We start from the raw sequence: 57671 nt of genomic DNA, 5'->3' as shown, positions 1-57671 counted from the left end.
TTCCAATACAAGATTCAGATTTCCTGAAAGTTTTTGATTCCTGCCAAGATATTTGCAGCCGACCGGTGCATGTACAGGAATAATCTGATCGGCGGTGTGGATTTCAGCAATAATGGTTCCTTTTTCAATAATACCTTTGGGGTTACGCCATATTATATTAACTATATTCTTAATTCCTTTCAATCTATGTGCAGAAACACCTACAAAACCAACACTACCATTTAAATCAATCCACTCATGATTGTCTGTGAAATTAATCCTCGGACGGGAAATAGTTGATATTTTCATATTGCAAAGGTACCTTTGATGGTATTCGGTTTCATTGATACTTTTCAATTAAAAAACTGCAAAAAATCACTTTTTCGCCCAGTGGGTCATTTCTATGAGTTTAGAAGGTCTGTTTCCCATCTATAAATGGAATTTTAAATCTCAATCCATCCTGGGTAATCTGCCTGAAGATGAATATGCAGCGCTCCATACCCATATGCAGGAACAGCGTTATGGGAAAGGGGAAATAATATTCAGACAGGGAGCTGTTGCTTCCGGTATTTTCTTTATAAAAAAAGGGAAGGTTAAAAAGTACCAGGTGGACCAGAATGGCCGGGAGCAGATTATATACGTTGCCAATGCAGGCGAATTAATCGGGTATCATGCTATTTTAGCGGATGAGCGTTATCCGGACTCCGCTGCTACCATAGAGGAAAGTATCATAGCCTTCATTCCCAAAGAAGATTTTATGGCTATTATGGAAAGGTCCAGCGTACTGCCGCGCAGATTACTCAAAATCCTCAGTCATGAATTCACAGTACTGGCAAACAGTATTTCTGTATTTGCGCAGCGCTCTGTTAAAGAAAGACTGGCGATCACATTAATTGTATTACGCGAAAAGTTTAAAGAAGAAACAGCAGCCGGGGAAGATATTATGATCAATATTTCCCGCAGCGACCTTGCCAATATGGTAGGTACCGGTAAGGAGAATATTGTCAGGTTTTTGACTGAATTTAAGTCGGCCGGCATTTTAACCTCACACAGCAAAAAAATCTGCATCAAAGATATCAGGCAACTTATAAAGGTATCCGGATGCGGTAATGTGTAACCGCTTCAACTCCTGGTTCATTCAATCCCACCCTCTTTTCTGCACAGAACATTCCCTGCTTCCTTTTTGTTAAATAGGCACTGAACTTCTTACCCTTCAATCATTCGCTATGCAAAATGCCAATCCCAAACAGGATCAGTGGCCTGTGCTCACTTACAACGACTGGAAAGATACGTTAGCTACCGTGCACCTGTGGACACAGATAGTGGGAAAGATCCGTCTCCGGAAAATGCCGTGGTTAAATCACTCGTGGCATGTAACGCTGTATGTAAGTCCGGATGGCCTCAGCACCGGAAGCGTGCCATACCAGCATGGCATCTTCCAGATCGACTTTAACTTCATGCAGCATCAGCTGATTATCATTACCAGCACCGGTAAAAGAGAGACGCTGGAACTGCGCCCCAGAACAGTGGCCGACTTCTATAATGCGTTATTTGAAAAGCTGGAGGCGCTGGATATTGACGTAACTATTTACACAGTACCCAGCGAAATTGCTGACGCCATTCCGTTTGAGAAAGATGAAGTGCATCAGTCGTACGACCGGCAAAAAATGGAAGACTTCTGGCAGGCACTGGTGAAGATCCACAATATCTTCACCCGTTTCAGAACACGCTTCACCGGCAAATGCAGCCCGGTCCACTTCTTCTGGGGCGCCTTTGACCTGGCGGTAACCCGGTTCTCCGGAAGGGATGCGCCTCCTCACCAGGGAGAAGCGCCTAATATGCCAGCGGCAGTAATGCGGGAAGCTTACTCCAAAGAAGTGAGTTCCTGCGGATTCTGGCCGGGCAGTGAACAGTACCCGCATGCCGTTTTTTATGCTTACTGCTACCCTGTTCCTCCTGCCTTCAGCGAACAAGCCGTTCAACCCGCCGGCGCCTTTTACAGCCAGGAGATGGGAGAATTTATGCTGCCTTATGAACTGGTACAACAGGCCGCAAATCCGGAGGAAACGTTGTTGGCGTTCATGCAATCGACCTATGAAGCGGCGGCCAACACAGGGCATTGGGACCGTGCAGCACTGGAGTGTGACCTTTCCCGTTTGGAAGTTGCGTATGGGTGCTTCAAATAGATTTTAGTATTTTTTTTGCAAAAATATTTGGTAGAATGTTTTAGCTGCTTATCTTTGCAACCCCTGACACAATATCAGTTGCCCAGATGGCGAAATTGGTAGACGCACTGTGTTCAGGTCGCAGCGCCTGCAAGGGTGTGCTGGTTCGAATCCAGTTCTGGGCACTAAAGTGGACAAATCGAAATTCATCTCGGTTTGTCCATTTTTATTTTCGGCAAAACCCGTTTCCAGCGTATATATTAGCTTAACGGCTTTTTTAAGTCGGGCGAAAAGCAAGAAGGAGAACAATCCCCGATTGGCTTAATCTTATGTGTCGAAAGCAGACGAGAACAAGTTGAGCTGTTGGAAATGCACAAGGATGGGATCATGGTAGCTGAATATTGGACAAAACTACTTCCTAAAAAAGAACTGGAGAAAAAAATACATCATCTCTTCATTGAAGCTGAGGAAAGAATTGAGCGTAAGAAGGCGCTGGAGTAATACTTCGAATGCGGAGCATGAGGAAATTGACCATTGGGGTTTTACCAAAACATAGCTGGCAACCAGGCGATTGCCAGCTAATAACACTCTCTTTTCATCAGCAGATAAAATTAGATACCCTTTTTACGCCGGTGAAAAGAATAATAATTCACTGGATCTATTAGCTGAACTTGTGCTGCATGCTATCCATGAGTAGCTTAAATAGCTGAATACGATGCCGCACCTTATTTACCAGATCTAAGCTGTTTTATATGCTGTTCTGCATTCTTGTTTTGAGGATCCAGTTTCAGGGACTGTTCGTAGTTTTTAAGAGCGGATACATTATTGCCCAGTTCTTCATAGATCTCGCCCAGGCTATCAAATGCATTAGCGCTTGTGGGGTATAAATAAACATTCAGTTTAAATATTTCCAGCGCATCAGCGATTCTCTTTTGTGGGATCAGTTTATATCCCCAGCCATTTATTTCTTTTTCCGTTATTGTAAAGCCAGCATTTGCTTTCTTCAGTTTCTTTACTTCTTCTATGGCATTTTTATATCCCACCTTATCTAAGGTAATTTTTAATGCTCTCAGGGATGCGGAAAGGCCGAAACCATTCGCTTCTTTCATATCCGGGATAAACAATCCGGCGAGTTCATCAATGAATACATCCGGTGTCCCGCCTGAGAGATTTGTAAGCACAATAATGGAAAGGTCATCATTGGGATATACAAATACAGCCGAACGATTGCCACCAACAGGCGCCAGGGCCGGATGATCTGTTCTTTTAACAACAGGCCAGCCTGCAGCATAACCATTAAGTAAGCTGCTAAAGCCACTTGTTTCGCCATTATTCAGTACTGCAGGTGTCCAAAGTGCCCGAAGGCTTGCTGGTTGTGTTAATAACTGCATACTTTGTAAGGCAATGACCCAATCCGCCAGTTCTTTTGCTGTTGAACTCATTCCGGCAGCCGTTTGCAAAAAAGGAGGAAACGAAAAGAACATATTCCTGAGTTGGCCTTTTTGATATTGGTAACTACAAGCTGCATGGGCAATAATGTTTTTGGTAGCACCAAAACCAGATTGTGTAGTTTTCAACATCCCTACTTTTTCCAACTGTTGTTTGGTAATAAACTCCTGGAAAGATATACCGCTTAATTTATCGATAATGCGGCCGAGTAGTAAATAATTGGTTTGGTTATAACTAAATTTCTCTCCAGCCTTAAATTCATTTGGCATTCGAAGTATCTTATTCCAGGCTTCCTCCGGATCATCGGCTATTAAAACGGATTCCTCTTCATTTACAATATCCGGGATTCCCGAAATATGCGACAGGAGTTGCTGAACCGTTATTAGCTTCCATGTGTCAGGTATGTCAGTGAGATATTCAGAAATGGGTACATCCAATTTTAATTTTCCGGCTTCCACTAATTGAACAACTGCAACACCTGTAAATGCCTTGGTGATTGAATTAATAGTAAAAACAGTTTTGTCGCTTACCGGAATGGAGTCCTGCAGATTTGCCAGTCCATAATTGCCCGTTTTAATAATTTTTCCATGTCTTACAATCGCCAGTTGTAACCCGGGAATTCTGCGCTTCTGCATCTGGTTTTGGATAAAAAAATCAATGCTGTCTGCTTGTCCAAAAACACTAATGTTACAAGAGAAAATCAGCAATGCGATAAACCCAGTCTTCAAGATGCCAGTCATGTTGGATGAATTTCCCGCAAAGAAAGCATTTTTCCACCACGCTTACAAGCAAACAGGGATAGTTGTTTTAGGACGAGTCAAATCAATCAAACTCGCTCACAACCGGATAAAATCGTTAACAGTAGGGAAAACTTAGCCTCCATTTGCCTGAATGTTTGCAGTACGCCCCTCCTCGGGCCAGGCGAAACCCACTCCTCCATGTAGATATCTTTCCGTTTCCAAATAAAAAGTATTCACTCCCTGGATCCCGACTCCTGCATAATAAAAGAATTTATCAACGTGTTCCTGATATTCACCAAACTCACGATACTCTGCGTGTAAAGTAAGTAATTCCGCCATTTCCTCATTGTGTATGCGGAAGGCCTCTTTGCAGGCATCCTCCAGCGAAAGATTATATTGTTGCTGCAATACAAAGACCAGGTTAAAAACTTCTGTTCCCTTCGCCATTTCTTTTGGCAGGGAATGAATGTCGTTTTGCCATGCAATAACCAGGGTCATATGAGATATGATCTTTTGAACGACAATGTGCTCAAAGATATGTTCTGGCAGCACAAGCCCCGATTCAATTTCACCAAAGATCAGATATGGGCGCATAAGAACGGAATACTCACGAATGGTTTTGAAAAGAGTGAGCGACGGTGGGCGCTGGGTTATTTTATAAGGATACTCCAATTCAATCCCATATCTGACGGATTGATAGAAGTAGTAAATAAAGCGTTCCACCCATATTTCAGGCATCAAAGCACGGAATTCATCCCTGATCAATGCCATATGTTGATAGATTGCGTTTTCTTCTGGTCTTGGTTGATCGCCCTTTAGAATGGCTGTACAACGATTCCGTAGCTGTTGGATTTCCTCAAGAGACGAATGTTCCACCTGATCGTCGAAAGCCACATATTGGAGCATAAACCTATTGCAGGGAATACTTTGCTCATAGGTTAAGTCCGGCCACATACGCGCAGTGCAGATATGCAGCTTCATTCTCTTGTATTTTTCCCGTTGTTTTTCAGTCAAAAAAGTGTAGTCATTATCAATCCAGCCATCCATATCTTTCCCCATCTGTTCTGCATGTGGACTGATAAGGTCCGGCCAGGGATAATAGCCACATGGCAGGTAATCTTTTGAATTAAACTCTTCTGGTTTCATCTTGTTTGAAGTTTGAGTTTTGTAGATTGTAAAATGTATAACGGTAACAGGTTTATTCCATTTCAATATCTACCTTACACCTGGTTGAATTTTTCTCTTAGCTCCGCAGCATTGGGGAAAGCAGTTCCATTGTACCGGTCCAGCTTAGTAGATACATTTTTCCAGCCGCTGAGCACCATGCTCATATAGTGCACCCAGTTAACCACGGCATCCTGCCATATCCCAAAGTCGGGTAAGGACGCCTGCAAGGTGACAAATTCTTTCAGGTCTTCATTATGCAGACGCAGGTCTTCGAGGCACGCTTCTTCCAGGGAGATTCCGTACTCATGCTGGATCACCTTTACGATGTTATAATAAATACTGCCGGTTGCTTCGTCTTTATTCACCGATTGCACCTCGTTAAAATAGGTTACCAGGTGGCAGGCAAGTGCCTGCAGGCGCCGGATCACCGGATGCTGGTGTATTTCGGGTGGTAAGATTATTTCTGTTTCGACTTCTGTTAATTGCAGGAAGGGGTAGAGACAAATGGAATCTTCCCGCAGGGCAATACATTCTGCCACGGTAGGGAAGGTCTTATTCCTTTTGTAGGTCAGCTCCATTTTCAGGCCGGCAAAATACCGGCTGATCATTTCCGAAAAACGAATGATCGATTCCTGCGGGATAAACTGCAATAGTTCCTGACGTAACGATTCGAGCATATTACCCAGAGGTATTTCTGCTTCAGCAGCTCCTATCTCACCGTTCAGTACAGCCACTGTTCTATCGTGTACATACCCGATATCCTCAGGAGTCCCTTCTTCATACAGATCGTCGTTGTACAAGGTCCAGAGCATGAGCCTGCATATGGGTTTCAGCCGTTCAAACGAAGCCGTAGGGAACCAATGAGAGGCGATGTGGGCCGTTTTAGTTTTCTTGTACTTTTTCCGGAGGTCCGGATTTTGCTCATACAGCCATAAGTATTCCCCGTCTATCCACTGCGTTTCTGTAATTTCCTGCAACTGGTCCGCATAGGGGTTTTTAAGGGCCGGGAACGGATAATTGAATTTAGTGCGAAGCAGTTCAAGTGTGTTCATGGATGAGTAGTTAATTGAATGGATGAAATAGAAATAGAATCTGGTCAGGGGTTAAAGCCCTTATCGTCATAGTCTTTTATGAAATTATTATAGACTATTGCAGTAGAGCCGCAGTGATGTTACAGATAGACTGATCCTGGAATATATGCTATCAGGCGGTCAGATAGCGGCTGCGACAAGGCCGCAGGGCGGGCAATTGCGCGCATAAAAAAGCCGAAGTAAGGTACTTCGGCTTAATATTCTGATAATAACCTGATTAGCAGGCCAATTGTTTCATTTCTTCCGGTAATGTGTTATTTCTCACTATAACTTTGCGCCCAGCTGTTCATATAATCTTCCAGCACATTCAATGGCATATCTCCATTCCCGAGCAGGGCGTCATGAAAATCTTTCAGGCTGAATTTACTACCCAGTTTTGCTGCCAGTGTATCTCTCAGTGCTTTGATCTTTAGTTCACCGGTTTTGTAAGACAGTGCCTGTCCCGGCATGGCCATATAGCGTTCCACTTCGGCAGTGGCAACCGGCTCGCTGATGGATTCATGCTGCATCATATAAGCGATGGCTTCTTCGCGCGTCATCTTGCCGGTGTGAATAGCCACATCTGTTACCAGCCTGATAGCCCGGTGAATTTCCATATTCAACGCACCCATTTTCTGGTAGGGATCTGTGTAGCAACCCAGTTGTTCTCCAAGTGATTCGCAGTATAATGCCCAGCCTTCAAAGTAAGCATAGAAGGCCGGCTGCCTCCGGAATGCAGGGATATCATTATTCTCCTGCTGGGACGCTATCTGAAAATGATGACCGGGTATTGCCTCATGGATAAAGGTGGCTTCCATGCCCTGGAAGGTAACGTTGATCTTTGTGGCGTCCGGAACCGGTACATAAAAGGTGGCCGGTATATTCTCCTGCAGGTTGCCCTTGATGTAAAAGGGACCGCCCTGCGAGGCTTCCCGGTAAGCCTCTACCCTTTTGATCACAAAAGGAGTTTTGGGCTGATGCCCAAACAATGCGGCTAATGCCGGCTGCACTTTATTGTTGATAGTACGATACGCATCCAGTACCTGTTCCGGTGTTTTAAATGGCATGAAGCGGGCATCTGTTCTCAGGTAATGAAAGAAATCAGCCAAAGAGCCTTTGAATCCCACCTTTGTTTTTATTGCCTCCATCTCCTTTGTAATACGCGCCACTTCTTCCAAACCCGTCTGGTACACCTTTTCCGGGGTAAGACCAGGAGAGGTGGTATACAAACGCAGGTAGTACTGGTAAATCCGGTCCCCTCCCGGCAGGGCGGACAGCCCGGCGTGATCCTGTGCCGCGGGAAGGTATGTATCCTTCAGGTAAACGGCCAGCTTGCGGTAAGCAGGGACCATGCTGGTGGCAATAACCCGGTGATACAAGGTGGTGATCCGTTGTTTCTCTGCGTCGGTGAATGAAGCCGGGAACTGCGACAGCGGCTTATAAAATACATTCTTAGCAGTGTCGTTATCCGCCAGTGCTTCCATCTGTGGAATCATTTGTAACACGAGTGCTTTAGGGAGTACGATACCTACACGAATACCTTTATTAAAATTGGCGATGGTGGTGTCGGTCCAGTCCATGAATGCAGTCATACGTTTTGCCCAGTGCTCATAGTCCTTTACCGTGTTAAAGGGTTGTGCGCTGCTTCCCGATCCGAATTGCGCCAGTTCCAGCGGTGTAGATACAAACTGGTTCATTGGCAGGTACTCCAGGTGCAGCTGCAGCGATTCCTGGCCGGTGGTGAGAATATCTTTCAGGATGTCGTAAGAGATCCTGTCCGGGGTATTCAGGCTGGTGCGGTCAACTTTTTTTAATGCGTCCAGGTATTGCTGATAGAATTTACCGGTAGCGGCGATATGGGAACCGGCACCGTCGTTCGACAATAGATCGTCATAACGGTGATCGCCTGCAGATGTGGCTTCTGTGGGAAATAGCTGCATGCGTTCATTATAGTAGTGATCAAATAGCCGATGCAACTTTTCATTGTTCTGTTGCGCCTGCGCAACGGTAACATATAGTGTGCTTGCTATGAGCAGCAGGAACAACTGCACTTTTCTTTTTTTAGACATAACCGCTTTGTTTACCGGACAAAGCTAGTAAGCGGGAAGTTCTGAAAATTGTATAAAATTAGCCTCCCGTCAGATGTTCCTGTATTGCTTCGGAAGCAGACCGGTTACATGACGGAATGTTTTGGTAAAGTGCGCCTGATCTGTAAACCCGCACTCATAGGCAACTTCAGTCAGCGAATATTTGCCGTGCTTTATTAAGGGAAACGCGCGTTCCACTTTCATCCGTCTCATGTATTCACCTGCCGAGCAGCCAAAGTACCGGGGAAAGTGCTTTGAAATGGTAACGGGATGAAGCTCCAGGTGGGCGGCCAGCAGGGAGAGTGACAACGATTGGTTCCAATAATCATTCATCACCGTCTTTATCTTTTTCGTCCATTCAGGGAAACAGGCGTCGCCTTCTTTAGCGGGATGCACCAGGTTAATACACAGCTGGTCTATTGCCATCCGCGAGTCCGCATCATCGAGGTAATGCTCTTTCATAATCCTGATAAGCCCACCCGTATTAAGTTGGTGGCTGTTTTCAAACATCAGCGACGACGAAGGAAGTGATAACCCGAATGTATTGAAAAATGTAGCGTCCAGTTCAAGATTAAATATCCGTGTGCCGGGGCGGTAATCAACGTTCTGATGTGCGATACCGGGATAGTAATACAGTCCCTTTCCTGCATATTGTATGTCGGAACTACCGTTCCGGATCTCTTTACTTCCGCCTGCCAGTATATGAGAGAAATGAGGGTTGGCATGATAGTGATATGCGGAAGACGTATCAGGTACAAATGCGGTTTCGCTGGTAATGATATTACCAAAGGTCCGTTCCTTTATTTTTGTACCAACATACGTACCTTTTTCGTATTGAACCGGCTTATTCATGATCATGTCATAAAGTTAATATATACTGCCATCAGCCGGCAAGTTACTGTCGCCAACGATATTACTCAAATAATTTTCGTTGCTATTTTCGCGGCCAGGTCATCCAGGCTGGTAGTTCCGGTATTGCTGAGTATAAGCATGGTTGCGTCTTCTTCCAGGATGTGAAACAACATACTCTGTGCGCCCATTATCCGGCCGGGTCTTTTTACTATGGTATAATTTTTTTTGTTGATCGTGTAGTCTTTGTATACCCATACGCCATAGCCATATTCATCAAGACCGGGAGCGAACATCTCATTTAAAGATGCCTGCTTCAGGAGCTTGCGGCCAAAGAGTGCATTTGAGAACAGCAACAGGTCGTTGGCATCGGAGTACATGGCGCCTGCGGCGTACCAATTTTCCATATATACCGGTAAATCGGGTACCAGTTTTCCCAGATCATCCCTGATGAAATAAGTATCTGCCAGGCCGGTAATAATATTTTGCTGATACAATAGCCCGGAGTTATTCATGTGCAGGGGCTTTAAGATCTTCTCCGTCAGCACCTGGTCATAGGTTTTATGGTAGATTCTTTCTATAATTTTCCCTAATACAATATAATCCGCGTTGTTGTAGTCGAATACTTTGCCTGGCTCGTTTACAGGTTTATCGCTGCAATAGCGGGTTAAAAGTTCGTCGGTGGTAAAAGGGTGCTGATATACGGGAATGCCATTTTTCAATGCGCTTTCTATTGATTTTACGGTATCAATATTGGGCATTCCTGACGTATGATTTAATAACTGCCGGATGGTTATTTTATTACCGCCTTCTCCTGTATAGTCGGGCAGATAGTCGATAATATGTTTCGTTACATCTATCTTTCCCTCTTCAGCCAGCTGCATGATAAGCACGGAGGTAAACAACTTTGTGACAGAGGCAATTTTATACTTTGTTTTAATGGTGCTGGGTACTTTAAACGGAAAGTTGGCCAGGCCAAAACTCTTTTGATAAACTATTCCTGATTTCTTCTTAATAATTATCGTCCCGTTAAAATTGCTGCTTTTTGTTATCGAATCAATAATATGGCTGGCACCTGGAAATTGTGCAAACAGGGAGTTGAACAATAAAGAGCAGATAAATAGTGATACGAATCGTTTCATTTGGGATAATTTAGCGAAGACATTACATGTATCACTAATTTATCAATATCTGGTGGCAGAAAAAAATATAAAATATTTACGGTCAACTCACCTCCTCTTTTTTCAGTGGTCTTAATATCAGCCGGAGCGACTGGTCCTTTGTAAAGTAGGCCACCACCCAATTGTAGAGTGTTTTGAACCGGTTGCCGTAACTGATCAGGAAGGTGAGGTGGATGAAAAGCCAGATAAACCAGGCGATAAAACCTTTGAAGTGGAGTTTGGGTTTGGGGATGTCTGCCACAGCTTTATTGCGGCCTATAATAGCCATATTGCCTTTATCATAATAACGGAAAGGCTTACGGTTTCCGTGTTTTGCGAGCGCCACAAAGTTATCTGCCAGGTGGCTGCCTTGTTGTATGGCTACCTGTGCCAGTTGGGGATGTCCGTCGGGGAAAGCGGGATCAGTAGTTTGAATACAGATATCGCCTATGGCAAAAATATCCTTCATTCCTTTTACTTCGTTGAACTCATCTACTATCAGTCTTTTCCCGCGGCCATAGCATTCCGCCGGGATGCCTTCCGTGATGGTAGCCGTTACGCCGGCTGCCCATACCACGGTTTTGGTGGCAATGGTTTCTCCATTGGAAAAGATCACGGTATCATCTACATAATCTTTTACCTGCATACCCAGCTTTATTTCCACGCCCATCCTGATGAGCGCATCGTAGGCATCCAGCTGCGACTGCTCACTCATGGCGGCCAGTACTTTGGAGATACCATCTACGAGGTAAATATGCGATTCATATCCTTTCCCGGCTATTTCGGGATAATCTTTCGGAACAACTTCCCTTTTTAATTCCGCCAGTAAGCCGGATACTTCCACACCGGTAGGACCACCGCCTACCACCACGATGGTGAGCAGCTTTGTTCTTTCCACCGGATCGGTGGTAAGCGCCGCCTTTTCCATTATCTGCAGAAAGTGGTTGCGTAGTTCCAGTGCATCATTCACTGTTTTCACCGGCTTTGCATTCCGCCGCACGCTTTCCATTCCAAAATAATTGGTAGCAGTGCCAAAAGCCAGTACCAGGTAATCGTATTTCAGTTCAGTGGTGGAAAGCACCACCTTTTTTTCTTCCGGTATTACTTTCAGAAATTCCCCGATCACAAAACGGGCGTTTTTATTTTTACGCAGCAGTTTCCTGAACGGATAGCTGATATCTGTAGGATCTAAAAAGCCCATGGATACCTGGTACACCAGCGGCGGGAAGTAGTTATAATTATTACGGTCAACCAGTGTAACGGTATACTCATCGTTGCGGGCCAGTTTCCTGACCAGGTTAATGCCTGCAAATCCACCGCCGATAATGACAATATGTTTCATAATATGAACTTTTACCTGTGTTATAAAACAGCCGGACGACCATTTTGTTGCTGTATGGTGAGCAACAACAACCAGGCCACCGGAAAAAATGCAGTAAAAAATACCCCTTCCTTTAATGTTATGGAAAATTCCGGGAGATGATTGTTCCGACTGCTGCCGCGGAATGCCGGTTCCTGTCCACTACTCCCTGATTTCATGCGGCTGTAAAATTAATTGTCAATTTGACGATTAATAAATAAAAATTACTATTTTCAACCGGGATACCGGAGCGGGAACACCTGTCCACCCAGCTCCCCATCCTTTGGATAAATTTCACGTTATAATCTGTTATATGAAAAAGATATGCCTGTTCATCAGTATCTGCGCGGCCTCCACTGCATGGGCGCAGGTAAAGGACTACCCGGTTAAATCGGTCAACTTCACGGCGGTACAACTCACAGACAGTTTCTGGCTGCCACGCCTGCGTACAAATCACCTGGTTACCATTCCTGCCTCGTTTGAGCGCTGTGAAAATACAGGCCGGGTAAAGAACTTTGAAATGGCAGCGGCCCATTCGGGTAAGTTCTGTACCACCTTTCCGTTCGACGATACCGACATCTACAAAACAATTGAAGGAGCTTCCTTCTCCCTGAGCCTTTTCCCGGACAAAAAGCTGGACAACTACATCGATTCACTGATCGTTAAAGTTGCCAATGCGCAGGAAAAAGATGGCTACCTGTATACCGCCAGAACCATTAATCCCGCGGCGCCGCATTCATGGGCCGGACCGGAAAGATGGGTAAAGGAACGCGAAGGGAGCCATGAGCTGTACAACGCCGGCCACTTGTATGAGGCCGCTTTTGCACATTATTATGCTACGGGAAAGAAAACGCTGCTGAACATCGCCCTCAAAAATGCCGACCTGGTATGCAGTGTATTCGGCCCGGGAAAAAAGCATGTAGCGCCGGGTCATGAAATTGTGGAAATGGGACTGGTAAAGCTTTACCGGATCACCGGCAAGCCGGCGTACCTGGAAACAGCGAAATTCTTTATTGAAGAACGCGGTCGCTATACCGGCTATGACAGCAACAGCAAAGATCCCTGGAAAAGCGGAACTTACTGGCAGGATGATAAGCCGGTTACCGAACAATATGAAGTAGAAGGACATGCCGTGCGGGCTGGTTACTTATACGCTGCTATGGCCGATGTAGCCGCATTAACCGGCGATAAAAGCCTGCTACAGGCAGTAGATACCATCTGGCAGAATATGGTTACCTATAAAATGTACGTACAGGGCGGACTGGGCGCCGTACCCTCCGGGGAACGGTTTGGCGACAACTACGAACTGCCCAACACCACCGCTTATAATGAAACCTGTGCGGCCATTGCCGGTGTGTACTGGAATTACCGCATGTTCCTGCTGCACGGGGATGCAAAATATATGGATGTGCTGGAGAAGATGTTATACAACGGACTCATCTCAGGTTTGGGACTTGATGGCAAATCTTTCTTTTACAGCAACGCCATGCAGGTAAAAAATTCCTTTTCACACAAACACCTGGAACCCGAACGCGCCGGCTGGTTTGAATGCTCCTGCTGCCCTACCAATCTTACCCGCCTGATCCCTTCTATTCCCGGTTATGTGTACGCGCAAAAAGATAATAATGTATACGTGAATCTTTTTGTTGCCAGTCGCGCTACTTTGAAAGTATCCGACAACACCGTTTCCATTAACCAGCAAAATCAATATCCCTGGAATGGCGACCTGGTATTTAACATCTCCCCTGCCAAAAAGCCGGTGGCATTTAATTTCCTGGTACGCATTCCCGGATGGGCGCAGAATACAGCCGTTCCTTCTGGTTTATACACCTTTGCCGGCAACAATACCCCGCTGCCTGTTATCCGTGTAAACGGTGTGCCCGTTACTTATAATATGGAAAAAGGATACGCTGTGATTGCGCGGACCTGGAAAAAAAATGACCGTGTAGAAGTAGTGTTACCAATGGAAGTAAGAAAGATAAAAGCAAATGAAAATGTGAAAGACGATGCCGGCAAAGTAGCCCTGCAACGCGGACCTATTGTTTATTGCGGCGAATGGGCCGATAACAATGGCAGTACCAGCAATATCATCATTCCTTCCGATGCTGTTTTCGCTACCGCGTGGCGGCCGGAACTGCTGAATGGCGTAACCGTTATCAGCAGCCAGGTACCGGCAGTGCATGTGAGCAATAACGGGCTTACTGTTTCCACCACGCAACAAACATTTACCGCCATCCCTTACTACGCCTGGGCCAACAGGGGTAAGGGAGAAATGATGGTATGGTTTCCGGAGAAGGTAAATGATATTGATCTGCTCACCAGTAAACAGGAAGAAAGGATTATTTCGAAGTAGCTGCCTGTATAATTCTTCTTCTTACATTCGTTTTGTTATGAAGCAGAATAAATACGACGATCCGTTATTTTTTGAGAAGTACAGCCAGATGCCCCGTTCTGTTGGCGGACTGAATGCGGCTGGCGAGTGGTATGTGCTGCGTAGTATGATTCCCGGGTTAAAAGATAAGAAGGTGCTGGACCTGGGTTGCGGTTTTGGCTGGCATTGCCGCTATGCGCGTGAGCAGGGTGCGCAGTTTGTGGTGGGAGTGGATATTTCTGCCAGGATGCTGGAGCGGGCGCGGGCTACTACACATGATACAGCCATCGAATACCGGCAGCAGGCTATTGAAGATATTGATTTTCCAGACGGCTCCTTTGATGTGGTGATCAGCTCCCTGGCACTCCATTATGTAGCGGCTTACGAGGTGGTTTGCCGGAAGGTATTCCGGTGCCTGGCTGCCGGCGGCACTTTTGTGCTTTCTGTGGAGCATCCTGTATTTACCGCGCTTGCGGCGCAGGACTGGTACTACGATGAACAGGGGCAGCGCCTTCATTGGCCGGTGGATAACTACCAGCAGGAAACCCTGCGGCAAACCCGCTTCCTGGATACCGATGTGGTGAAATATCACCGCACCGTAGCCACGTTGCTGAATACACTGATGGATGCCGGCTTCCGTATTACCACTATCGCGGAGCCGCAACCCACTGCCGAAGTAATAGCGGCCTATCCTGAAATGAAGGATGAAACGCGCAGGCCCATCTTTCTTTTGGTAGCGGCAGTGAAACCGGTATAGCCTGTGAATCAACGGGTTCCTCTTTCTCCCAAAATATATTTTTCATTTTATACCAAATGGTATATTTTTGCTGTGTCAAAAGAAAGAGGGATATGAACAAGGCAGAGAAAACAAAACAGTTTATTGTGGAGATGACGGCCCCTGTTTTTAACGAGAAGGGCTACACCGGTACTTCTCTGAATGATATGACGAATGCCACGGGGCTGACCAAAGGAAGTATTTACGGCAATTTCGCCAGTAAAGACGAAGTAGCCCTGGCATGTTTTGATTACAACCTGAAAAAGGTGACCAGCATTATCCGGCAGGAAATGGACAAAAAAAACACCTGCAGGGACAAACTGATGGTGTATGTGCATATTTATGAAAACTTCCTGAAACACCCGTTTCCCGCCGGCGGATGCCCCATCCTCAATACAGCGGTTGAAGCAGACGACACGCATCCTTTATTAAAACAGAAAGCAATTGATGCCATTCTTTCGTGGAAGGCCGGTATTACCGGGTTGATCGAAAAAGGAAAAGAGAAAGGGGAATTCAGTGAAGATGTAAATGCAGAACAAACCGCTCTCACGATGATCGCCACTATTGAAGGTTGTATCATGATTGCCAAACTAACCGGTAAAATGAATTACCGCAACGCCATTATGCAGTCGGTCGCAAAAATGGTGGACGCACTTTAACTCAAATTTTTTCTTTATAAATATACCGATCGGTATATAAAAACAATACACATGAAAACAACAGGAAATACTGTACTTATTACCGGCGGCAGCGCAGGTATCGGACTGGAAATAGCCCGGCAATTATCCCAACAGGGTAACCAGGTAATTATCACCGGCAGGGACGCCGCCCGCCTGGAAAAGGCCACGCAGCAACTGCCGGGTGTAAAAGGCATCGTGAGCGATGTAACCAGCGATAAAGCGGTAGCTCAACTGGTAGCCACCCTGCAGGAGGAATATCCGTCTTTAAATATCCTGATCAACAACGCAGGCCGCGCATTTGCCTATGAGTTGTCGGAAAACGCGAATGCAGCGGGAAAGGCAGTCGAAGAAATGGACACTAACTTCTTCGCCGTGATCCGCCTCACAGAAAAATTATTGCCGTTACTCAACAAACAGCCGGAAGCCGCCATTGTAAATGTAACATCTATCGTTGCCTTTGCACCCGGCGCACGGATAGCCACGTACTCAGCCACCAAAGCTGCCCTCCGCTCCTACACCCACTCTATGCGGGTAACGTTTCCCAAGCTGCACATCTTTGAACTGATGCCTCCTTTGGTAAACACCGATTTATCACAGGACATCGGCGGTAGTAAAGGCATCCCTCCTTCACAGGTTGCCACCGATCTTTTAACTGCACTCGCAAAAAATGACTATGAAATCCGTGTAGGCGATACCGAACAGATTTACCAGTTATCGCTCACCAATCCTGCAGCAGCACTTGCCGCTATGAATAGTAACGGCGAATAAAAAATTTATCTAATAATATACCAAACGGTATATTAAATAACAGCAATGAAACGGACAGTACTGATCCTGGCGGTGATTACAGCTGCCATCATGGAGTTGATAGACACCTCCATTGTAAACGTAGCCTTATCGCATATGAGTGGCAACCTCGGCGCCACGCTGGAAGATACCTCCTGGGTCATTACTGCCTACGCCATTGCCAACGTAATCATCATTCCCATTACCGGCTTCCTCGCCGCGAAACTGGGCCGACGCAATTATTATATCGGCTCCATCATCGCCTTCACCTTCTTTTCGCTGATGTGCGGACAAGCCACCAACATCTGGATGCTGGTAGTATTCCGTTTCCTCCAGGGCATTGGCGGCGGCGCGCTGCTGTCGGTATCGCAGGTGATCATCTTTGAACAGTTCCCCAAAGAAAAACAGAATGTGGCCAGCGCACTCTTTGGTGTAGGCGTGTTTATTGGTCCCACGATAGGCCCTACCCTCGGCGGCTACATCACCGAATTTTATTCCTGGCCCTGGATCTTTTACATTAATGTACCGATAGGTATCACCGTGGCAACGCTTTGTTATATACTGCTCAAAGAACCCGGTAATGTGCCACCGGCCAAACGCATCGACTGGACCGGGATCCTGCTCCTCGCCATTGGCGTGAGCGCATTGCAAACCGTATTGGAAAGAGGGGAAACCGACGACTGGTTTGAAGCGCCCTACATCACCTGGCTTTCTGTGATCGCTACTTTTGCCATCATCATATTTGTGTGGTGGGAGCTACGGATCAAAGACCCGGTAGTAAACCTGCGCGTACTGAAAAGCAGGAACCTGAGCATTGCCGCAATATTGACATTTGTTTCCGGCATGGGTATTTTCAGCTCCGTTTTCCTGACGCCGGTATTTGCACAGCGGCTGCTTAATTTCACACCGCTGCAAACGGGGATGCTCCTGTTGCCCGGCGCGTGTTTAGCCATAGGTGGACTAATCATCTCTGCACGGCTGCTGCAGCGCGGCGTATCGCCGGTGTATCTCATCGTGGCGGGGATGGGGTTATTTATTCTTTTCAGCTGGCAGATGTCGGCGCTCAACCAGGACGCCGGCGCGGCCACTATAACTACCTCCCTCATCTGGCGGGGCGTGGGGCTGGCACTGGTAACAGTGCCGCTTACCACCCTGGCCGTGTCATCACTGGCGCCGGCCGATATTCCGCAGGGAGCAGCATTAAATAATATGATGCGGCAACTGGGCGGCTCCTTTGGCATTGCAATGGTGAACACCTATCTCGCCAACCGGAATGCACAACACCGGTCGGATCTTGTAAGCAATCTCACTACCGATAACCCCGCCGTAGCCAACCGGCTAAACAGCTACGCGCACTTCTTTCTGAGCAAAGGCGCCACGGCAACCGATGCACATCATAAAGCCCTGAAGCTGCTGGATAATTCAGTGGTAAAACAAAGCACCCTGCTGAGTTTCAGCGATGCTTTCCTGCTGGTAGGTATTATATTTATTGCGGCGCTTCCTTTGCTGTTAATGGCCTCTGCAAAGAAGAAAAAAACGGCCAATGTAGTGGTGATGGATCACTGATATTATCTTCTTCCCCAAACCGGAATTGCCCACCTGACAGGGTACCACGATTTTTTTGTACTTTGCAAGCTACATCTTTATCGATCACACCTGGTAATCCGTCTATTTTTATAGCTGGATTAACGGAGATAGCGTGATATTTAATTTTAAGGGGAACTGGATACACACGGATGAATAATGACACAGTACATGAAACTGCACTTTTCCACCAAATTGCCGGTGGGGATGAATCTGCATTTGAAGCATTATTCCACCTGTATGTGCCTAAGATCAAGCCGGTAATTGCCCGTATTATACAGGTAGAAGGGCCGGAGAAAGACATCATACAGGAAATATTCCTGGGCATATGGCTCAGCCGGGAGAAGCTGACAGAAGTAATGGTTCCCCACAACTGGATCTTCAAAATGGTGTATCACCGCTGCTACAGCTGGTTGCAGAAACAGGGCGTGCGGAATAAAGCCAGCCAGATCATTACCCGTGAAAGCACTGATCACTCCAATCTTACCGAAGAAAATATTGCTTTTTCTGAAACGGCGCTGCTGGTAAAGCAGGCCATCCTTCAATTGCCGCCGCAGGCGCAAAAGATCTACCTGCTCAGCCGGGAGAAGGATCTTAAAATTGCGGAAATTGCCAGTGAGCTGCAACTCTCGCCGCAAACCGTTAAAAATTCCCTGGTCCGTTCCCTCAAATCTATCCGCGAATACCTCACCAACCAGGGTATCATCCTCCCGCTATTCCTGCTTGCATGGGGTGTTTTATATTTTTCTTAACTTTTTTTTGAAAGACATAGGTACTCTTTGGCTGCTTACGGTACGTATATGCAGGGGACTTTCTGCAACCAGGCAGTTCCCGGCGATATCAACTGAATTCCGAATGCTTTAAAACGAGGCCGTTGTCCACATCAGAAAGACTAACATACTTATTGGAACAGGTACGGCTGCACCGTGCCACCACCGGGGAGTACAGGGAACTGTTGCAACTGATCAGTGAGGATGATTCGGGGGAAATAGTCCGGCAGCTGGATGCATATCATGCCAACTGGCCGCTGGAAGCTGCTGCCAATGCGGATTACGACCGCACCTACTGGCAGCAGGCCGTAAAAGAAATACTGGATGCCGATAAACTTGTGCAGCAGCCGGCAACACTGCCTGCCAGGAACCGGGTCTATTTTCTGCAACGCTACTGGTGGGCTGCCGCCTGTATCGTTGTTTTAGCAACCGGCGCTTATTACCTCTCAAAACAAACTCCTCCTCCGGCTGTAGTGGCCACTTCACCGGTAAAAGACATTGCACCGGGCGGCAACAGGGCGGTACTCACCCTCTCTGATGGCTCCCAGATACCGCTCGACAGCGCAGGCAACGGCGTATTGGCGCAACAGGGCAATACCCGGATCACCAAACTGAGTAACGGCCAGCTCGCCTACAATGGCACCGGCAGTGCGGAGGATAAGATACTATATAATACCATGAGCACCCCACTGGGTGGACAATACCAGCTTATTTTGCCTGACGGCACCGGCGTATGGCTGAATGCCGCCTCTTCTATCAGCTATCCCACTGCCTTTACCGGCAATGAAAGAAGTGTAACCGTTACCGGTGAAGCGTACTTTGAAGTGGTGAAAAATGATAAGATGCCTTTCCATGTAAAGGCCGGCAATACTACCATCGATGTACTGGGCACACATTTTAACATTAACGCCTATAAAGACGAAGCCACTATCAATACTACATTGGTGCAGGGGGCTGTGCGGGTAAGCGTGCAGCAGCAGCAACAAATGCTGAAGCCCGGACAACAAGCCAGGGTAGCCGCAAAGGGGCAGTCGATCCAGGTGCTGGACCATGCCGACCTGTCGGAAGTACTGGCCTGGAAAGCAGGGTTCTTTTCTTTCAATGATGCAGATCTTCCTACAGTAATGCGCCAGCTGTCGCGCTGGTACAACGTAGAAGTAACATATGAAGGCAACATTCCTCAACGGGTATTCACCGGGGAAATAGGCCGGAACCTCACCTTATCGCAGGTGTTAAAAGGACTCACAAAAACAAGGATTAAATATAGAATTGAGAATGGTAACCGGATCGTTATCCAACCATAGTTATGAACAATGAAAAATATGGAACAATGAAAAAATCAAAGCTATTGCCAGCGGCGTTCTATGCGCATTGAATAAAAAACCGGGGCTGAGATTGGCGTCCTACCCCGGCTGCTGTTCAATTTAATCAACAAACAAGTCGGTAAACATTATTTATTAATTCAACCAAACATTGCAAAAGTATGCAACTTAAGGCTATTTGTAATTCCGGTACCCGCAGATATTGGAAATTTGCGGGGCTCTCAACCAAAACTTTGTTAGTTATGAAGCTAACTTCTTTTCTGCTGCTCCTTGCTGCCTTGCAGGTAAGCGCTGAGGGCAGCGCCCAAACGGTGACTTATTCCGCCAAAGCGGTGAGTCTCCAGAAAGTGCTGAACGTGATTAAAGCACAAACGGGCTATGTTTTCTTTTACGATAAAAATGATCTGAAGAACAGCAATCCTGTTTCGGTAGACATAAAAAATGCGTCGCCACAAGCCGCGATGGAAGCAGTATTGCGTCAGCAGCCGCTGAGCTTTGAAATCCAGGGCAATACCATCTTCATTACAAAAAACGAAAAACCGGCAGCAGCGCCGGTAGCCGCACCTCCTCCTGCTACCATTACAGGAAAGGTAATAGATGATACCGGGGCGCCGCTTCCGGGCGTTTCCATCGTTATAAAGGGCACCCAGAAAGGGGTTGTTTCCGGACCGGATGGCAGCTTCCAGCTGGCAAATGTGCCGGAGAACGCGGTATTGGTAGTAAGCAGTATCGGGTACATCTCCCAGGAAATCAAGGTGGCCGGAAAAACACAGATCAACATCTCAATGGCGCCGGATGTAAGCGCTCTGAAACAGTTTGTGGTAGTGGGTTATGGCACACAGAAAAAAGCGAACCTCACCGGTTCCGTTACTTCTATCGGTACAGAACAACTTACTAACAGGCCGGTAACAAGCCTGGGCAACGCATTACAGGGTACAATGCCTGGTATTACCGTAACAGCCGCCAAGAGCGGACAACCAGGCAGTGATGCAGGCCAAATCCGTATCCGCGGTATTGGTACACTAAACAATGCCGACCCGGTAATTGTGATAGATGGAGTAGTTACTAACCTGAGTAGTCTTAATAATATTAACCCCGACGATATTGCTACGTTATCGGTACTGAAAGATGCAGCATCTTCCGCTATCTATGGTTCCCGTGCAGCCAACGGCGTTATTCTCATCACCACCAAACAAGGCAGGAAAGGCCCGCCCCAGGTTACCTATACCGGCTATGTAGGTAAACAAAAGGCCACCGGCTTACCAGACTTTTTACCTTCCTGGCAGGCAGCCACATTATACAACCAGGCGTTGAGCAATGAAGGAAAAGCAGCCCGCTGGACAGATGCAGAAATCCAGAAGTTCAAAGATGGCTCTGATCCTTTTAGATATCCCAATACCGACTGGCTCGACCTGTTTTACCAGGGCAACGGCCTGCAACAGAATCACTATGTAGGTGTTTCCGGCGGTAGCGACAATACACAATACGCTTTCTCTTTAGGCGTATTTGATCAGAATGGCCTGATTGAAAAAACAAATGCAAAACGCTACACCAGCAGGCTGAACATCACTTCTAACATCAACGATAAAATAAAGATAATCGGCAATATCGCCTTTACTTCTTCCGGCAGAAATGAACCAAGCAACCCTTACACCGGCGATTTTACGCAGCTGGTAAGACAAATCAACCGTATCTCCCCTACCATTCCTTACAAATATGAAAATGGTCACTATGGCTATATTTCAGATGGTAGCCCGATGGCATGGCTGGAAGGAAACAGCCTGAATAAATACAATAACTACGACCTGATAGGTAATGTAGGCGCAGATTGGGAAATTGTGAAAGGACTGCATTTCAAGCCCTCCCTTGCCTATGTGATGAAGATCGCCCATAACAAGAAGTTCATTGCGGATCAGCAGTATTATGATGCCGCCGGTAACAAAACATTTTACCAGGGGCCAAATTACGTAACGGATGAAAATACCTTTGGCAATACTGTTACCCAGCAGGCTTTACTGGACTACACCAAATCCTTCAGTAAACATAACTTCAAAATACTGGGTGGTTACTCCCAGGAGCTGACCAAATTCAGCTTTGATGACGGCTACCGGAAAGGATTCCTGAATAACCAGTTAACCGATGTTAACCTGGGTTCAACCGATGGACAGAAAACCAGCGGCTATTCCTACCAACTGGCACTTCAATCTTATTTTGGCCGGTTAAACTACGACTTCGACGGTAAATACCTGTTTGAAGCGAACCTGCGGTATGATGGTTCCTCCCGTTTTGCTCCCGGCAACAGATGGGGCTTATTCCCATCCTTTTCCGCCGGCTGGAACATAGACAGGGAAGACTTCTTTACACCATTGAAAAAATATGTTTCCAATCTTAAAATAAGAGGTTCGTGGGGACAACTGGGTAACCAGAACGTAATAGGCCCGGATGCTACTAAATACCCCGCAGCTCCTTACTATCCGTGGATCTCTACCATTGACGGAAGCCAGAACTATACTTTTGGTGGCACTGCAGCCGCTATTGCTGCCGGCGTATCGCCTATCAATGGAGCTAATAAAGATATCAAATGGGAAAGCACCACAGAAACAAGCGTGGGTATTGACGCAGGCTTCCTGGATGGAAAATTAAACTTTACCGCAGATTACTTCTATAAACCAACACATGATATCCTCCTTTCAGTACCGGTTGGCGGAGTATATGGTTTGAACGCGCCTGTTCAAAATGCTGGCTCTGTGCTGAACAAAGGTTGGGAATTTTCACTCAGCTACGCGAACAACGCAGGTGATTTCAAGTACAATGCCTCTGTTAACGCAGCCTTTATCAAGAATGAAGTAACCGACCTTCACGGAACCGGTCCGATTATCGACGGCTATACCTTTAGACAGGTAGGCTACCCGATCAACTCCCTTTATGGATACGAAGCAGATGGCATTTTCCAATCGGCCGACGAAGTGTCCAAATCGCCTTATCAATCCAACAGGACTGCTGCCGGTGATCTGAGATATAAAGACAAAGACGGTAACGATACCATTAACAGCGCCGACAAAGTATACCTGGGCAACTATTTCCCGAAAGTAACCTTTGGTGTTAACCTGGGCGGCTCCTGGAAAAATATTGACCTCAATATCTTCCTGCAGGGCGCTGCCGGCGTAAAAACATACATCGATGCCGGAAAACTGGGCAGTGTAAGTTCTTCTGCGGGCAAACCTACTTCTGCTTTACTGGATACCTGGACACCGGAAAATACTTCCGCTGCTTTGCCACGTATCTGGAATGGCTATACGCAAAACGATCCTGGTGGAACGCCTTCTTCCTTCTGGGTGAAAGACGGATCTTACCTGCGTCTTAAAAACCTGCAGGTAGGATATACACTTCCGGAAAGAGTAGTGAAAAGGATCGGTATCAACAAAGTACGTTTCTACTACAGCGGACAAAACATCCTCACCTTCGACGGCCTGTATAAATGGATAGATCCTGAAGCATCTATTACGAGCAGTATCTATTACTACCCGCAGGTGAAAGTGCACACGTTTGGCGTAAATGTTAGTTTTTAACGAAAAACAATCAACATCATGAAAAGGAACATCCTCTATATAATTTTATTCTCTGCTGCGCTGCAATCCGCATGCAACAAAGATTTTCTGGACAGACAACCACCATATGCCTACAGTAACGAATCCCTCTGGAAGTCGCAGGGTGACGCCCAGGCTGCGCTGAACGGCTGCTACAAAGACTGGGAAGGCGACTACACCCTGCTCTATATGGACGCTGTGAGCGATAATATGTATAGCCAATACTACTGGGAAGGCTATACGGACTATGGCAATGGCAACATTACGCCTGCCAATACCAGCGCCTCCAAACGCTGGAGCTATACCTCCATCCAGAAATGCAACTGGTTCCTGGAAAACGTTGATAAAACGCAGATGGACGAAACCTTAAAAACACAGTTCAAAAGCGAAGCCCGTTTCCTGAGAGCTTACCAGTACTTTACCCTGACACAGCTTTATGGAGATGTGCCGCTGGCTAAAAATACCGTAACCACGGAAGAAGCCAATACCATTTCCAGAACAGCCGCTACCGAAGTACGCAAATTTGTATTGGATGAACTGGCAGCCATTGCGCCTACCCTGCCGGTAAGCTATAGCGGCAGCGACGTTGGACGTATTACACAAGGTGCTGCGCTTTCCCTGAAAGCCAGGCTGGAATTGTACGATAAAAATTACGCCGCCTGTATCGCCGATTGTAAAAAGATAATGACCCTGGGTTATGAACTCTTTCCAAATTACCAGAACCTGTTCCGTATCCAGAACGAAAACAATAAAGAAGTGATCCTCGATGTACAATACAAAGAGAACGACTATCCCAATGCCGATATCGGCGTAATGCCATCTTCTTCTTTTGGCGGCTGGGGTTCCCTCGATCCTACACAGGCGCTGGTGGATGCTTACGAAATGAAAAACGGTAAACTCATCACAGATCCAACATCCGGCTATTCCGAAAATGATCCGTATAATAACAGGGACCCGCGCTTAACCGCTACCATCGTGTGCCCTGGCCAGTTGTATGAAGGTAAGTACTACAACTCCATTCAAAACACATCCGGCGATTATTATAACGGGGATAACAATTCCAAAACGGCTTATATCCCGAAAAAATTCACGTCTAACCTCTCCGACTATACGGATATGTGGAACACCGGCCTGAATATGATTGTGATCCGCTACGCAGAAATACTGCTCACTTATGCAGAAGCACAAATTGAATCAGGCGTTATTGACAATACCGTGTATGATGCGATAGATGCTGTCAGAACCCGTGCAGGCATGCCGGCGGTAGACAGAACAGTTTATAACACCGTTGATAAAATGCGTACACTGGTAAGACGCGAACGCAGGGTGGAACTGGCACTGGAAGGCTTACGCTGGTACGATGTGCAGCGCTGGAAGATAGGCACCGCCGTTAGATCCGGCACGGTATATGGCGCCCGGTTGGGCACTGTAGACCCTACCAATGGTAAGCTCACCCTCAGCGGGGATCATATCGCCGTAGAGCAGCGCACCTTTGTGGAAAACAGGGATTATCTCTGGCCCGTACCACAGGCAGAAAGGGATATCAACAAAAACCTGACACAAAATCCAGGCTACTAATACAACTGTAACAATCAAACGAAATCCCGCGAGTTGAAAGATGAGCGGGATTTTTTTATGCTCAAAAAGTATTCACATGTATCGTTTCATTACCGGTTTGCTGGTTTGTTTTATGCTTCCTTTCACCTCGTACGCACAGCAAACCAGGACCGTTCTTAACTTCAATACCCACTGGGCCTTTCAAAGAGGCGATATCACCGGCGCGGAGCAGCTAACATTCAATGATAAAAACTGGTCGGGCGTCAGCATCCCGCATGTAATGCGTATTGAGAAAAAGCATAACGGCGGTAATGCGGTATACCAGGGCATTGGCTGGTACAGGAGATATTTTAAAGTACCCCCCTCCTCCCGTAATAAAAGGATCACCATTTGTTTTGAGGGTGTGCAAACCACTGCTGATGTATATCTCAACGGCCACAAAATAGCTACCCATACAGGCGGCTATATGGGCTTTGTGGTAGACATCAGCGGGTATGTGAACTTTGAGAAAGATAATGTGCTGGCAGTGAGGGTATCTAATAAAGATAACCCGCAGATCCCACCGGGAAAGCCACAGTCGAAGCTCGACTTCAACTACTTTGGCGGCATTTACAGGAATGTGTCGATGGTGGTTACTGAAAAAGTGTTTATCTCCCATCCGCTGGAAGCCAATAAGGTAGCCGGTGGCGGCGTGTTTATCACCTACCCTGCGGTGAGCAGCGACGCCGCGGCTGTTGCCATAAAAACCAATATTGTGAATGCTTCCGGCAAACCGGTACATACCACGCTGAAAACAACGCTGGTAGATGCCAGTGGTATGCCGGTAGCAACAGCAGCCAGTGAGCAGCATATCCCTGCACAGGCAGATGCGGATATCCGGCAATCGCTTACCGTGAGCGCACCTCATTTATGGCATCCCGATCATCCTTACCTGTATCACCTGGTATCCGTTGTTTATGAAGACAATGCACCGGTGGACAGCCTTATCACGTATACGGGCATACGAAACATTGCCTTTGCTGCCGACGGCTTTTATATCAACGGAACGAAGCTATACCTGCGTGGCGCTAACAGGCACCAGGCATACGAATACACCGGCGACGCAGCAACAGATAACCTGCAATACCGCGATGCCCTTCAGCTCAGGAAAGGAGGCTTTAATGCGGTGCGCGCTGCGCATTATCCCGCCTCCCCCGCATTCCTGGATGCGTGCGACAAAACAGGCTTGCTGGTGATTGCGTGCGAGCCCGGATGGCAGTTCTTCTCCAAAGATTCCCTGTTCGTTGCAAACACTTACCGCGACATACGCGAGATGATCCGCCGGGACCGCAACCACCCATCCGTTTTCCTGTGGGAAACGTCACTCAATGAATCGCCTGCCACGGCAGCATGGATGCAGCAGGCTGTGCAAACGGCACGGGAGGAAATGCCCGGCAACCAGCTGTTTGTAGCCGACGATTTTAATGCACGCAGTAAAGATCATTACAACGTTTCCTATAAAGTAGTCAATGAAGATGGCTCCGATCCTATGCCGTCACGCCCGTTTATTACCCGTGAATGGGGCGATACCTGGATGGCCGATGCGGAAAAAGAAAACAGCCTGCGTGCCAGCAGGATGTACACGGAAAAAGGATTGATCAACCAATGCGTACTGCGGCAAAATGCCTTGAACGGGGAAACGTCTGAAGCACTGGGCGGCTACTGGGATCACGGCGGACTGGATGCCAATTCCAGGATAGGCGGCTACTTTGTATGGAGCTACAACGATTACACCCGCGGCTCCGATCCTATCACCGCTTTCAGCGGCGTTACCGATCTTGACCGCTATGAAAAATTCAGTTACTACCAGCTCCAGGCCATGCAGGATGCCCGCAATCCCGCGTATGGTCCTATGGTATATATTGGCAGCTACAACAACCAGCCGGCTTTGGATAGCGCGATCATGATATTCTCCAACTGCGACGCCGTACAGCTTTACCGGAACAACAAATTCTGCGGTGAAATAACCAGGGAGCAAAACGCCCGTACCGCACCTTTTGTAGCGGCTAAAGGCGGCAACCCCTACTTTGTTTTCCACACCGGCAAATACGAGCCCGGGGAACTGAAAGCCATCGGTATCCTGGATGGGAAAGCTACCTGCACACATATTGTAAAAACACCCGGCACGCCTCATCACCTCGAAATTGAAATTCCGGCAGATGCTGGGGCTTCCGTTGCCGACGGCTTTTCTATGACACCTTTTTATGTGAAGGTATGCGACCGCAACGGCACGCTTGTATCTAACGAAACCGCCGGGCAATCCTATACTGTTCAGATCAGCGTATCAGGACAAGGCACTCTCATAGGCGGAAATATTCCGGCAGCAGGTATCGCTTTGCAGAAAACAGAAGGAGGTATTGCGTATGGTGTTATCCGTCACGCTGCCACTGCCGGAAACATACAGATCAATGTAAAAAGCGCCGGCATGGCTCCCGGCAGCAAGGTGATTAAAACAACCGCATCGCCGTATGAATACGTAAAAGATGGCGCCCGCCGGCAATGGATACACGAAGATAAAAAAACAATGGCGGCGAACTATACAGACACCATCCCTGTCAAACAACTCCAGGAGATTAAGCTCACCGGCAAAGCCGGCTTTGTGCAACCTGCGGATGATGGTTTGCGTGCGGTTATCGACGGCAACACCGCCACAGGATGGGTATCCGGCGAGGGAAGTATTCCTGTAAGCATCACCCTGGATCTGAAAAATGAATACCAGCTGAGCGGCAGCCGCGTAGTGTGGGGAAAAGACAGCGACTGGTACACTTACAGCATTGCGGTATCCGCCAATGGCAGCGACTGGGTAAGTGTAAAGAATACAGAACGGGTATCCGGTCAAAATTATCAGCCGGTGCTTTTCGATCATGCAGCGGTGAGGTATGTCCGTTATCTTATTACCGGTATCCAGCCTGAAAGCAGCAGGATAGCAGTGAAGGAAATACAGTTATACGGGAAGAGGTAGCTGCTCCACCTGTTTACAGGGTAAAACCATTTAATGAAGAAAGGTGGGAAGCACCATAATTCCCACCATCATTAAATGTTTGAGATACAATCGCAGGTGTTGCAGCGCATGTGTGATCTGGTTTTCCACGCTTCTCTTGGAAATATTCAAACGTTCTGCTATTTCCTGGTTACTGAGTTGTTCCTCCCTGCTCAACAGGAAAATTTCTTTACTGCGTTTTGGTAAATTGCTGAGGGAAGCGTGCAGTTGCCGGCGGAAAGATTGCTCCTCTATTTTTTCTTCAGCAGCATTACCGATGGCTGCCATATGTTCTTCGGCTTCTACTACCTGGAATACTTTTCTCGATTTCAGCACGCGGTATACGTGATAGCGGGTAGCAGAAATGATATAGTTACGAAAGTGATTAATCTGTAGTTCTTCTCTTTTAAGCCATAACGTGAGGAATACATCGTGCACAATTGTTTCGCTTGCTTCCGGATCGCTTAGTATGTTGTTGGCGGTTTGATACATCTTTCCCCAATAACGGTTAAACAACAGGTTATACGCTGTTTTTTCACCGTCTCTGACTGCAAGCCATAAATCAGCATCTGCTGTGTTAGCATCCCACCTAATCATGTCACAAAAATTGACAAAATAAAATTACCTCCGTGTTAAATTAAGATGAAATATCAAGGAATTGATCCTGGTTGATTGTCACTGTAACACCTGTTGGTGCTTCCTTCCCTGACAAAATACTCTTTTTTTTAAAAAGTAGGTGTGTTAGGGAAAATAATTGTCTCTATAGAGTAAATGAATCGCCTGTGATGACAAAAGAAGAATACCTTGATCTGTACGAAAGGTCCCTGAAAGGGGATTGCAGCCCGGAAGAACTGGCCCGGCTGCAGCAGTATGAGGATGACTTTTGTTTTTCCGATGAAGCTCATTCCGACGAAATCTTAAAAGAAAAAATATACAACAGGCTCTCTGCAAGTATTGCACGGGAAGAGAACGTAAAACGGATGTTCCCCTGGAAAGCGGTAGCGGCAGCAGTAGCAGTGTTGCTGGTGGCCGCATCCGGCTTCCTGTATTTTAACGGCCACCTGTCGCAACGGAACAAACCGCTGGCGGTAGCAATTGAAAAAACACCCGTATTAAAACAGGACATTCCACCCGGTACCAATAAGGCCGTGCTTATCCTGGCCGACGGCAGCGAAGTAGAGCTGAATAAGGCCACAGAAGGGCAGATAGCAGCGCAGGGTAATACCACGGTGAACAAGTCCGGCAACGGTCAGTTGATTTACCAGCTGGCGGATAAACCACAAACAACTTCCCTGGCAGTATTTAATACCCTGGCCGTTCCGCGGGGCGGGCAATACAACCTGACACTGCCGGATGGCAGTAAGATCTGGCTGAATGCCGCCAGTAAAATACGTTTCCCTATCCAGTTCACAGGTAAAGAAAGAATGGTAGAACTGGAGGGAGAAGCCTATTTTGAAGTAGCGCATAACCCGCAGCAGCCTTTTATAGTGAAAGTAAAAGGAATGCAGGTAGAAGTACTGGGTACGCATTTTAACGTGATGGCATACACGGATGAAGCCACTATAAACACTACGTTACTGGAAGGAAAAGTAAGACTGCGCAACGACCGGGCAGCCGAAGTGACACTAACCCCCGGACAGGAAGGAGTATTTACCGGGAGTAAAGGTTTTAAGGTGAACAAAGCAGATATAGAACAGGTAATGTCATGGAAGAATGGCTATTTTATTTTTAATGATGAAGACCTGACATCCATCATGCGTAAAATTTCACGTTGGTACAACGTGGATATCGAATATAGCAGTGGCACAAAGAAATTATCTTTTGCGGGTAGTATCTCCCGTTTTAAAAATGTTACAGAAGTATTAAATATGCTGGCATTAACAGGAACAGTACAATTTAAAATAGAAGCAGGAAAAATCACTGTCATTCATTAACCTATCGTCCACAACATATCGGCCAGGTCAATAATTCGTAAACAAAACTTTATTTATGAAGCGTAATGCTCATGCCTTGAAAAAGGCAGGTCTACTGTCATGGGAGAAACTCAGGATGGTCAAGCTCTCCTTCTCTCTTGTTATTTTTCTCTCTTTGCAGGTAAGCGCGGTTACCTATGCGCAAAGGGTAAATCTTTCTGAGAAACAAACCCCGTTGAGGGAGGTGTTTAAAGAGATAAAAAAACAAACCGGTTACAATTTCCTGCTCAACACAGAGATGCTGGCAGATGCCCGGCCGGTAACGCTCACCCTGGTGAATGCCACGCTGGAAGAGGCATTAAACAAGTGCTTTGAAGGACAGCCTTTTACTTACACGATCAACAACAACACCATTGTTGTTAAAAGAAAGGCCACACCGGTGGTGGTAGCTGAAGAAATAACCGGTACCGTTACCGATGAAAAAGGTATTCCTATTCCCGGCGCCAGGATATTGAATCAAACCACCAATAAAGGAGCTATCACCAACGACAAGGGTGAATTTAAGATTGCCATGAATCCGGGTGAAAAGTTGTCTGTAAAAATGCTGGGATATGAAGAAATTATTATTACGGCAGATAGTAAACAGGACTACAACTTCCGCCTGAAGCCATCTACGGTGGGCCTGGATGCGGTAGTAGTGGTAGGTTATGGCACGCAGAAAAAAGCCAACCTTACCGGTGCGGTGAGTATGGTGAGCAGCGAAGACTTCAAAGGCCGCCCGGCTACCTCCGTTGTTTCAGCATTGCAGGGACAAATGACCGGCGTTACCGTGATCAATGCCACAGCCATTCCCGGCGGTTCCGATGAAAATACAATCCGTATCCGCGGTATCGGTACGCTCAATGATGCCGGTCCGCTTGTAGTGGTAGACGGTATTCCCGGCGGCAACCTCAGTATCCTGAACCCTGACGATATTGAAACAGTTTCCGTGCTTAAAGATGCGGCCTCCTCTTCTATTTACGGGGTGCGTGGCGCTAACGGCGTTATTCTTGTTACCACTAAAAAAGGTAAAAGCGGCAAGCCTTCTTTAACCTATACCAATTATTTCGGCGTACAAACACCTACTGCGTTACCTACTTTCCTGGGTTCCGTGGATTACATGACGTTGCTGAATGAAGCCAAAGTGAATGCGGGCAATAATCCTACCTATACGCAGGAACAAATTGATATTGCCAAAAACGGCAGCGATCCGAATTATTACGCCAATACCAACTGGTTGGAAGAAATGTACAAGTCCAGCGCACCACAGCAAAACCATACGCTGAACCTTTCCGGTGGCGCCAATAATATTAACTATTACCTGTCTTACGGCTTCCTGAAACAGGGCGGCCTTATTACCGGCGACAACTACAACGCCAAAAGACACAATGTGCGTTTAAGAATTAATACCACGCTGTTCGATATTCTTCAACTGGATGCCAACCTCGGTTATATCGACCGGAACCAAACCGGTTCCAGCGCCGATGTAAGTGGTACAGGCGGCCCTATCCAATCAGCCCACCAGATCTCTCCGCTGGTACCGGTAAGATTTACTACCGGTGGCTGGGGATATCTTGGCGGTTCGGTGAACCCGGTTGCTCTTGTAACAGATGGCGGCACCAATGATTTCTCTTCACAGGAAATTACCGGTAACATCCAGGCGACGCTGAATATTACAAAAGACTTTCGCTTAAAAGGGCAGTATGGTCTTGTGAAAAGTAATTCTTTCAGACAGATCTTTACAAAAACTATTAACTACTATAGTCCCGAAGATAATTCACTGATTTACCAGACCAATAATCCTAACAAGATTGACAACCGGGACTATACTTCTCTCTACCAGACCGTAATCGGGATGGCAGAATATGAAAAAACCTTTGCAGGAAAACATTACGTAAAAGCACTGGCTGCGGCTTCTTCTGAAGAAACGGTGAGCCGTAATTTCACCGCCAGCAGAACCAATCTGCCTACGCAGGATCTGGGCAGCATCAACCTCGGTACACTCAACCCGCTCAACAGTTCAGATGGCAGCCAGAATGCGTTGCAATCCATGTTTGGCCGGGTGAATTACGCCTACAGCGACAAATACCTGCTGGAAGGTAACTTCCGCTACGACGGATCTACCCGGTTCGCCGCAGACCTGCGCTGGAACTGGTTCTTCTCCGGATCGGCAGGATGGGTATTTTCAAAAGAACCTTTCTTCAAATCACTGGAAGGCATTATCAACTTTGGTAAAATCAGGGCATCATATGGTACGCAGGGTAATGATAAAGTGCAGGATGACTTTGGATATCTTTCTTCCATCAGTTCCGTTGCGACTATGCCTATCGGTAATGTGCTGACTATCGGTTACCGCCAAACAGGTATTCCCAATCCGTTGCTCACCTGGGAGTCCATGACCAAACAGGACATCGGTCTGGATCTCACCTTCCTGAACAACCGTTTAAGCCTCACGGCAGATTACTACATCAACAACACCAACGACATTCTCCTCCGGGTTCCGTTGCCGGATGTACTTGGCATGAATGGCAGCTACCCCTACCAGAATGCCGGTAAAGTGCGCAACAAAGGATGGGAGCTGATGGTAGGCTGGCAGGACAGGATCGGTGATATCAGCTACGGCATAAGCGGAAATTTATCTGATGTAAAGAATGAGGTGATAAGCTTAGGCAATGCGCCGGCCACTATTGCCGACCAGATCAGAACAGTGGGTCAGCCGATTGACGCGTTTTATGGCTTTGTGGCAGACCGTATTTCACAGATCTCTGATTACTCTTACGATGCCGCTACCAACAAATACACGCCGCTGTTTCCCTATGATGCCAGCTATCCTATGATGCCGGGTGATATCATTTATAAGGATTTAAACAATGATAAAAAGATCACCGCAGCAGACGACCGCCAGGTGATAGGCAGCGCTATTCCCCGGTATACCTATGGTTTTAAAGGAAATATTGCGTACAAAGGTGTTGACTTCAGCTTTTTTTTACAGGGAGTAGGCAAAGCAGATGGATGGATCACAAGCGCTGCCCGTCATGCTTTTATTAACGATGGTTCCAATCCGCAGCCGATCCACCTCGACCGCTGGACGCCTCAAAATCCTGGCGCCAGCTATCCGCGGCTTGCCTATGGTTACTCGTATAACCAGCGCCTGTCGACCTTCTGGCTCGAAAATGCTTCCTATCTCCGGTTAAAAAATATCCAGGTAGGATATACGCTTCCTGCAAGTCTTACCGAAAAGCTGAGGATAGACCGCTTCAGGCTTTATTTCTCTGCCGACAACCTGTTCACTGCTTCCGACTTCTTTTACGGATATGATCCGGAAACACCGGTGAGCAGCGGTGGTTTCTATCCACAGGTGAAAACATTTGTATTTGGTTTAAACATCAATTTTAAATAATTATGAAAAAGATATTGCTATATACCTGCGTGTTATTAGCGGTAACATCTACCAGCTGCCGGAAAGGATTCCTTGACCGTACGCCGCTGGATGCTATATCTGATGAAACGTACTGGACAACAGAAGAACAGCTGACACTGGCGCTGAACGGGCTTTATGCCAACGTGAAGAACAATAATACCGTGGCAATGGACCAGATGGGAGACAACAGTATCAACTCTTCCACCGGAGATACCTACCGTATCTTTGGCAGCGGCAACTTCGGTCCCGACCTCTCCGCAGTGGATGCAGAATGGCGCAGTCAGTACACCGGTATCCGCCAGTGTAATGTATTCCTTGCCAATTACGAGCGCGCCACCGGCGTATCACAGGAAATAAAAAACCAGATGGCCGGCGAAGCCAAAACCATCCGGGCTTACATGTACATGAACCTGGTATCTTACTTTGGCGATCTTCCGCTGGTAACCAAACCGCTGAATATTGATGAACTGTATGGCCCGCGTAACAAACGCAAAGAGATCATCGACTTTATCCTGTCCGAACTGGAAGAAGCCGCCGGCATGATGAAAAAGGATCGCCAGACCGGCCCCACGCTGGGACGCTTCAGCAAAGGCACCGCACTTGCTTTCAAAGCCCGCATGGCGTTGTACGACAGTCGCTGGGATATAGCCGAAAAAGCAGCCAAAGATGTAATGGACCTCAACGTATACACCCTTTACAGCACAGGCAAACCTGCGCAGGACTACTACGACCTGTTCACTTACAAAGGTAAACTCAGTGCCGGCGCAAATAAAGAAACCATTGCCGCCCGCATCAATCTTACCGATGTAAGTATGCACAACATCAGCCGTGAATCGCAGGTACCCGACCAGGCTTCCCGCTACAATCCTACCAAAGCATTGGTGGATGCGTATCTTTGCAGTGATGGACTTACCATCGATAAATCGCCGCTGTACAAGGAAGATACCTATGCTAATATTTTTGAGAACCGTGATCCGCGCATGAAGCAAACCATTCTTGCACCCGGCGCTACCTGGGGCGGTAAAAGAGATGGTAACCCGGCTAATACCAATCCTGCTGTTTTTACTGCACCAAAATTTGTGTCTGATAAGCTGGGATGCGTTACCATCACCGGTTATTACTACACCAAATACGTAGAAGTAAGCACCGTTTCACAGGTAAGTAAAGATCAGAATGATATCCATGTAATGCGACTGGCAGAGGTGCTGTTAACCTATGCAGAAGCCAAAATGGAACAGGGTACGCTCACACAGGGCGACATAGACCTCAGCATCAATAAACTCCGCGACCGGGTTGGCATGAAGAGAATGATGCTCACAGAACTGGCTGCCAATGGTCAGGATCTGCGCACAGAGATCCGGAGAGAAAGAAGGATTGAGCTGGCACGTGAAGGACAACGCTGGTACGATATCATCCGCTGGAAACAGGGCAGCCTGCTGGCCGCTGATGTGAAGGGGATGAAGAAATCACTGGCCGCAGTGCCCTCACAGGTAAGCAATATGGCGGCAGATGCCAACGGTTATATTATTGTAATGACCGGCAGGCAGTTTGTAGATCCGAAACACTACCTGTTCCCGGTTCCGCTGACCCAAATGCAACGCAATCCTGCACTCGGACCACAAAATCCCGGCTGGGAATAATGCTTACCTAAAACATACATCATGAAAATATTTTCTTTTATCCTGTTGTGTGCCTGTTCTTACAAAGCATCGGCAAGCGATACTCTCCGGATCATGACTTATAATATTCACCACTGTAATCCTCCTACAAAGAGCAAAACAGGTGAAATTGAAGTAGATGCCATTGCCAATGTGATCAACGGCCAACAACCCGACCTGGTAGCGTTACAGGAAGTGGATGTAAATACAAAACGCTCCGGCAGTATTGACCAGGCCGCACAGCTGGCCGCCAAAACCGGTATGCAGGTATATTTTGCCAAAGCCATTGATCATGATGGCGGCGAATACGGCGTAGCCATTTTATCGAAGTTTCCTTTAACCGGTACGCAAACCATACACCTGCCGGAAACAGCGAATCCCGCCAGTGAAGACCGCGTAGTAGCATTGGCAAATATCACTTTACGTAGCGGCAAAAAATTCGTTTTCGCATGCACCCATATGGATGTTAGTAATGCAGCCGTGAGAGATGAACAGGCAGCTGAGATCAACAAAATTGCAGCCGCCAAATCGATCCCCTTCATTCTCGCAGGCGATCTTAATTGCCAACCGGAAAGCGCTTCTTACCAGGTATTGCTGAAGAAGTTCACTCCTTCCTGTACTGGTTGCGGGTTCACCATCCCGGTGAACAACCCCAATAGGGTGATTGATCACATTATGTGGACGAACGCCCCGGAGTTTGCGGTGAAAAGCAGTAGTGTGGTAAATGAGCCGTATCCATCGGACCATTTGCCGGTGGTAGCGGAGATTGTTATAAAGTAATGTATTTCAGGCCGCGTAAATCTTAGGGTTTATGCGGCTTTATTGTTTCTCCCATACTTCTTATGTGTCGTAAAGCCAGGTATTACGACACATATTGTCGAAAATATGTCGTAATTGGGCGATGTAATACATTCTTCATCGAATGAGCCAATCGTTACCTCCGACGAAATTTCTACTCTTTATAACCGTTTTAGTTTTTTCTGATATTTCTTTGTACAAAAAACATAAATCCAATCTCTCAAAAAACTCCCCGTTATGACATCATTCACAGACTTCTTCACTGCATATGGTCGTGCCTCCTTAGCCAACAACGCCGGTATCATCGCCAACTGCTATGCAGAGAACTTTATGGCCGCAGGGCCATCAGGAAACATGACTTTCAAAAACGATGAAAAGTTCATGCAATGGCTGGAAGAGATGTTTAAATTTAACCGGAAGATTGGCATGCAGGAAATGAAAGTCATTAAAGTAGAAACATCTCCGATGGGGGAATATTACACCAGGGCGTTGGTGAGGTGGGGAGCTGTTTACTCAAAAAATCCAAGTGAGATCATTGAATTTGAGATTACTTACATTTTATATCACGTTAATGATGCTCTCAAAATAATCATGTATGTTAGCCATGAAAACGAGGAAGATGTTTTAAAAGAAAAAGGAATCATCCCATAGCGCACCAGGAACAATTCAGTATATTGTAAGAAAAAAAATGCGCCCTGTTATATTCAGCCTCCTACTAACCATCGTCAGCACCTCACTCTATGCCCAATCGCAGGAAGAAGCGGTGAAAGCCACTATTAACCAGTTGTTCACGGCCATGAATAATTCAGACAGCGCTGCGGTAGCCGCCTGTTTCACACCAGGGGCGATATTGCAGTCTGTAATGGAAAACAAAGCGGGCAAGGATACTGTCCTTACCACTCCTATCAGTGAATTTACGTCATTTATACGCAGACTGCCTGCAAATGCGGCCGACGAGCGTATCGTGTTTGGCAGCATCCTGATAGATGGCCGGCTGGCATCCGTATGGACGCCCTACCGCTTCTTTTTCAAAGGACAGTTCTCCCACTGCGGGGTGGACTCCTTTCAAATGGTGAAGCTCCCCGATGGATGGAAGATCCAGTATCTCATTGATACCAGGCGTAAAGATAATTGCGAGGAAGCAGCTGCCGCCGGGAGATGATATTACTCCCTCCATACTTCTCACATACTTCTCAGATACTTCTTGGATACTTAGGAGTCGTCTATGCATCGTATTCCCCATACAGTCCCTATACTGTCCCCATACTGTTCCCATACACTCACCATACACTCATGATACACTCCCCATACACTATCAATAAAAAGCGCCTGGCATAATCCGGCAAAAAGCGGCAAAAACGGCGGATTTGTTTCCCCACCAACCCAACATGGCATAATTTCGAAGAACTGGTGAATGCAGGTTTCCACATGATCAGTTCAGATACCGGCAAGCTGCCTGCCGTCCGGATATCTGTCCCATGTTTTGAATCGATCAAATAATAACCTACTTTTGCCCCGCTATGGTTCAGGTATGTCCATTCCGGATATGCCTGATTAAAAGGGAACTCGGGTGAAAATCCCGGACAGTCCCGCTGCTGTAAGTCTCATACAATGCTCAGGCATCGCCAATCAGACCACTGTTGAACGTTCAATGGGAAGGTCGCCTGAAGCAGAGATAAGTCAGAATACCTGCCATACGACTGATTTTTTAAGCTTTCGTGGAATGAAGCTTGGGAATAAATTCAATCTGCGGGTATCCCCCGTATCTTGTCTCTTTCCTGATTATTTTTCTTATTGCGAAAGCTGTTGATGGAACATTAACAAGCTTGGGAATGATGCGTTTCAAAACACCGGCGAAAGCCGCCGGGATGTTGCTGCTATTACTCTGCGGAGTAGTTGCTGCCTTTGCACAACAGGCCGACAGTGTAACATCCAAAGACCTCCGGGAGGTTTCCGTTACAGCGCCGCGCACTGCCAGGGAAGTAAGCCCCGGGCAGAAAATGCAGGCGAAAGAACTGGAGCGGCTGGGCAGTCACTCCGTGGCAGATGCAATCCGTTTTTTCGCCGGGTTGCAGGTAAAGGACTATGGCGGTATCGGCGGACTCAAAACCGTTGATATCCGCAGCATGGGCACTAACCAGGTAGGCGTATTTTATGATGGCATCCAACTGGGTAACGCCCAGAATGGCCAGGTAGACCTGGGCCGGTTTTCGCTGGATAATATGGAAGAAATTGCCCTGTACAACGGGCAGAAAAGTAACATATTCCAGCCCGCGAAAGACTTTGGATCAGCCGGCGCCATCTATCTCACTTCTCTCAAACCCAAATTTGCACCCGGAGAAAAAACACATCTCAGGGGCACCATAAAAACCGGTTCTTTTGGCCTGTTCAACCCATCCCTGCTGTGGCAGCAAAAGATCAGCAGCAAAGTTTCTGCCTCCTTCAGCACCGAATGGATCAATGCAACCGGCAGGTATAAATTTTCTTACCAGAAGCGCGATGAAAACGGGCACCTGGTATATGATACCAGCGCTTACCGGAAGAATGGCGATATCAATGCCGTGCGTGTGGAAGGTGGATTCAATGGCCTGCTGAATGGCGGCGAATGGAGCACCAAAGTGTATTATTACCAGTCGGAACGCGGGCTGCCAGGATTCATCGTCAACGGCGTATTCGGGCATGTGGACCGCCAATGGGATCAGAACATCTTTGTGCAATCCACCTTCCGGAAAGATATCACCAAACGTTACAGCATCCTGCTGAACGGAAAATACGCTTACGACTATACGCGCTTCCTGGCGCCGGATACCGCCCGGCTTTATATCGATAACCACTACCGCCAATATGAAATGTATTTCTCAATGGCGCACCAGTATGCCCTCACCAACTGGTGGACCATCGCGGCTTCCGGCGACTTTCAATGGAACCGCCTGGATGCCGATCTTACCAACTTCAGCTACCCTACCCGTTATACAACGCTGACTGCCGCCGCCACAAATATCAGCTTCAACCGCTTCAGCGCACAGGCCAGCCTGCTGGGTACCTTCGTAAACGAAACAGTAAAGAAAAATGCATCGGCGCCATACCAGCAGAAATTTACACCGGCAGTATTTGTTTCGTGGCAACCCACGAATTCGCCGGATTTCCGGCTACGCGGGTTTTACAAACAGATCTTCCGCATGCCTACTTTTAACGACCTGTATTATACCGAGATCGGCAACCGCTTCCTGAAGCCGGAATTCGCCACACAATACGATGTGGGATTCACCTGGAATAAAACCTTTGCCAACAGCTGGATCACACAGGCAGGCATTGAAACAGACGCTTATTACAACGAAGTAAATGATAAGATAGTAGCCGTTCCCGGCGCCAGCATGCTCAGCTGGCAAATGGAGAACCTGGGATTTGTAAAAATAAAAGGCGTGGATGTAAAAGCAAAAGCGCTGTGGCTTATAAAAAAACAGGTGCAGTTTAGTACACGCCTCACATACACCTACCAGCGCGCACAGGATTTCACCGATCCGTCCGACAGCTTCTACGGCGATCAGATCGTTTATATTCCCCGTCATAGCGGCTCGCTCATACTCGGCGCCGACTATAAACAATGGGAAGCCAACTACAGCTTCATCTATACCGGGGAAAGATACAACAGCAAGGAAAATAAGTTAAAGAACTACGTGGAACCCTGGTATACCAGCGATCTTTCACTGGGTAAACAATTCAATTATAAACATACCCGGTTCCATGTAACGGCGCAGGTGAATAACCTCGCCAACCAGTTCTATGAAGTGGTGATCAGCTACCCCATGCCGGGAAGGAATTACCGCTTCATCTTAACCGTGAATATTTAATAAACATGATGAAACAATTAAGGAATGCAGTATGGGTGGCCGCCCTGGCAGCACTGGCCATCACCGGATGCCGGAAAGGAGAAAGGATTGTTCCGCCCGAAGTAACGCCGGTAGATACGGCCACACCGGGATCTCTGCTCAATGGATTCTATCTCCTGAACGAAGGCAATATGGGCAGTAATAAAGCCTCCCTGGATTATTACGATTATACTACAGGCGTCTACAAAAGTAATATCTATGCTACTGCCAATCCCACTGCGGTAAAGGAACTGGGCGATGTAGGCAATGACATAGAAGCATACGGTACAAAATTGTATGCAGTGATCAACATTTCCAATAAGGTAGAAGTGATGGATGCAGCCAGCACCAAACGGATCAAACAAATCGACATCCTCAACTGCCGCTATATAACTTTCGCCAACGGCAAAGCATATGTTAGTTCTTATGCCGGCCCGGTAGTGGTAGAGCCCAACGCCCCCATCGGTTTTGTGGCAGAAATAGATACGGCTACACTGGAAATTACCCGCAAAGTAATTGTGGGCTATCAACCGGAAGAAATGGCCGTGGTAGGCAATAAGCTGTATGTAGCCAATTCCGGCGGTTACCGCGCACCTGATTATGACCGCACCGTGTCGGTAATAGACCTGAATACTTTTAAAGAGATAAAAAAGATTGATGTGGCTATTAACCTCGACCGTCTCAAGGCCGACAACGATGGCGATATTTATGTGACTTCCCGCGGCGATTATTACAATACACCATCCCGCCTTTTTGTGATAGACACCAAAACAGATGCGGTAAAGAAACAATTTGATATCCCGGTGAGCAACCTGTGCATTTCCGGCGACACCGCTTATGTATACGGCTCTGTTTTCAGTTATAACACCGGTCAATGGACCATCACCTACAACATGGTAAACGTAAAAACAGAAACGGTGTTAAACGCAAATTTCATTACCGATGGTACGGATAAATCCATCCGGATGCCTTACGGCGTAGCGGTAAACCCGGCTACCAAAGAAATTCTTGTAACGGATGCGAAGGACTACGTGTCTTCCGGAACCCTTTACTGCTTTGATAAAGCGGGCAAAAAGAAATGGTCTGTCACCACGGGCGAAATACCTGCACACATTGCATTTGTTTTTGCAACCAAATAATCATAACCAACTAAATCTATACAAATGAAAAGTAAATTTCTACTCGCCGCCACGTTCATCGCTGTTATGGTAAGCAGCTGTTCAAAGGATAAAGACGTAACACCGCCCATAGAAGATCCGGAGCCTACCGGTCCTTTCCTGAACAAGGTGACCAAAGTTTTTGAATACTTCCCCGCACCCGGACAATTTACCAACGAACTGCCCGTATGGAAGCAAGGCGATTCTGCCAAACAAATGGCTGATTACGCACTGGCTGCTTTGGGAAAGGAAAACATGATTTCCCTCGGCGGGTTCGGTGGCTATGTAGTAATGGGCTTTGACCATACCATTAAAAATGTACCCGGCGAATATTCTTTCATCGTATTAGGCAATGCTTTCAACCAGTTTGCAGAACCCGGCGTTATCTCTGTTTCTGTAGACGCCAATAAAAACGGTTTACCCGATGATGAATGGTATGAAATTGCCGGTTCGGAATACAACAGTTCCAAAACGGTAAAGAACTACCAGATCACTTACTATAAACCTAACGAAGCAAAAGACAGGGTTACTAATCCGGATGATCCGTATACCAGCGATACAGAGTATATCCGCTGGAAAGACAACCAGGGGCATACCGGTTACCTCTCAAAAAATGTATTTCATGATCAGTCATATTACCCGCAGTGGAAAGGCGACAGCATCACTTTTACCGGTACTAAACTGACAGATCTCAACATCAAAAATACTTCCAGCGATCCGTTCTCTCCTTACTATGTGTCGCCCGCTTTCTCCTGGGGTTATGCAGATAACCACGCGAATGATGATAGTGATGCGAAAATAAAACTGGACTGGGCAGTAGATAAAACCGGTAAACCGGTGAAACTCACCGGGATCAACTTTATAAAAGTACATACGGCTATCCGTGCAGAAGCAGGATGGCTAGGAGAAATTTCCACAGAAGTACTGGGCGTAAAAGATCTTAACCTCGAATAAATATCCGTGAATAATCTAAAAGAAGGGGGCGTTTGTTTACAAGCGCCCCCTCTTTCTTTTTTGACTACTTCACGCTTACCGGTAGCTTATCCTCTCCAATGGCCACCAGGCTAAAAGTGCCGGTGATGGCCTTTTCCCGTGAATAGGAATACATTTCTTCAATGTATATTTCTACCAGCACTTTAACACTGGTATTGCCTACTTCGGTTATTTTTCCGATCAGTTCCACAATGGTACCCGCCGGAATGGGCCGGTTAAAATCTATTTTCCCGGAAGATACCGTCACCATTTTTTTACGCGCAAAACGGGTAGCCGTAATAAACGCCACTTCATCCATGAGCGACATGGCCGTGCCGCCGAACAACGTATCGTAATGGTTGGTAGTACTGGGAAATACGGCTTTAAAGATCCGGGTTTCCGAATGAAGAATTTTTTCTTCTATAGTCATGTTTGTACTGTTTTTCTTTTTTATAAAGATGCTTTTTCGCGCATCACTTCCGCTGCCCGGACCATATTCGACAATGCCACTTTTGTTTCCGGCCATTTACGGGTTTTCAAACCGCAATCAGGGTTTACCCACAGGTTCCTTGCTGGCAGCGTAACAGCGGCTTTCTCCAGCAGTGAAATCATTTCTTCCGCAGACGGCTGGCGGGGAGAATGGATGTCGTATACGCCGGGTCCTATCTCGTTAGGATATTTAAACCCGGCAAAGGCATCCAGTAACTCCATCTGCGAGCGGGAAGTTTCGATGGTAATCACATCGGCATCCATTGCGGCAATATGCTCAATGATATCGTTGAATTCACTGTAACACATGTGCGTATGAATCTGCGTTTCATCCTTTACGCCGCTGGCGGAAATACGGAACGCCTGTACCGCCCATTCCAGGTAGGCTGCGCGGTTTTCTTTACGCAAAGGTAAGCCTTCCCGGATAGCCGGTTCATCTATCTGGATCACTTTAATGCCTGCCTGTTCCAACGCCACTACTTCATCACGGATCGCCCATGCAATCTGGTTGGCGGTGGTGGAACGCGGTTGGTCGTCTCTTACAAAAGACCATTGCAAAATGGTAACAGGCCCGGTGAGCATGCCTTTCATCAGCTTATCGGTATGCGCCTGTGCAAAGCTGCTCCAGCGCACGGTCATGTTTGCCGGGCGACTTACATCTCCAAAAATAACCGGTGGTTTTACACAACGGCTGCCGTAACTCTGTACCCAGCCATTTTTTGTAAACAGGAATCCCTGCAGTTGTTCCCCGAAATATTCCACCATATCATTCCGCTCAAACTCGCCATGCACCAGTACATCCAGGCCAATTTCTTCCTGCCAGCGGATCACTTCTATGGTGGCTTTTTCAATGGCGGCTTCATATTGTTCGGTAGTCAGCTCTCCTTTTTTCAGACGCGCCCTTAACTGCCGGATGTCATCCGTTTGTGGGAACGACCCGATAGTGGTAGTAGGAAACAGCGGGAGTCCAAACTGTTGCTGCTGGATGTTTTGACGTACCGGGAACGTGCTGTTCCTGCGTGCATCTGCGGCGGTAAATGCCGCTACCCGGTCTTTCACCTCCTTGCGGTGAATGAGTGGCGACGTGGCCCTGTTATGAATAGCCGCTTTGTTGGTATCCAGCAATGCAGTGTTGCCGTTCACGATATCACGCAGGTCTTTCAGCTCCTGCAATTTCTGTTTGGCAAAGGCCATCCAGTTTTTAATTTCGGGAGAAAGGGCTGTTTCGTTATCAAGGTCGCACGGCACATGCAGCAATGAGCAGGAAGGCGCAATGGCAATACGGTCTTTTCCCAACACGCTTACTGCCTTTTGTATCTGCTGTAAAGATCGTGTATAATCATTCTTCCAGATATTCCTGCCATCCACTACGCCCAGCGAGAGGTGTAAAGAAGTATTGGCAATGGCTGTTTCCAGGATATCATCCAGTTGCAACGGGCAACGCACGAGGTCGAGATGCAAGGTTTGCACCGGCAATGCCAGCGCTACCGGCAGGTTCTTTCCATAGCATTCAAAATAAGAAGCCAGGAGAATATGCAGTTGCGGGAAGGCCGCGTGAATTTGCGCGTAGGTATCGATAAATACCTGCAGGGCCGCTTCATCCAGGTCCAGCGACAGGCAGGGCTCATCGAGCTGCACTACTTCAGCGCCGGCTTTGGTGAGCTGCGACAACACTTCCAGGTATACCGGCAGCAGTTTATCAATCAGTGATAAACGGTTGAAGCCAGCCGTTTTCTCTTTTCCGAGTAACAGGAAAGATACAGGACCGAGGATCACCGGCTTGGCAGCATAGTTTTCTTTTTTTGCTTCGAGGAACTGGTCAGTTACTTTGCGGGAGAAGAAATGAAATGTTTGGTCGGCTGTAAATTCAGGAACGATATAGTGATAGTTGGTATCAAACCATTTCGTCATTTCCATTGCGGTGATATCATCGCCATCGCGCTGGTAGCCACGCGCCATGGCAAAAAGCAGGTCTGTTTCCCCGATCTTTTTTTCCTGTAAGGTGCGGTAACGCTGTGGTACTGCGCCTACCATCAGGGCAGTGTCCAGCACCTGGTCGTAGAAGGAAAAATCATTGCAGGGAATCCAGTCGATCCCTTTCTGTTGCTGCAATGCCCAGTTTTGTAAACGGATATTACGGGCGGTTGCCTGTAATTCATCGAGGGTAATTTTGCCTGTCCAGTAGCTTTCGCAGGCTTTTTTCAATTCACGCTGGCTACCTATCCTCGGATAGCCTAAGTTGTGGATAATCATTACTGATTGTTTAAAAGGTGATACATGACGTTCACGCTCTTTTATATAGTACAGCAATGTTTTTGAGAAGATATATACGGAAGGAGAAGGCATGGTATACATACAGGAACAAGCGCATGATGTAATCATGCATACGCCTGTTCTTAGTAATTACCGATACCGAAACCTGACACGCTTCAATCCCCGAAAGCATTGTCAAAGTGAAATAAAGGCAGGTCTCCTGGCTTGCTCCGCTGGTAAACGCCTTCCCATTCCTGTCAGGAACAGTGGCATATTATTTACCAGTTGCAGCATTACGCTGCCGGAAGCTTACAGTTGCGGGACAGCCTGTGATTTACACACAGTTCCCTTTTAATCCCGCTTTTCAGCGGGAACCATTATTTGCTTCGATTAGTAATACATAAAGAACCGGGGGCGAAGATAGTAAATCCCCGCAACTATCAAATCCGTTTCGTTTTCTTACAATTTCCTCCCTGGCGGAAAGCCGAGTTTTACATCATAAAAACAAACAGCTATGAAACAGGCAAATATTCTGATTACCGGCGCTACCGGACACATTGGTACTACGCTGGCCAAACATTTATCTGCACAGGGCGTTCCGTTCCGGGCAATGGTGCGGACAACAGACCATCTCGCAAACACGATCGCCGCCTTACCCGGCGCTGAAATAGTAACCGGCGATTTTAACGATGCGAACAGCTTAGCCCTTGCACTGAAAGGTATAGAGCGCGCTTTCCTGCTCACCAATTCATCTGAAGAAGCCGGGAAACTGCAAAGCAATTTTGTAAGCGTTGCTGTTAAAAGCGGGTTGCCACATATCGTAAAGCTTTCCCAGCTGCATGCAGCTGCGCAATCGCCCGTACGTTTTTTACGGTACCATGCTGCGGTAGAAGAAGAGATCCGTTTATCCGGTATGGCCTACACTTTCCTGCGGCCCAATTTATTTATGCAGGGGCTACTGGGCTTCCGCGAAACAATTGCCACGCAAAATAAATTCTTTGCCACCGCCGGCAATGCTTCCATCAGCCTGGTAGACACCCGCGACATAGCCGCCGTTGCGGCAGCCGCCCTCACCTCCAGCGGGCATGAAGGCAAAACCTACGATATCACCGGGCCACAACCGCTCACCCATGCAGCGCTGGCCGAAAGCCTGTCGCATGCATTGGGACGCACCATCCGCTACATTAATGTTACCGATGCCGAACTGCTACCCGCCCTTTTGCACGCAGGATTCCCCGCCTGGCAGGCGGAGGGGCTTATTGAAGACTATGCCCATTACGCCCGTGGCGAAGCGGCGGCTGTTTCCACAGCGGTAATGGACGTAACGGGGAAGCCAGCGCGGAGCTTCTCCTCCTTTGCTGCGGAGTATGCACCGGCGTTTTCTTAGACCGCCTTCGGCGATGGGGAAATTGTCTTGGAACAGGATTGGGCTGATTATACTGATTAACTTGATTTTATTTTTTTGGATTTATAAAGGATTAAGGGAGATATAATGGATTTATCCGCTTATATCTCCCTTAATCCTTTATAAATCCAAATGATCAAATCCCTAAATCAGCATAATCAGGTTAATCCTGAAAAAGACAACATCCGCGACGATCCCTAAATTTTTGCAGAAATTTTCCGCCAATTGCTTACTTTAGTTATCAAATAGAGCATCCAGTGAGCAATGAAGAAGCGGTTCTGCTGCAACGACTACAGCAAGGGGATACTGAAGCGTATATCACCTTATATGACCAGTATTACCCTTCACTTTACACGTATATTCTCCACTTCATCAATATCCCGGAACTGGCCGAAGATGCACTGCAGGAAGTGTTTATAAAGATCTGGGAGATTAGGGAGCGGATCAACCCTGAATTATCATTCAGCGGTTATCTGTACCGTATTACCCGGAATCATGTATTTAAGCTGATGAAGAAGATCAGCGCCGACGCCGCCCTCCGTTTACAGGTAATGCAGGAACTACAGCAGCAAACGGAAGATGCGGATACCGCCTTATTATGGAAACAATACGAATCTTTACTCCATAAAGCCATTGCACAATTGCCCCCTCAGCGGCAAAAGGTGTTCAGGCTATGCCGCGAAGAAAGCAAAAGCTATGAAGAAGTAGCCGTAGAACTGGGCATCTCCCGTAATACGGTAAAAGAACATATGGTGCTGGCCATGAAAAGCATTAAATTTTTCTTCTATACCAATACCGATGGTATTCTCCCCCTGTTACTGGTTTCAGGGATCCTCCTCGACCCCTCCAAATAATTTTTTTTCTCCCAACCCACCCTACCTTCTTTTTTTGGGATAGTATATATATGCCCACCGAAAGGAACAATGAATATTACCGGTTATTGCTGCAACGCTGGCAACAACGGACTTGTAGTCCGCAGGAAGCCCTTGAGCTGATGGACTATCTGCGGGACGACGCTTCCGGCCGTGTGCTGCTGGACGAAATGCAGGCGGCATTCCGGCAGGTAAAGCCCGATAGCAGCGCCAACTCCCGCGAGCCCGGCGACCGGGTCAGGAAAGAGCTGTTACAGCATATCCAGGGCACTCCCGTAATAGCCATGCCTCCCACCCGGAGGAATATTGGTCCGTTTAAACTTGCCGCCGCAGCAGCCGTGATCATTGGGCTCGCCATCCCGGTTGTCTATTTTCTCCGGCAGCCAGCCACCCCGGTGGCCACGGTAGCAAAAAAAACGACGCCGGCGGCAGCAGCGCCTGGTCAGCATAAAGCGGTACTCACCCTGGCCAACGGGGAAAAAATAGTGCTGGACAGCGCCGGGATCCAGCAGCTGGCGCAGCAGGGCAACAGCGCTATCCACAACCAGGGCGGACAACTGGTATATGTAAAAACAAAGGGCGCCAGCAGCGCTCCCATCTATAATACACTAACTACCGCGGCAGGCGAAACCTATCCGCTGGTATTGGCCGATGGCAGCAGGATATGGCTGAACGCCGCCTCTTCGATCCGCTTCCCGGCCACTTTTGCAGGCGATGAACGCCGCATTGAACTAACCGGCGAAGCCTATTTTGAAATTGCGCATGATGCGCACCGCCCTTTCCGCATCCAGGTAAACCAGATGACCGTGGATGTACTGGGCACCAATTTCAATATCAACTCGTACGCCGACGAAGCTACTATCAATACCACCCTGTTGCAGGGTGCAGTGAAAATAAACAGTAAAAAGGGCAGCATACAACTGGCGCCGGGCGAACAATCGCAGGTGAGCCCTAACGGAAATGTAAAAAGAGTAACCGGTGTAAATACCGCAGAAATAATAGCCTGGAAAGAAGGATACTTCCAGTTCGAGAGCACAGATCTTACTACTGTATTGCGGCAATTTTCCCATTGGTACGACGTGGAGATTGTATACGAAGGACACATGAAGCCCAGGAAATTTTTTGGGATGATCAGCCGCCGCAGCAGCCTGGTGAATGTTTTAAAAATGTTGAATGCCAACGATGTTAATTATCGTTTAGAAGGAAAAAAACTGATTGTACAGGGCGATTAATGCCTACAGGTGAACAATTATATCAACCAGCATGACGGAGCTGTCATGGTAACAGGGATTTATTAAAACAGATAGCACAACCAAACCATTCTCTCAATCAAAACTCAGCACAAGTATGCAATTACGTACTATTGCCAGTTCCCGGTGTAAGCACAACCGGCGTCCAACCAAACATCTAAAGGTCAGTCAGTTCCTGGCCCTGCTATGTTTCGCCACCACGGCACAGGTGAGCGTAGCCAGCAGCCAAAACCAGGTAGTAAGCCTGTCGATGAAAAATGCTACCGCCAAAGAGGTTTTCCGGGAAATCAATAAACAAACCGGCCTCAATATCCTGGCAGATGAAGCCTTGCTGGAAAAAAGCGGCAGGGCCAATATCACGGTAAGCAATATGCCTGTAAATGATGCGTTGAATCTTTTCATGCGTAATCAGCCCCTCACATACAGTATTGAAGGTGGCGCTATCATTGTAAAAACAAAACCGGCCATACAGCCGGCTACTACGCCACCGCCGCCAATTGAAGTACATGGCGTGGTTACCACCGACAAAGGCCAGCCTTTACCCGGTGCCACTGTGACCGTAAAAGGCACCAAACTCGGTACGGTTACCGGCACCGACGGCAGCTTTAAGATCAATGCCAATCCCGGTGAAACACTGGAAATTTCTATGGTGGGCTTTAAAGCCTGGTCCGTAAAGTTTGATGGTAAAACCACCAACTTTAAAGTGACGCTTTCTGAAGAAGTATCTAACCTCACAGACGTAGTGGTTGTGGGTTATGGTACTACCAAAAAGAAAGACCTGACGGGTTCTATCAGCTCCATCTCCAGCGACCAGATGAACCTCGGCGGTGTAACCAGCAACGCTGCACAGGCCATCCAGGGCCGCGCCGCAGGGGTACAGGTGAGCCAGTCGAACGCTGCGCCGGGCGGACAAACCATTGTGCGCATCCGCGGCGGCAACTCCATCAAATCCACCAACGAACCATTATACGTGGTAGATGGCTTCCCTTCCGAAACCGGAAAGGACATCAACCCGAATGATATCGACGATATACAGATCCTGAAAGATGCGTCTTCCACCGCCATCTACGGCGCCCGCGGCGCCAACGGCGTAGTGATGATCACCACCAAAAGAGGTAAAAGCGGCAGGGCAGCCATTCAGTATGATGGCTACTACGGTACGCAAAGGATCATCAAAGAATACGATAAAATGAATGGCCTGGAAAATATGCAGGTCACCAATGCCAAAGCCATTGAAAAAGGACAACCTGCATTCTATACCGCTGCCGACCTGGCCAGCGGCCGGGATAACGACTGGTTTAAATTAACTACCCGGCCCGGAATGGTGCAAAGCCATAACCTCAGCGTAAGCGGCGGTACGGCGGAAGACAGGGTAGCCTTATCAGGCAGCTACTTCAAACAGGACGGTGCATTAAAAAATACTTCTTTTGAAAGGTATTCTGTAAGACTCAATTACGATAAACAATTCGCAGCACGGTTTAAAACAGGAGCCAGCGTATACGCCTCACACGCTTATACCAATTTCAAAACCTATGATGGTAACATCGTTCCCTCCAACGTAATGTATGGCGTACTCACCGCTTCACCGGCTATCCCCGTGTATAATGAAGATGGCTCCTATGCCCGTTTCAAAGGAAGGGATAACCCGCTGGCATGGTTAATGGCGCCTACCAACGACCGGTTTGAAAACAAGGTGAATATTAACGTATATGCGGACTACCAGATCATGGACGGCCTTAACTTCCGCGTGAACGGTGGTAGCGAGTATACCACTACCAAAGAAGGCACCTATCTGCCACGCGACCTGGTAGACGGCGAAAAAGTACAGGGTAAAGCCAGCTTAAATGACCTGGCCGTTACGCGTAACCTGGTGGAAGCCTACTTCACTTACCGGAAAGTGTTTAACACCATTCACTCCCTCAACGTAGTAGCAGGGGTATCTTACCAGTCTGATAAGTACCAGAAACATTATTCGCTGGTACAGAAATTCAGTACAGACGCATTTCTCTACCACAACCTGGAAGCAGGTACAGAGCGGTTATCCAGCACCAGCAGCACTATTCCCGCGAAGATGGCTTCTGCCTACGGAAGGCTCAACTATTCCCTGAAAGATAAATACCTCGCTACTGTTACCGTGCGCCGGGATGGCTCTTCGAAGTTTGGCGGCAACAAACGTTTTGGTATTTTCCCATCAGGCTCCCTGGCCTGGAGAGCAGGTGAAGAAGAATTTATCAAAGACCTGAATATTTTTTCCAACCTGAAAGTAAGAGGTGGTTACGGTGTTACCGGTAACGACAGGATCGGTGATTATATTTATATGTCGCTGTTTGGCCCTACCAATGTGTCGCTTGGAGAAGGCAGCAACAGTTATGGCGGTACGGTTATCACCCGTTTGCCTAATGAAAACCTGCAATGGGAAAGCACCGCGCAACTGGACGTGGGAATAGACATGGGCTTTTTCAACAACCGCGTTTCCGCTACCATCGATTACTACCGGAAAAAAACCAACAGGCTGATCTTTGATATGCCTATCGGCGACTGGAATGGTTTTGCAGTACAAACAGTGAATGCCGGCAGCATTGAAAATAAAGGAATAGAATTATCAGTTACTACAGAAAACGTTATCAACCATGCCTTCACCTGGAACACTACGGTGAACATCGCTTACAATAAACAAAACTGCCTCGACCTGGGTGGCCGCCCGTATGTAATTACACAAACGGCTAACCTGTATGGCGGCCGTGGTATGGACTTTACCAAACTGGAACCGGGAAGGGAGTTAAGTACTTTCTATGGTTACATTTATGATGGCGTAATAAAAACCGGTGAAGCACATCCTACGCAACCAAATTCAAAAGCAGGCGATCCAAAATTCAAGGATATCAGTGGTCCCGGTGGTAAGCCGGACGGCATTATTGATGCCAACGACCGTACCTATCTCGGCAATGCCAACCCGCATTATATCTATGGTATCAATAACAACTTTGCCTATAAAGGTTTTGAACTGAACATCTTCCTGCAGGGCGCACTGGACTACAGCCTGTATAACGGTACCGGTCTTGTGCTGGAATCCGGTCCGGGTAAAGCGGCGCTGAACCGGTGGACTACCAACAACGAAAACACCGATATTCCAAGAGATGGATACGCTATTGCTTACGGCGGCATGATGAACTCCCGCTTTGTGGAAAACGCATCTTACCTGCGTTGTAAAATGCTGATGCTCGGTTATAATATCCCGGTAGCTAAAACTTTCCTGAAAAGCCTGAGAGGCATTAAAGTATATGGCTCCGTACAAAACTTATTCACGATTACTAAATATACAGGATCGGACCCTGAGGTAAACAGCAATCTCAATAGCAGCGGCAGCAACGCCAACCTTTCATCAGGATTGGATTATACCGCTTTCCCTGCTTACCGCACCTTTACCGCGGGTCTTAAATTGAATTTTTAACCTGTAAATCCGGAACAAATGAAATACGCATATATCGCATTAGCCACCTTGCTGCTCGGCGCCAGTTCGTGCAAAAAAATGGTGGAACCCAAAGTATACAGTTATCTCACAGACGCCAACGCCTTCCTCACCTTGAGTGATGCCAAAGCTGCTGTGAACGGCGTTTATTCAAGACTCAAACAACCCAGCGGCAGATCGGATGCATGGATGTACTATGCAGGCTTCCAGGTAACCATTTCAGATTTAACTACTGATGTAGGCCACGCCAGCTCCGGCGGGGATGTGGGCCTGATGTCTGATTGCCAGTGGGCGCCCGCCAATACCTATCTTGCCTTTGCCTGGCAGCATCAGTACAAGCTGGTGGCGGATGCCAACATATCTTTGTACTATATTCCTAAAATGAGCAGCATCACCGATGCACAAAAAGACCAGTTCACCGCGGAACTCCGTTTCCTGCGCGCACTGGGATATGTAGATCTCACAGATGCTTTCGGACCGGTAATAGTAGTAACGGAAGAAACAGTAGCAAAGAATGTGGCCCAACCGGATTATGAAGCATCATTGCCTACCACACCGGTAGCAGAAATCAATAAAATGATCATCAGCGACCTGGAATTTGCGGCAGCCCATCTTCCTGTCAACTATTTAAACAACGCCATCTACAGCTCCAACGATATTGGCCGTGCCACCAAAGGCGCCGCCATGTCTTTACTCTGCAAACTGTACATGCGCGAACATGAATGGCAGAAAGCACTGGACCTTACCACTGAAATCATGAAGCTCGGCTATGGACTGTATCCAAGCTACGCAGGGTTATTTGCAGAGAAAAACAAATGGTGCCAGGAAAGTATTTTCAGCGCACTCGCCGATCCGTTGGTAGATGCCGTGGAAATCATGAACCACTTCGGTCCTATCAACAATCCGCAGGTAACCGACAGATGGCAGTATTTCGCTTTAACCTGGTACTTCTGGAATACTTTTGCAGCGAACGACGACCGTAAAAAGATGTTCTATTCTGACTATATCGGTACCGATGGCTTGCATTACATGCAGGCGCCTCCGGGACAAACCAATCCACCGGATGGTTACTACTACATGCCGGATGTAGCCACCACCAAATTTGCCGATCCTAATGGTTCTACTACTTATTACGATGGTCACGTATTCCCGATACTCCGCTATGCAGATATCCTGCTGTGCAGAGCTGAAGCGCTGAATGAGCTGAATGGCCCCAACAGCGAATCCATCGGGCTGATTAACCAGGTAAAAGACCGCTCCCATGCTACCAACCTGGGCGCTGCCGGTACCTTCACCAAAGAAAGTTTGCGCAATGCTATTTTGCAGGAACGCGGCTGGGAATTTTTCTTTGAATGCAAACGCAGACAAGACCTGATCCGCATGGGTAAATACGAAAGCGTGGTAAACACTTACCTCACCGCCGTAGGAAAAACCCCTACCATCAACCTGGCACGGGATAAATATTTCTCTTATCCACAGGCGCAAACAGATCTTAATAAAAATCTCAGCAACAGTGGCCGCCGTCAATAACCGGCATTACTGTCTTTCTAAATTATTCAATACTGCAAATGATTAAATTGAATAAAATACAACGCCTGCTGCCATTGCTATCAATGGCAGCAGCGTTGTTGCTGTTTGCACCCGGCTGTATGAATAGTGGCGGCAATGATATTGTTTCCATTACACTCAACCCGCAGGGACAAAATGCCATCAAGGTAAAAACGGATATCCTCTGTACCGACACTGTAGACGCAGCAGTGGAATACTGGCCGAAAGAACAGGTACAACAACGCACTACTACCCCACTGTCCAAACACCGGATCAGTCATACGATAGTGCTCACCAACCTGCTGCCGGGAAAAGCATACGAATACCGTATCTTAACCGGTCATGGTAAAGATCTTTATCCCAGCAAAACCTATACTTTCAACACTTCCGGTTTCCCGGTATGGATGAAAGATATGTTCAGCGTGGTATGCCCCGACAGTTCCGTGTTGCCGGCTACCTTCAGGAAGGGCTATGTAATGCTTACCCGCCGCGAAGATCCGGGTGTGCTTTTCCTGCTCAACGCAAAAGGCGATGTTACCTGGTACCACCAGGTAAGCGGCACCGGTTTTAAAGTAGCTAAGTTTACGGACAACAACACCTTCCTCACCCTGCTGGGCGGCCCCGGCTACGAAACCAGTTACGGCGACCAGATCCTGGAACTGTCACTTTCCGGCGATACGCTGGCCAATCTCAAAAAAGGACAACAGGATTTCAAACAAACCATCCATCACGAAATACTGCTGAATCCCAACAATGAGTTTGTAACGCTTTGCGTGGAAGAAAGAATCTTTGACCTGAGCAGTAAAGGCGGCAGTAAACAGGATACCGTAAGAGGCGATGGCATCCTGGTGCTGAACAGGCAAGGCAAACAGGTATGGAAATGGACAGTATTTGATGCACTGAATCCGCTGGACGATAAAAACATCTTAAAAGAAAAACAAGACTGGATGCACGCCAACTGCATTGCGTTTGATAAAGATGGTAACTACCTCATCTCTTTTTATAACAACGGGCAGATATGGAAGATAGATGCCCGCACCGGTAAGCGCGACTGGACATTCGGGAAAAACGGCGACTTTGATATGCCGGCGGAAGCGCTGTTTGACCAGGCGCACGGCCTGCATATCAATGAACACGGTGAACTGATGTTCTTCGACAACGGGGTGAGTAAAAAAACATCGAGAACGCTTTCCTTTAAACTGGATGAAAACACAAAACAGGCGCAGCTTCGCATCAATACCCTGCTGCCGCGGGAAAATTATAATGAGAGAATGGGAAGCAGTTATTTAGTGGGAGACACTACCCTGCTGCAATGCGCTACGAAAAGAAATACTGTGATCCTAACCAACTTCCAGGGAAGGTTTCTCTGGCTGCTGAGAACAGGCATGTCGTCTTACCGGGCGTCTTTTATCCCGGCGGAGAGACTGGCCCCATACATCATTCAGCCAGGTTATTAACAATAATTGTGTACTTAAAAAAACTATACATGAAACGCTTAATTGTGATTTGCGTGATTGGTTGCTGGGGGATAATAGCCATCATATCTTCCTGCGGAGCGCCGGTAACAGGAGAAACAAAAACAACCGCAGCTGCAATACCTGAAACCGAAACATACATCAACATCGATACCACCCTTATACCCAATGATAAATTTGGCGAGTCCGTGAAGTATGGCCGGGAACTGATGCTCAACACCGCCCGTTACATCGGGCCGGATGGCAGCGCCGGGAAGTATCTTGGTAATAAAATGAATTGCACCAACTGCCACCAGGATGCGGGTACCAAAGCATTTTCCTTTAACCTCATGTCGTCGCACGATAACTACCCGCAATACCGCGGCAGGGAGGGCAAAGTGCTTACACTGGCCGAAAGGGTGAACAACTGCGTGATGCGTCCGCACAACGGCAAGCCGCTGCCGCTGGACAGCAAAGAGATGGTAGCGTTTCTTTCTTACTTTAAATGGATCAGCACATTTGTTCCAAAAAACAAACCTTTCAAAGGCGCCAAAAACCTGCACGTTACCTTCCCAGATATTGCCGCCAATCCTGAAAACGGACAGGTGCTTTATCAAACCAACTGCGCCCGCTGTCATGGTCAGAACGGAGAAGGACAATGGAACGCAGACAAAAGCACTTACGTATATCCGCCACTGTGGGGCAATACTGCCTATCAACCCGGTTCCAGTATGCACCGCGTTATTAAACAGGCAGAATGGCTGAAAAACAATATGCCTTACGATAAAGTAACACCTGGCAAACCATTCCTCTCCGATAAAGAAGCGATGGACATTGCCGCATTTGTAAACAACGACAAGATCCACACCAGGCCCAATCCAAAAAGCTTTGATTATCCGCATATCGCGGAAAAAGCAATTGACTATGACCACGGTCCTTTTGCAGATACGTTCTCTGTAGCACAACACAAATTCGGGCCTTATCAACCCATTATCGACTACTGGAAAGCGAAGGGGTTAAAGCCAATTTATTAATGGTGATGCGGATGTTGTCTTTCTCAGGATTAACCTGATTATACTGATTTAGGGATTTGATCACTTTTGATTTTAAATGATTTTGGGAGATATAAGCGAATACCTGCTTATATCTCCCAAAATCATTTAAAATCATTTATAAAATCAAAAAAGTAAAATCAAAGTAATCAGTATAATCAGGTTAATCCTGAGAAAGACAACATCCGCTCTACCAGCCCGGATTCTGCACCAGTTTCTTATTCCTGTCTATTTCAGATTGCGGTATTGGAAACAGGTAATGTTTTTTCTGGAAGATCCTTGTTTCGAATACTGTTTTCTTGTAGAAAGAAAGATCCGTTAAACTGGTACCTGCATCTACGTCCATTCCATAAAATGGTCCGCCATCGGTTTGTTCTGCAATTTTCCAGCGGCGGGTATCGAAGTAACGATGGCACTCAAAAGCCAGTTCCACCCTGCGTTCGCGGCGGATGCGCTCCCGCATTTCTGTTTGCGAAAGGCCGCCGGGCAAAGCGGGAATACCTGCGCGGTCGCGGATAAGGTTTATATATTTCAGGATATCTGCGTTTCCGGGTTCAGCTTCATTCAGGGCTTCCGCGTAGCTGAGATACATTTCAGCCAAACGGAACAGCACAAACGGACGGTATACATAACGGCCCAACCGGGGATACGTATCCGGGTGATAGTTTTTGCGGACGAGATAACCCGTGCGGGAATAATCGTACGTACCTCTTTTCCCGGTGTTGCCGGTATTAAACAGTTCTACTTTCTTCTCACCTTCACTTTTATTAAACCAGGTCATACCGTTGTAGGTAATGCACACATAAAAACGCGGTTCCCTTCCTACATACATATTGTAAGTGCCGGCAGTGGTGTAGCGTGTATCCGCAGTGGAGAAGCCCGAAGACACATACCCGGAGCCGGTTTCGTCGATAGCTTTTCCATTCTCCATAAAAAAGGCGTCCACCATTTGCTGGGTGGCCGCAACACCGCTCCAGCCGCCGGCAAAACGTGGGGAGCAATGTACTTCCCATTGGTCCACGCCGTTGCCTGCCCGCGCAAAGATCACCTCTTTATTCCACGGCGACATGATGGCATCGCGGCAGGAAGCAAACGGATCATAGGCGCCGCTGGCATCATTTACCCGGTATAGCTGAAACAGGTTCAGGTCGATGACGGCTTTGGCCGCATCTGCTGCTTTTTTCCATTTATTCACATCGTAGGTAGTGCTGACAAGCGGCTGCCCATCCTGGTTGGTGAAGCTGGCATAATCTGCGTTGCCATTGAACTGCGGGCTGGCAGCATACAGCAGCATCCTGGCCTTTACGGCCATGGCCACGGGTTTGGTAATGCGGCCATACTCCAGTTCATCGGATTGCTGCAGCGGCAGGTCCTGCGCTGCACGGTCCAGTTCAGCCGCTACAAAATTCACGCATTCGTCGTAGCTGCTGCGGGGAATTTGTGTTTGTTCAAAAGGAACGTCCGGTAATAAAGCGCTTTCACCAAGCAATGGAACTGGCCCGTACTGACGTAACAATCCGAAATAAAGATAAGCGCGCAGAAAGCGGGCTTCCGCTTTATAGCGTTTTATGATAT

40 protein-coding genes, 1 tRNA gene and 2 riboswitches (2 of these 43 running past the window's edge) are annotated in these 57671 nt (G+C 47.4%); of the genes, 29 read left to right on the top strand and 12 right to left on the bottom strand.

The features are described from left to right. Positions 1 to 288: the 5' portion of a hypothetical protein gene (locus tag PV783_RS11125; protein WP_420988003.1), read on the bottom strand. The gene continues 120 nt to the left of window position 1, outside the view; 288 of the gene's 408 nt are visible here — the first part of the coding sequence; it begins with the start codon at positions 286 to 288; the stop codon falls past the left edge of the window. Positions 289 to 382: 94 nt separating this feature from the next. Between PV783_RS11125 and PV783_RS11120 the strand changes: the two genes are divergently transcribed. The 3 genes from PV783_RS11120 (at position 383) to PV783_RS11110 (ending at position 2329) form a co-directional block, all read left to right on the top strand. Continuing rightward, complete coding sequence (locus tag PV783_RS11120; RefSeq protein ID WP_420988002.1) at positions 383 to 1096, top strand: Crp/Fnr family transcriptional regulator; 714 nt, start codon at positions 383 to 385, stop codon at positions 1094 to 1096. A gap of 109 nt (positions 1097 to 1205) precedes the next feature. Then, positions 1206 to 2165 (top strand): DUF5996 family protein, encoded by a 960-nt coding sequence (locus tag PV783_RS11115; RefSeq protein WP_420988001.1) that lies wholly within the window; start codon positions 1206 to 1208, stop codon positions 2163 to 2165. A gap of 80 nt (positions 2166 to 2245) precedes the next feature. After that, positions 2246 to 2329 (top strand) — tRNA-Leu (locus PV783_RS11110). Positions 2330 to 2869: 540 nt separating this feature from the next. Here PV783_RS11110 and PV783_RS11105 read toward each other — a convergent pair. The 7 genes from PV783_RS11105 to PV783_RS11075 all read right to left on the bottom strand — a co-directional run bounded on the left by PV783_RS11105 (position 2870) and on the right by PV783_RS11075 (position 12008). Next, the gene (locus PV783_RS11105; RefSeq protein WP_420988000.1) at positions 2870 to 4333 is read right to left on the bottom strand and encodes a serine hydrolase; all 1464 of its coding nucleotides are present in this window, start codon (positions 4331 to 4333) and stop codon (positions 2870 to 2872) included. Between the two features lie 132 nt (positions 4334 to 4465). Then, positions 4466 to 5479 (bottom strand): terpene synthase family protein, encoded by a 1014-nt coding sequence (locus tag PV783_RS11100; RefSeq protein ID WP_420987999.1) that lies wholly within the window; start codon positions 5477 to 5479, stop codon positions 4466 to 4468. Between the two features lie 74 nt (positions 5480 to 5553). Beyond that, entirely contained in the window at positions 5554 to 6552 is a 999-nt protein-coding gene (locus tag PV783_RS11095; protein WP_420987998.1) for a terpene synthase family protein, read from the bottom strand. A 293-nt stretch (positions 6553 to 6845) separates the two neighbouring features. Then, the gene (locus PV783_RS11090; RefSeq protein WP_420987997.1) at positions 6846 to 8639 is read right to left on the bottom strand and encodes a DUF885 domain-containing protein; all 1794 of its coding nucleotides are present in this window, start codon (positions 8637 to 8639) and stop codon (positions 6846 to 6848) included. 69 nt (positions 8640 to 8708) lie between these two features. Beyond that, positions 8709 to 9515, bottom strand: coding sequence for a helix-turn-helix domain-containing protein (locus PV783_RS11085; RefSeq protein ID WP_420987996.1), 807 nt, complete (start codon positions 9513 to 9515; stop codon positions 8709 to 8711). A 59-nt stretch (positions 9516 to 9574) separates the two neighbouring features. After that, complete coding sequence (locus PV783_RS11080) at positions 9575 to 10648, bottom strand: serine hydrolase domain-containing protein (RefSeq protein WP_420987995.1); 1074 nt, start codon at positions 10646 to 10648, stop codon at positions 9575 to 9577. Between the two features lie 82 nt (positions 10649 to 10730). Continuing rightward, positions 10731 to 12008 carry an NAD(P)/FAD-dependent oxidoreductase gene (locus PV783_RS11075; RefSeq protein ID WP_420987994.1) on the bottom strand — a complete coding sequence of 426 codons (1278 nt, stop codon included), beginning with the start codon at positions 12006 to 12008 and terminating at the stop codon, positions 10731 to 10733. 331 nt (positions 12009 to 12339) lie between these two features. On the opposite strand from PV783_RS11075, the gene PV783_RS11070 reads away from it, so the two are divergent. The 10 genes from PV783_RS11070 (at position 12340) to PV783_RS11025 (ending at position 28459) form a co-directional block, all read left to right on the top strand. Continuing rightward, positions 12340 to 14379, top strand: coding sequence for a glycoside hydrolase family 127 protein (locus tag PV783_RS11070; RefSeq protein WP_420987993.1), 2040 nt, complete (start codon positions 12340 to 12342; stop codon positions 14377 to 14379). Positions 14380 to 14416: 37 nt separating this feature from the next. Next, positions 14417 to 15154 (top strand): class I SAM-dependent methyltransferase, encoded by a 738-nt coding sequence (locus PV783_RS11065; protein ID WP_420987992.1) that lies wholly within the window; start codon positions 14417 to 14419, stop codon positions 15152 to 15154. Positions 15155 to 15246: 92 nt separating this feature from the next. Next, a complete protein-coding gene (locus PV783_RS11060; RefSeq protein WP_420987991.1) occupies positions 15247 to 15831 on the top strand; it encodes a TetR/AcrR family transcriptional regulator in 585 nt (194 codons plus the stop codon). A 51-nt stretch (positions 15832 to 15882) separates the two neighbouring features. Continuing rightward, positions 15883 to 16620, top strand: a complete 738-nt coding sequence (locus PV783_RS11055) for an SDR family oxidoreductase (RefSeq protein ID WP_420987990.1) — start codon at positions 15883 to 15885, stop codon at positions 16618 to 16620. Between the two features lie 45 nt (positions 16621 to 16665). After that, complete coding sequence (locus PV783_RS11050) at positions 16666 to 18204, top strand: DHA2 family efflux MFS transporter permease subunit (RefSeq protein WP_420987989.1); 1539 nt, start codon at positions 16666 to 16668, stop codon at positions 18202 to 18204. Between the two features lie 170 nt (positions 18205 to 18374). Continuing rightward, the gene (locus PV783_RS11045) at positions 18375 to 18974 is read left to right on the top strand and encodes a sigma-70 family RNA polymerase sigma factor (RefSeq protein ID WP_420987988.1); all 600 of its coding nucleotides are present in this window, start codon (positions 18375 to 18377) and stop codon (positions 18972 to 18974) included. A gap of 122 nt (positions 18975 to 19096) precedes the next feature. Further along, positions 19097 to 20296, top strand: a complete 1200-nt coding sequence (locus PV783_RS11040; RefSeq protein WP_420987987.1) for a FecR family protein — start codon at positions 19097 to 19099, stop codon at positions 20294 to 20296. 260 nt (positions 20297 to 20556) lie between these two features. Further along, positions 20557 to 23883, top strand: a complete 3327-nt coding sequence (locus PV783_RS11035; RefSeq protein WP_420987986.1) for a TonB-dependent receptor — start codon at positions 20557 to 20559, stop codon at positions 23881 to 23883. Between the two features lie 18 nt (positions 23884 to 23901). Continuing rightward, positions 23902 to 25479: a RagB/SusD family nutrient uptake outer membrane protein gene (locus tag PV783_RS11030; protein WP_420987985.1), complete on the top strand. Its 1578-nt coding sequence runs from the start codon at positions 23902 to 23904 to the stop codon at positions 25477 to 25479. Between the two features lie 76 nt (positions 25480 to 25555). Continuing rightward, positions 25556 to 28459 carry a glycoside hydrolase family 2 TIM barrel-domain containing protein gene (locus PV783_RS11025; protein WP_420987984.1) on the top strand — a complete coding sequence of 968 codons (2904 nt, stop codon included), beginning with the start codon at positions 25556 to 25558 and terminating at the stop codon, positions 28457 to 28459. Positions 28460 to 28489: 30 nt separating this feature from the next. On the opposite strand, the gene PV783_RS11020 is transcribed toward PV783_RS11025, so the two are convergent. After that, complete coding sequence (locus PV783_RS11020; RefSeq protein ID WP_111580550.1) at positions 28490 to 29074, bottom strand: sigma-70 family RNA polymerase sigma factor; 585 nt, start codon at positions 29072 to 29074, stop codon at positions 28490 to 28492. Positions 29075 to 29262: 188 nt separating this feature from the next. On the opposite strand from PV783_RS11020, the gene PV783_RS11015 reads away from it, so the two are divergent. From PV783_RS11015 to PV783_RS10975, 9 genes are all read left to right on the top strand, one after another. Next, a complete protein-coding gene (locus tag PV783_RS11015; protein WP_420987983.1) occupies positions 29263 to 30411 on the top strand; it encodes a FecR family protein in 1149 nt (382 codons plus the stop codon). Positions 30412 to 30466: 55 nt separating this feature from the next. Then, positions 30467 to 33829: a TonB-dependent receptor gene (locus PV783_RS11010; protein ID WP_420987982.1), complete on the top strand. Its 3363-nt coding sequence runs from the start codon at positions 30467 to 30469 to the stop codon at positions 33827 to 33829. Positions 33830 to 33831: 2 nt separating this feature from the next. Next, positions 33832 to 35490, top strand: coding sequence for a RagB/SusD family nutrient uptake outer membrane protein (locus PV783_RS11005; protein ID WP_420987981.1), 1659 nt, complete (start codon positions 33832 to 33834; stop codon positions 35488 to 35490). 21 nt (positions 35491 to 35511) lie between these two features. Beyond that, a complete protein-coding gene (locus PV783_RS11000; protein WP_420987980.1) occupies positions 35512 to 36288 on the top strand; it encodes an endonuclease/exonuclease/phosphatase family protein in 777 nt (258 codons plus the stop codon). 255 nt (positions 36289 to 36543) lie between these two features. Further along, the gene (locus PV783_RS10995) at positions 36544 to 36957 is read left to right on the top strand and encodes a hypothetical protein (protein WP_420987979.1); all 414 of its coding nucleotides are present in this window, start codon (positions 36544 to 36546) and stop codon (positions 36955 to 36957) included. 37 nt (positions 36958 to 36994) lie between these two features. Further along, complete coding sequence (locus tag PV783_RS10990) at positions 36995 to 37468, top strand: nuclear transport factor 2 family protein (RefSeq protein ID WP_420987978.1); 474 nt, start codon at positions 36995 to 36997, stop codon at positions 37466 to 37468. Between the two features lie 342 nt (positions 37469 to 37810). Then, a riboswitch (cobalamin riboswitch) is annotated at positions 37811 to 38018 on the top strand. Positions 38019 to 38138: 120 nt separating this feature from the next. After that, complete coding sequence (locus tag PV783_RS10985) at positions 38139 to 40157, top strand: TonB-dependent receptor (RefSeq protein ID WP_420987977.1); 2019 nt, start codon at positions 38139 to 38141, stop codon at positions 40155 to 40157. A 5-nt stretch (positions 40158 to 40162) separates the two neighbouring features. Next, positions 40163 to 41314 (top strand): YncE family protein, encoded by a 1152-nt coding sequence (locus PV783_RS10980; RefSeq protein ID WP_420987976.1) that lies wholly within the window; start codon positions 40163 to 40165, stop codon positions 41312 to 41314. A gap of 24 nt (positions 41315 to 41338) precedes the next feature. Continuing rightward, the gene (locus tag PV783_RS10975) at positions 41339 to 42286 is read left to right on the top strand and encodes a hypothetical protein (RefSeq protein ID WP_079468696.1); all 948 of its coding nucleotides are present in this window, start codon (positions 41339 to 41341) and stop codon (positions 42284 to 42286) included. Positions 42287 to 42350: 64 nt separating this feature from the next. On the opposite strand, the gene PV783_RS10970 is transcribed toward PV783_RS10975, so the two are convergent. Both PV783_RS10970 and metE read right to left on the bottom strand, forming a co-directional pair. Next, positions 42351 to 42734 carry an acyl-CoA thioesterase gene (locus PV783_RS10970; protein ID WP_079468697.1) on the bottom strand — a complete coding sequence of 128 codons (384 nt, stop codon included), beginning with the start codon at positions 42732 to 42734 and terminating at the stop codon, positions 42351 to 42353. A 20-nt stretch (positions 42735 to 42754) separates the two neighbouring features. Then, positions 42755 to 45046 carry a 5-methyltetrahydropteroyltriglutamate--homocysteine S-methyltransferase gene (metE, locus tag PV783_RS10965; RefSeq protein WP_420987975.1) on the bottom strand — a complete coding sequence of 764 codons (2292 nt, stop codon included), beginning with the start codon at positions 45044 to 45046 and terminating at the stop codon, positions 42755 to 42757. Positions 45047 to 45238: 192 nt separating this feature from the next. After that, positions 45239 to 45440, bottom strand: a riboswitch (cobalamin riboswitch). Between the two features lie 120 nt (positions 45441 to 45560). On the opposite strand from metE, the gene PV783_RS10960 reads away from it, so the two are divergent. From PV783_RS10960 to PV783_RS10930, 7 genes are all read left to right on the top strand, one after another. Next, on the top strand, positions 45561 to 46433 hold the full coding sequence (locus PV783_RS10960) for an SDR family oxidoreductase (protein ID WP_420987974.1): 873 nt from the start codon (positions 45561 to 45563) through the stop codon (positions 46431 to 46433). Between the two features lie 275 nt (positions 46434 to 46708). Beyond that, complete coding sequence (locus PV783_RS10955; RefSeq protein WP_420987973.1) at positions 46709 to 47305, top strand: RNA polymerase sigma factor; 597 nt, start codon at positions 46709 to 46711, stop codon at positions 47303 to 47305. Positions 47306 to 47355: 50 nt separating this feature from the next. Further along, positions 47356 to 48555 (top strand): FecR domain-containing protein, encoded by a 1200-nt coding sequence (locus tag PV783_RS10950; protein ID WP_420987972.1) that lies wholly within the window; start codon positions 47356 to 47358, stop codon positions 48553 to 48555. 115 nt (positions 48556 to 48670) lie between these two features. Further along, positions 48671 to 52024 carry a TonB-dependent receptor gene (locus PV783_RS10945; RefSeq protein ID WP_420987971.1) on the top strand — a complete coding sequence of 1118 codons (3354 nt, stop codon included), beginning with the start codon at positions 48671 to 48673 and terminating at the stop codon, positions 52022 to 52024. A gap of 18 nt (positions 52025 to 52042) precedes the next feature. Next, positions 52043 to 53572: a RagB/SusD family nutrient uptake outer membrane protein gene (locus PV783_RS10940; RefSeq protein WP_420987970.1), complete on the top strand. Its 1530-nt coding sequence runs from the start codon at positions 52043 to 52045 to the stop codon at positions 53570 to 53572. Positions 53573 to 53610: 38 nt separating this feature from the next. Beyond that, entirely contained in the window at positions 53611 to 55047 is a 1437-nt protein-coding gene (locus PV783_RS10935) for an aryl-sulfate sulfotransferase (protein ID WP_420987969.1), read from the top strand. 29 nt (positions 55048 to 55076) lie between these two features. After that, on the top strand, positions 55077 to 56078 hold the full coding sequence (locus PV783_RS10930) for a c-type cytochrome (protein ID WP_111579617.1): 1002 nt from the start codon (positions 55077 to 55079) through the stop codon (positions 56076 to 56078). A 208-nt stretch (positions 56079 to 56286) separates the two neighbouring features. On the opposite strand, the gene PV783_RS10925 is transcribed toward PV783_RS10930, so the two are convergent. Then, positions 56287 to 57671, bottom strand: the 3' portion of a protein-coding gene (locus PV783_RS10925) for a RagB/SusD family nutrient uptake outer membrane protein (RefSeq protein WP_079468706.1). The gene runs 406 nt beyond the window's last position; only the last 1385 of its 1791 coding nucleotides appear in the window; the start codon falls outside the window, past its right edge; the stop codon is at positions 56287 to 56289.

Origin of the sequence: Chitinophaga sp. CC14 (assembly GCF_048957795.1) — a bacterium.
Lineage (GTDB): Bacteria > Bacteroidota > Bacteroidia > Chitinophagales > Chitinophagaceae > Chitinophaga > Chitinophaga ginsengisegetis.
The sequence above is the reverse complement of the archived record's forward strand: the minus strand, read 5'-3'. Positions and strand labels throughout refer to the sequence as shown.

Excerpts from the sequence above, each read along its gene's own strand:
- PV783_RS11105 (WP_420988000.1), bottom strand. The coding sequence starts at position 4,333 with ATGACTGGCATCTTGAAGACTGGGTTTATCGCATTGCTGATTTTCTCT.
- PV783_RS10995 (WP_420987979.1), top strand. The coding sequence starts at position 36,544 with ATGACATCATTCACAGACTTCTTCACTGCATATGGTCGTGCCTCCTTA.
- PV783_RS11010 (WP_420987982.1), top strand. The coding sequence starts at position 30,467 with ATGAAGCGTAATGCTCATGCCTTGAAAAAGGCAGGTCTACTGTCATGG.
- PV783_RS10970 (WP_079468697.1), bottom strand. The coding sequence starts at position 42,734 with ATGACTATAGAAGAAAAAATTCTTCATTCGGAAACCCGGATCTTTAAA.
- PV783_RS11115 (WP_420988001.1), top strand. The coding sequence starts at position 1,206 with ATGCAAAATGCCAATCCCAAACAGGATCAGTGGCCTGTGCTCACTTAC.
- PV783_RS10950 (WP_420987972.1), top strand. The coding sequence starts at position 47,356 with ATGCCCACCGAAAGGAACAATGAATATTACCGGTTATTGCTGCAACGC.
- PV783_RS11100 (WP_420987999.1), bottom strand. The coding sequence starts at position 5,479 with ATGAAACCAGAAGAGTTTAATTCAAAAGATTACCTGCCATGTGGCTAT.
- PV783_RS11055 (WP_420987990.1), top strand. The coding sequence starts at position 15,883 with ATGAAAACAACAGGAAATACTGTACTTATTACCGGCGGCAGCGCAGGT.
- PV783_RS11000 (WP_420987980.1), top strand. The coding sequence starts at position 35,512 with ATGAAAATATTTTCTTTTATCCTGTTGTGTGCCTGTTCTTACAAAGCA.
- PV783_RS11120 (WP_420988002.1), top strand. The coding sequence starts at position 383 with ATGAGTTTAGAAGGTCTGTTTCCCATCTATAAATGGAATTTTAAATCT.
- PV783_RS11005 (WP_420987981.1), top strand. The coding sequence starts at position 33,832 with ATGAAAAAGATATTGCTATATACCTGCGTGTTATTAGCGGTAACATCT.
- PV783_RS10960 (WP_420987974.1), top strand. The coding sequence starts at position 45,561 with ATGAAACAGGCAAATATTCTGATTACCGGCGCTACCGGACACATTGGT.
- PV783_RS11020 (WP_111580550.1), bottom strand. The coding sequence starts at position 29,074 with ATGATTAGGTGGGATGCTAACACAGCAGATGCTGATTTATGGCTTGCA.
- PV783_RS11025 (WP_420987984.1), top strand. The coding sequence starts at position 25,556 with ATGTATCGTTTCATTACCGGTTTGCTGGTTTGTTTTATGCTTCCTTTC.
- PV783_RS10985 (WP_420987977.1), top strand. The coding sequence starts at position 38,139 with ATGATGCGTTTCAAAACACCGGCGAAAGCCGCCGGGATGTTGCTGCTA.
- PV783_RS10975 (WP_079468696.1), top strand. The coding sequence starts at position 41,339 with ATGAAAAGTAAATTTCTACTCGCCGCCACGTTCATCGCTGTTATGGTA.
- PV783_RS11015 (WP_420987983.1), top strand. The coding sequence starts at position 29,263 with ATGACAAAAGAAGAATACCTTGATCTGTACGAAAGGTCCCTGAAAGGG.
- PV783_RS10945 (WP_420987971.1), top strand. The coding sequence starts at position 48,671 with ATGCAATTACGTACTATTGCCAGTTCCCGGTGTAAGCACAACCGGCGT.
- PV783_RS11050 (WP_420987989.1), top strand. The coding sequence starts at position 16,666 with ATGAAACGGACAGTACTGATCCTGGCGGTGATTACAGCTGCCATCATG.
- PV783_RS11060 (WP_420987991.1), top strand. The coding sequence starts at position 15,247 with ATGAACAAGGCAGAGAAAACAAAACAGTTTATTGTGGAGATGACGGCC.
- PV783_RS11035 (WP_420987986.1), top strand. The coding sequence starts at position 20,557 with ATGAAGCTAACTTCTTTTCTGCTGCTCCTTGCTGCCTTGCAGGTAAGC.
- PV783_RS11030 (WP_420987985.1), top strand. The coding sequence starts at position 23,902 with ATGAAAAGGAACATCCTCTATATAATTTTATTCTCTGCTGCGCTGCAA.
- PV783_RS11085 (WP_420987996.1), bottom strand. The coding sequence starts at position 9,515 with ATGATCATGAATAAGCCGGTTCAATACGAAAAAGGTACGTATGTTGGT.
- PV783_RS11065 (WP_420987992.1), top strand. The coding sequence starts at position 14,417 with ATGAAGCAGAATAAATACGACGATCCGTTATTTTTTGAGAAGTACAGC.
- PV783_RS10935 (WP_420987969.1), top strand. The coding sequence starts at position 53,611 with ATGATTAAATTGAATAAAATACAACGCCTGCTGCCATTGCTATCAATG.
- PV783_RS10980 (WP_420987976.1), top strand. The coding sequence starts at position 40,163 with ATGATGAAACAATTAAGGAATGCAGTATGGGTGGCCGCCCTGGCAGCA.
- metE (WP_420987975.1), bottom strand. The coding sequence starts at position 45,046 with ATGATTATCCACAACTTAGGCTATCCGAGGATAGGTAGCCAGCGTGAA.
- PV783_RS11070 (WP_420987993.1), top strand. The coding sequence starts at position 12,340 with ATGAAAAAGATATGCCTGTTCATCAGTATCTGCGCGGCCTCCACTGCA.
- PV783_RS11095 (WP_420987998.1), bottom strand. The coding sequence starts at position 6,552 with ATGAACACACTTGAACTGCTTCGCACTAAATTCAATTATCCGTTCCCG.
- PV783_RS10930 (WP_111579617.1), top strand. The coding sequence starts at position 55,077 with ATGAAACGCTTAATTGTGATTTGCGTGATTGGTTGCTGGGGGATAATA.
- PV783_RS11075 (WP_420987994.1), bottom strand. The coding sequence starts at position 12,008 with ATGAAACATATTGTCATTATCGGCGGTGGATTTGCAGGCATTAACCTG.
- PV783_RS10940 (WP_420987970.1), top strand. The coding sequence starts at position 52,043 with ATGAAATACGCATATATCGCATTAGCCACCTTGCTGCTCGGCGCCAGT.
- PV783_RS10990 (WP_420987978.1), top strand. The coding sequence starts at position 36,995 with ATGCGCCCTGTTATATTCAGCCTCCTACTAACCATCGTCAGCACCTCA.
- PV783_RS11090 (WP_420987997.1), bottom strand. The coding sequence starts at position 8,639 with ATGTCTAAAAAAAGAAAAGTGCAGTTGTTCCTGCTGCTCATAGCAAGC.
- PV783_RS11045 (WP_420987988.1), top strand. The coding sequence starts at position 18,375 with ATGAATAATGACACAGTACATGAAACTGCACTTTTCCACCAAATTGCC.
- PV783_RS11080 (WP_420987995.1), bottom strand. The coding sequence starts at position 10,648 with ATGAAACGATTCGTATCACTATTTATCTGCTCTTTATTGTTCAACTCC.